The organism is Planomicrobium sp. CPCC 101079 (assembly GCF_007859275.1).
Lineage (GTDB): Bacteria > Bacillota > Bacilli > Bacillales_A > Planococcaceae > Planococcus.
Genome location: NZ_VOHC01000005.1, coordinates 1 through 57671 on the forward strand (window position 1 = coordinate 1; position 57671 = coordinate 57671).

At 45.8% G+C, this 57671-nt stretch carries 50 protein-coding genes (1 of these 50 running past the window's edge); 42 read left to right on the plus strand and 8 right to left on the minus strand.

Annotated features, from left to right (window positions below; all coding sequences use genetic code 11):
- The coding region (locus FQV28_RS02230) for a GntR family transcriptional regulator (protein WP_146493978.1) at positions 1–694 on the minus strand (694 nt) is incomplete at its 3' end.
- 170 nt (positions 695–864) lie between these two features.
- Here FQV28_RS02230 and FQV28_RS02235 point away from each other — a divergent pair.
- The 3 genes from FQV28_RS02235 (at position 865) to FQV28_RS02245 (ending at position 5470) form a co-directional block, all read left to right on the plus strand.
- The gene (locus FQV28_RS02235) at positions 865–2757 is read left to right on the plus strand and encodes a beta-glucoside-specific PTS transporter subunit IIABC (protein ID WP_146493979.1); all 1893 of its coding nucleotides are present in this window, start codon (positions 865–867) and stop codon (positions 2755–2757) included.
- A gap of 13 nt (positions 2758–2770) precedes the next feature.
- Positions 2771–4210 carry a 6-phospho-beta-glucosidase BglA gene (gene bglA, locus FQV28_RS02240; RefSeq protein WP_146493980.1) on the plus strand — a complete coding sequence of 480 codons (1440 nt, stop codon included), beginning with the start codon at positions 2771–2773 and terminating at the stop codon, positions 4208–4210.
- Positions 4211–4663: 453 nt separating this feature from the next.
- Entirely contained in the window at positions 4664–5470 is an 807-nt protein-coding gene (locus tag FQV28_RS02245; RefSeq protein WP_146493981.1) for a hypothetical protein, read from the plus strand.
- An 809-nt stretch (positions 5471–6279) separates the two neighbouring features.
- On the opposite strand, the gene FQV28_RS02250 is transcribed toward FQV28_RS02245, so the two are convergent.
- Positions 6280–7134, minus strand: a complete 855-nt coding sequence (locus FQV28_RS02250) for a metallophosphoesterase family protein (RefSeq protein ID WP_186763762.1) — start codon at positions 7132–7134, stop codon at positions 6280–6282.
- A gap of 153 nt (positions 7135–7287) precedes the next feature.
- On the opposite strand from FQV28_RS02250, the gene FQV28_RS02255 reads away from it, so the two are divergent.
- From FQV28_RS02255 to FQV28_RS19660, 8 genes are all read left to right on the plus strand, one after another.
- Positions 7288–7902, plus strand: coding sequence for a glycerol-3-phosphate responsive antiterminator (locus FQV28_RS02255; protein WP_146493983.1), 615 nt, complete (start codon positions 7288–7290; stop codon positions 7900–7902).
- A gap of 183 nt (positions 7903–8085) precedes the next feature.
- Complete coding sequence (locus FQV28_RS02260; protein ID WP_146493984.1) at positions 8086–9390, plus strand: ABC transporter substrate-binding protein; 1305 nt, start codon at positions 8086–8088, stop codon at positions 9388–9390.
- Between the two features lie 310 nt (positions 9391–9700).
- Positions 9701–10528: an HAD family hydrolase gene (locus tag FQV28_RS02265; RefSeq protein WP_146493985.1), complete on the plus strand. Its 828-nt coding sequence runs from the start codon at positions 9701–9703 to the stop codon at positions 10526–10528.
- Between the two features lie 13 nt (positions 10529–10541).
- Positions 10542–11621 (plus strand): ABC transporter ATP-binding protein, encoded by a 1080-nt coding sequence (locus tag FQV28_RS02270; RefSeq protein WP_146493986.1) that lies wholly within the window; start codon positions 10542–10544, stop codon positions 11619–11621.
- Entirely contained in the window at positions 11608–12537 is a 930-nt protein-coding gene (locus FQV28_RS02275) for a carbohydrate ABC transporter permease (RefSeq protein WP_370455098.1), read from the plus strand. The genes FQV28_RS02270 and FQV28_RS02275 overlap by 14 nt, the downstream gene beginning before the upstream one ends.
- An 18-nt stretch (positions 12538–12555) precedes the next feature.
- A complete protein-coding gene (locus tag FQV28_RS02280; RefSeq protein ID WP_146493987.1) occupies positions 12556–13380 on the plus strand; it encodes a carbohydrate ABC transporter permease in 825 nt (274 codons plus the stop codon).
- Positions 13381–13392: 12 nt separating this feature from the next.
- Entirely contained in the window at positions 13393–14106 is a 714-nt protein-coding gene (locus tag FQV28_RS02285; RefSeq protein WP_146493988.1) for a glycerophosphodiester phosphodiesterase, read from the plus strand.
- A gap of 25 nt (positions 14107–14131) precedes the next feature.
- On the plus strand, positions 14132–14368 hold the full coding sequence (locus tag FQV28_RS19660; RefSeq protein ID WP_370455099.1) for a PTS glucose transporter subunit IIA: 237 nt from the start codon (positions 14132–14134) through the stop codon (positions 14366–14368).
- Positions 14369–14466: 98 nt separating this feature from the next.
- Here the strand turns inward: FQV28_RS19660 and FQV28_RS02295 are convergent, their stop codons facing one another.
- The gene (locus FQV28_RS02295) at positions 14467–15408 is read right to left on the minus strand and encodes an alpha/beta hydrolase (protein WP_146493989.1); all 942 of its coding nucleotides are present in this window, start codon (positions 15406–15408) and stop codon (positions 14467–14469) included.
- A gap of 308 nt (positions 15409–15716) precedes the next feature.
- On the opposite strand from FQV28_RS02295, the gene FQV28_RS02300 reads away from it, so the two are divergent.
- The 11 genes from FQV28_RS02300 to FQV28_RS02350 all read left to right on the plus strand — a co-directional run bounded on the left by FQV28_RS02300 (position 15717) and on the right by FQV28_RS02350 (position 25440).
- The gene (locus FQV28_RS02300) at positions 15717–16232 is read left to right on the plus strand and encodes a YehS family protein (RefSeq protein WP_146493990.1); all 516 of its coding nucleotides are present in this window, start codon (positions 15717–15719) and stop codon (positions 16230–16232) included.
- Between the two features lie 87 nt (positions 16233–16319).
- Positions 16320–16526, plus strand: a complete 207-nt coding sequence (locus FQV28_RS02305) for a hypothetical protein (RefSeq protein WP_146493991.1) — start codon at positions 16320–16322, stop codon at positions 16524–16526.
- Between the two features lie 498 nt (positions 16527–17024).
- Positions 17025–18074, plus strand: a complete 1050-nt coding sequence (locus FQV28_RS02310; RefSeq protein WP_255472767.1) for an SIS domain-containing protein — start codon at positions 17025–17027, stop codon at positions 18072–18074.
- 68 nt (positions 18075–18142) lie between these two features.
- Positions 18143–19420 (plus strand): ABC transporter substrate-binding protein, encoded by a 1278-nt coding sequence (locus FQV28_RS02315; protein WP_146493992.1) that lies wholly within the window; start codon positions 18143–18145, stop codon positions 19418–19420.
- A 75-nt stretch (positions 19421–19495) separates the two neighbouring features.
- Positions 19496–20377, plus strand: coding sequence for a carbohydrate ABC transporter permease (locus FQV28_RS02320; RefSeq protein WP_370455103.1), 882 nt, complete (start codon positions 19496–19498; stop codon positions 20375–20377).
- A 1-nt stretch (position 20378) separates the two neighbouring features.
- Positions 20379–21281, plus strand: coding sequence for a carbohydrate ABC transporter permease (locus FQV28_RS02325; protein WP_146493994.1), 903 nt, complete (start codon positions 20379–20381; stop codon positions 21279–21281).
- 14 nt (positions 21282–21295) lie between these two features.
- Entirely contained in the window at positions 21296–22111 is an 816-nt protein-coding gene (locus FQV28_RS02330) for a PfkB family carbohydrate kinase (protein WP_146493995.1), read from the plus strand.
- A gap of 75 nt (positions 22112–22186) precedes the next feature.
- On the plus strand, positions 22187–22930 hold the full coding sequence (locus tag FQV28_RS02335) for a GntR family transcriptional regulator (protein ID WP_146493996.1): 744 nt from the start codon (positions 22187–22189) through the stop codon (positions 22928–22930).
- A gap of 106 nt (positions 22931–23036) precedes the next feature.
- Complete coding sequence (locus FQV28_RS02340; protein WP_146493997.1) at positions 23037–23708, plus strand: HAD family hydrolase; 672 nt, start codon at positions 23037–23039, stop codon at positions 23706–23708.
- A gap of 142 nt (positions 23709–23850) precedes the next feature.
- Positions 23851–24666, plus strand: a complete 816-nt coding sequence (locus FQV28_RS02345) for a DUF6920 family protein (RefSeq protein WP_146493998.1) — start codon at positions 23851–23853, stop codon at positions 24664–24666.
- A 93-nt stretch (positions 24667–24759) separates the two neighbouring features.
- The gene (locus FQV28_RS02350) at positions 24760–25440 is read left to right on the plus strand and encodes a hypothetical protein (protein ID WP_186763763.1); all 681 of its coding nucleotides are present in this window, start codon (positions 24760–24762) and stop codon (positions 25438–25440) included.
- Between the two features lie 42 nt (positions 25441–25482).
- On the opposite strand, the gene FQV28_RS02355 is transcribed toward FQV28_RS02350, so the two are convergent.
- Both FQV28_RS02355 and FQV28_RS02360 read right to left on the minus strand, forming a co-directional pair.
- Positions 25483–27093 (minus strand): glycoside hydrolase family 43 protein, encoded by a 1611-nt coding sequence (locus FQV28_RS02355; protein ID WP_146493999.1) that lies wholly within the window; start codon positions 27091–27093, stop codon positions 25483–25485.
- A 261-nt stretch (positions 27094–27354) separates the two neighbouring features.
- Positions 27355–28551, minus strand: coding sequence for an ROK family protein (locus tag FQV28_RS02360; protein WP_146494052.1), 1197 nt, complete (start codon positions 28549–28551; stop codon positions 27355–27357).
- A 279-nt stretch (positions 28552–28830) separates the two neighbouring features.
- Between FQV28_RS02360 and FQV28_RS02365 the strand changes: the two genes are divergently transcribed.
- The 3 genes from FQV28_RS02365 (at position 28831) to FQV28_RS02375 (ending at position 31936) form a co-directional block, all read left to right on the plus strand.
- Positions 28831–30129 (plus strand): extracellular solute-binding protein, encoded by a 1299-nt coding sequence (locus FQV28_RS02365; RefSeq protein WP_146494000.1) that lies wholly within the window; start codon positions 28831–28833, stop codon positions 30127–30129.
- Positions 30130–30220: 91 nt separating this feature from the next.
- Entirely contained in the window at positions 30221–31099 is an 879-nt protein-coding gene (locus tag FQV28_RS02370) for a carbohydrate ABC transporter permease (protein ID WP_146494001.1), read from the plus strand.
- 15 nt (positions 31100–31114) lie between these two features.
- Positions 31115–31936 (plus strand): carbohydrate ABC transporter permease, encoded by an 822-nt coding sequence (locus tag FQV28_RS02375; RefSeq protein WP_146494002.1) that lies wholly within the window; start codon positions 31115–31117, stop codon positions 31934–31936.
- A gap of 71 nt (positions 31937–32007) precedes the next feature.
- Here the strand turns inward: FQV28_RS02375 and FQV28_RS02380 are convergent, their stop codons facing one another.
- Positions 32008–32631, minus strand: coding sequence for a YesL family protein (locus FQV28_RS02380; protein ID WP_146494003.1), 624 nt, complete (start codon positions 32629–32631; stop codon positions 32008–32010).
- 261 nt (positions 32632–32892) lie between these two features.
- On the opposite strand from FQV28_RS02380, the gene xylA reads away from it, so the two are divergent.
- The 4 genes from xylA to FQV28_RS02400 all read left to right on the plus strand — a co-directional run bounded on the left by xylA (position 32893) and on the right by FQV28_RS02400 (position 38303).
- Positions 32893–34227: a xylose isomerase gene (xylA, locus tag FQV28_RS02385; RefSeq protein WP_146494004.1), complete on the plus strand. Its 1335-nt coding sequence runs from the start codon at positions 32893–32895 to the stop codon at positions 34225–34227.
- 29 nt (positions 34228–34256) lie between these two features.
- Positions 34257–35756, plus strand: coding sequence for a xylulokinase (xylB, locus tag FQV28_RS02390; RefSeq protein WP_146494005.1), 1500 nt, complete (start codon positions 34257–34259; stop codon positions 35754–35756).
- 100 nt (positions 35757–35856) lie between these two features.
- Positions 35857–36840: an aldo/keto reductase gene (locus tag FQV28_RS02395; RefSeq protein ID WP_146494006.1), complete on the plus strand. Its 984-nt coding sequence runs from the start codon at positions 35857–35859 to the stop codon at positions 36838–36840.
- A gap of 464 nt (positions 36841–37304) precedes the next feature.
- Positions 37305–38303, plus strand: a complete 999-nt coding sequence (locus FQV28_RS02400) for an LLM class flavin-dependent oxidoreductase (protein ID WP_146494007.1) — start codon at positions 37305–37307, stop codon at positions 38301–38303.
- Between the two features lie 125 nt (positions 38304–38428).
- On the opposite strand, the gene FQV28_RS02405 is transcribed toward FQV28_RS02400, so the two are convergent.
- Both FQV28_RS02405 and FQV28_RS02410 read right to left on the minus strand, forming a co-directional pair.
- Positions 38429–38896, minus strand: coding sequence for a hypothetical protein (locus FQV28_RS02405; RefSeq protein WP_146494008.1), 468 nt, complete (start codon positions 38894–38896; stop codon positions 38429–38431).
- 147 nt (positions 38897–39043) lie between these two features.
- Positions 39044–40066: an NADP-dependent oxidoreductase gene (locus FQV28_RS02410; protein ID WP_146494053.1), complete on the minus strand. Its 1023-nt coding sequence runs from the start codon at positions 40064–40066 to the stop codon at positions 39044–39046.
- 278 nt (positions 40067–40344) lie between these two features.
- On the opposite strand from FQV28_RS02410, the gene FQV28_RS02415 reads away from it, so the two are divergent.
- The 13 genes from FQV28_RS02415 to FQV28_RS02475 form a co-directional block, all read left to right on the plus strand.
- Complete coding sequence (locus FQV28_RS02415; protein WP_146494009.1) at positions 40345–41085, plus strand: SDR family oxidoreductase; 741 nt, start codon at positions 40345–40347, stop codon at positions 41083–41085.
- 32 nt (positions 41086–41117) lie between these two features.
- A complete protein-coding gene (locus FQV28_RS02420; RefSeq protein ID WP_146494054.1) occupies positions 41118–42587 on the plus strand; it encodes an aldehyde dehydrogenase family protein in 1470 nt (489 codons plus the stop codon).
- Positions 42588–42890: 303 nt separating this feature from the next.
- Entirely contained in the window at positions 42891–44099 is a 1209-nt protein-coding gene (locus FQV28_RS02425; protein ID WP_146494010.1) for an RtcB family protein, read from the plus strand.
- Between the two features lie 146 nt (positions 44100–44245).
- Positions 44246–45238 (plus strand): N-acetylglucosamine kinase, encoded by a 993-nt coding sequence (locus tag FQV28_RS02430; protein ID WP_146494011.1) that lies wholly within the window; start codon positions 44246–44248, stop codon positions 45236–45238.
- Positions 45239–45253: 15 nt separating this feature from the next.
- On the plus strand, positions 45254–46309 hold the full coding sequence (locus FQV28_RS02435; RefSeq protein WP_146494012.1) for a serine hydrolase domain-containing protein: 1056 nt from the start codon (positions 45254–45256) through the stop codon (positions 46307–46309).
- Between the two features lie 12 nt (positions 46310–46321).
- Complete coding sequence (gene nagZ / locus FQV28_RS02440; protein WP_146494013.1) at positions 46322–47905, plus strand: beta-N-acetylhexosaminidase; 1584 nt, start codon at positions 46322–46324, stop codon at positions 47903–47905.
- A 99-nt stretch (positions 47906–48004) separates the two neighbouring features.
- Entirely contained in the window at positions 48005–48853 is an 849-nt protein-coding gene (locus FQV28_RS02445) for a MurR/RpiR family transcriptional regulator (protein WP_146494014.1), read from the plus strand.
- 150 nt (positions 48854–49003) lie between these two features.
- The gene (gene murQ, locus FQV28_RS02450) at positions 49004–49888 is read left to right on the plus strand and encodes an N-acetylmuramic acid 6-phosphate etherase (RefSeq protein ID WP_146494015.1); all 885 of its coding nucleotides are present in this window, start codon (positions 49004–49006) and stop codon (positions 49886–49888) included.
- A gap of 31 nt (positions 49889–49919) precedes the next feature.
- On the plus strand, positions 49920–51299 hold the full coding sequence (locus FQV28_RS02455) for a PTS transporter subunit EIIC (protein WP_146494016.1): 1380 nt from the start codon (positions 49920–49922) through the stop codon (positions 51297–51299).
- A 53-nt stretch (positions 51300–51352) separates the two neighbouring features.
- Positions 51353–52732, plus strand: a complete 1380-nt coding sequence (locus FQV28_RS02460; RefSeq protein ID WP_370455104.1) for a DUF871 domain-containing protein — start codon at positions 51353–51355, stop codon at positions 52730–52732.
- A gap of 218 nt (positions 52733–52950) precedes the next feature.
- Complete coding sequence (locus FQV28_RS02465; RefSeq protein ID WP_146494017.1) at positions 52951–54588, plus strand: serine hydrolase domain-containing protein; 1638 nt, start codon at positions 52951–52953, stop codon at positions 54586–54588.
- Between the two features lie 19 nt (positions 54589–54607).
- On the plus strand, positions 54608–56713 hold the full coding sequence (locus FQV28_RS02470; protein WP_146494018.1) for a glycoside hydrolase family 3 protein: 2106 nt from the start codon (positions 54608–54610) through the stop codon (positions 56711–56713).
- Between the two features lie 19 nt (positions 56714–56732).
- Positions 56733–57671, plus strand: the 5' portion of a protein-coding gene (locus tag FQV28_RS02475; protein ID WP_146494019.1) for an exo-beta-N-acetylmuramidase NamZ family protein. 315 nt of this gene lie beyond the right edge of the window; only the first 939 of its 1254 coding nucleotides appear in the window; it begins with the start codon at positions 56733–56735; its stop codon lies beyond the right edge, outside the window.

The following is a 57671-nucleotide window of genomic DNA, read 5'->3' on the forward strand; positions in this document are numbered from 1 at the left end:
CCGCCTGAACAAAAAACTGCGACTGCACATAATTGTACGTTATCTTGGAAAAGTCGAAAGGCTGGCCGTTGGTTAAATGGAAAATTGATTCCACGTATAGCTTCGGGTCGCCTTTTTCCAGCTCCAAATATTCCGCTTCTTCTTCGGTCAGTTTATCGACATGAAGGAACATATCTGTGAAGCCAATATTCAACCCCAATCCTTCCGTAATATAGTCGAAGATCGACTCCGTGATAATTTCTTTATTCAAATAAGTAACGATCGATTTATTGAAATACGATTCCTCTAAGCACAATGTCTGCCCTTGAATATAGCGGATCCGCTTCACATAATAAACATCATCATCGATCGACACATTCAAATTAAGAGCGGCTTCTTTGGTCGGTTTTCGGATATCCAACTCAAGCACTTTTGACGTCAGCTTGAAATCTTCCAGGATTTTTTTAAATCCTTTAGTGGAAAGAAGGCTGATGTAGCCCTTCCTTTTATGCCTTCTGACAAAAATCCCGCTTCCTCTAACCTGGAAGATCACCCCTTTTGTCTCCAGCAGCTCAAGCGCTTTCGTGACCGTGCTTTTGCTTACGCCGAATTGGTTCATCAAATCCTGCAAGACAGGAAGCTTGTCTCCTTGCTGGAGTTCGTGCTCTTCAATGTATTTCTCAAGTTCATCTGCAATGTGCTGGTATTTTAACATATGGCATTCCTCTTTAAGTTATTTGGCTGATAGATTACCAAGATTATATCATAGGCTATTCGAAACCTCATCCAATCAAATTATTTATTACTAATTACTTTGTTTCGTACTTGATTAATTGTACCGGTACAATCTATAATGAAAGCGTACACAAAAAAGGGGGGCTAAAAGTGGCCGCGAAAATTAGAGATTATTCAAAACTTGCAAAAGATATATTAGAAGCTGTAGGCGGGGAAGAGAACATTGTCAGTGCTACCCGCTGTGCAACGAGACTCCGAATCGTCTTAAAGCGTTCCAAACCGGAAGCGAAAGCAATCGTTTCAGAAATGCCGGGCGTAATTACCGTAGTGGAAACCGGTGGACAATTCCAAGTGGTCATCGGCCAGCATGTGGGAGATGTCTACGAAGAGTTTTCAAGCTTGGCGAAAGTTGATACATCGAGTGGCCCGAGTGAAAACAAAGGGACCATTTTAAATCGCGTCATTGCGACAATGTCCGCTGTTTTTGCCCCGTTTGTTTATATTTTGGCAGCAGCTGGTATTTTGCAAGGGCTGCTGATATTGATAAATTTATTGTTTCCTAGTTTTTCGGGAACAGGTACTTATGAAGTTTTTAGCTTTATATCCTGGGCACCATTTACATTTTTACCGATATTCATTGCTATAACAGCAGCAAACCACTTTAAAACAAATCCATATATAGCGGTTGCGGCTAGTGCGGCGTTGGTCAGTCCGACTTGGGCTGAGATGGCCGGAAGAATTGCAGCGGGAGAAAACATTACGTTTTTCGGCCTTGCTTTGAGTCAAACGGTGTACACATCATCTGTGTTGCCGCCGTTAATTTTAGTGTGGATGTTGTCTTACCTGGAGCGTTTCTTGAATAAACGGATCCACGAAATCGTTCGTCCGTTGTTTGTTCCGTTTTTATGTCTGATCATTATGGTTCCGTTAACGATTTTAGTGCTTGGTCCTCTTTCAACAATGGGAGCGAACGGAATTGCGAATGGCTATAACTTCTTGGCAGAGAATGCACCGGCTTTGGCTGGGGCAATTATTGGCGGCCTTTGGCAAGTGCTTGTTATTTTCGGCGTCCATTGGGGAATCACTCCAATGGTATTGGCAAACTTTGATTTGTACGGCCGCGACTCGTTCCAGGCATATCAGACGATTGCAGTTATTGCGCAAATCGGCGCTGTCTTGGGTGTTATCATCAAAGCAAAAAGCCAAGAAACACGGAAACTTGGTGTGTCAGCCGGTGTGACGGGATTGTTCGGCATCACAGAGCCTGCTATTTATGGAATTACGCTGAAGTTCAAGAAACCGTTTATCTTCGGAAGTATTGCAGGTGCAGTTGGCGCCATCACGGCAAGTTTCTTCAATCCGTATTACTTTGCGTATGCAGGGCTGCCAGGACCGTTAACAATTGTTAATGGAATCAGTCCAGAATACCCGATGTCTATTTGGGGAATCCTGGTTGGTGCTGCAATTGCCATTATCCTTCCGATTATCTTGATTCAAATCTTCGGATTTGGTGAGAATATGGCGAAAAAAGCGGGTGGAGATGCAGCGGAAGAACAAGGACAGCCTGAAACAGGCATTGACTACCAAAACGAAGAACCGATTGCTGCGCCATTAAGAGGGCAGATTGTTCCGCTTTCGGAGGTCTCGGATGAAGTGTTCAGTTCAGGTGCGATGGGGCAAGGTGTTGCCATTGAGCCATTGGACAATAAATTATACGCCCCGTTCGATGGAACGGTCGTAATGATTGCTTTAACAAAACATGCAATCGGCTTGCGTTCAAACGCAGGTGTTGAATTATTAGTGCACATCGGTTTAGATACCGTTAAATTGGACGGAAAACCGTTTACGCTGCATGTGGAAGATGGCGCCCAAATCAAAAAAGGCGACTTGCTTATCACATTTGATAAAGAAGCCATTCAAAAAGAAGGCATCAAAATCACGACACCGTTAATTATCACGAATACGCACTCTTACAAAGAAATTATTGTTGAGAACATTCTGGACGGCATCGTCGGAGAAAAATTGCTGACAGTCGTAAAATAAGGAGAGAGATACAATGAGTAAATTACCAAAGGATTTTCTATGGGGCGGCGCTTTAGCCGCTCACCAATTTGAAGGCGGCTGGAACCAAGGCGGAAAAGGGCCAAGTGTAGTGGATGTTTTGACAGCAGGCGCACACGGAGTACCAAGAGAAATCACAGAAACCGTCGAAGCGGATAAGTTCTACCCGAACCATGAAGCCATTGATTTCTATGGCAAATACAAAGAAGATATCGCGCTGTTTGCCGAAATGGGCTTGAAGTGCTTGCGGACATCAATCGGCTGGAGCCGCATTTTTCCGAAAGGCGACGAAGCGGAACCTTGCGAGGAAGGCTTGCAATTTTACGACAATGTGTTTGATGAATTGCTGAAGCACGGAATCGAACCGGTCATCACGCTTTCCCACTTTGAAATGCCGCTTCACTTGGCAAGAGAATACGGCGGATTCAGAAGCCGTAAAGTAGTGGATCATTTCGTGAAATTTGCTGAAGTTTCCTTCGGCCGCTATAAAGACAAAGTGAAATACTGGATGACGTTCAACGAGATCAACAACAAAATGGACGTCAACAACCCGCTGTTCTTATGGACAAATTCAGGCGTCATAGTCAAAGAAGGCGAAAACGCGAAAGAAGTGATGTACCAAGCAGGCCATCACGAACTGATCGCAAGCGCCTTGGCTGTAGCAAAAGGAAAAGCCATCAATTCTGATTTTCAAATCGGGGCTATGGTATCGCATGTGCCGATCTATCCTTACTCTTCAAACCCTGCGGACGTAATGCTTGCAGAAGAAGAAATGAGACAGCGCTATTTCTTCCCGGATGTCCATGTGCGCGGCTACTATCCTAACTATGCATTAAAAGAATTTGAACGTGAAGGCTACAACATCCCGTTTTTGCCGGGCGATGAGGAAATCCTAAGAAACGGCAAAGTTGATTATTTAGGCTTTAGCTATTACATGTCCACAACAGTGAGAAGCGATGTTGTAAACGACAACACAGGCAATATCACGAACGGCGGCTTGCCGAATGGCGTGGAAAACCCATACATCAAGTCAAGCGACTGGGGCTGGGCAATCGATCCGACGGGTTTAAGATATACCTTGAACCGTTTCTACGACCGCTACCAGATTCCATTGTTCATCGTCGAAAACGGCTTTGGCGCTATCGACACAGTGGAAGCAGACGGCTCGATTCACGACGAACAAAGAATCGAGTACTTGAAATCCCATATCGAAGCGTTAGAAAAAGCCGTTACTTACGATGGCGTCGACTTGATGGGCTACACACCATGGGGCATTATCGATATCGTCTCATTTACAACCGGAGAAATGAAAAAACGCTACGGCATGATCTACGTTGACCGCGACAATGAAGGCAACGGATCAATGGAGCGTTCGAAGAAAGATTCGTTCGAATGGTATAAGAAAGTCATTCAATCGAATGGCGAAGAGTTGTAAGAAAAATGAATAGTTAATGACTACCCGGATAAGGATGCTGCTATAAACAGCGCCGTATTCGGGTTTTTTTAATTAATGTTCAAGAAATGTTGATTATTAATAAATTAAAAACCTCAAAATTATATTGATTCTTAAAAAAATATTCATGTTAAGGAATCATACTATTTATTACTAATTTAGAATAATAGCTATACAGAAAAAGCTAAACAAGAAAATTTATTTCCAGAAAATTTAATACATTATATGAATTGCTAAATTAAATCTATAATGTTATTACAACGTATAAAAGAATAATTCAATTATAGAGACGAAAATATTCAAAAACAATAAATTGAAATATTATAAAGTTCTTGGACTGTTTGGAAAACAGAAATTTAAGTAGTGTTTTTAAGGTTAATAAATTTTCGGGAAATATGAATGAAGTTAAATTTTATTTAAGGAGTTAAATGTGAGATGACAAAATGGATTGAAAAAAAAGATTTGACTTATTGGTTAATAATAGTGATTTTAATTAGTTTATTGTCGTCAAATTTTGGTAAGAATGATGAAGCACTTTTGAACAATTGGAATTTTGCAGCGACAATTGTCTCTATAATTTTAGCTGTATTAGCAATAGTATATACATATGCACAAAGTTCGACGACTGTGCATTCAACTAATAAACTAGAGGAATCGGCGAAAAAAATAGAAGAGGTTTCTTCGGCATTGAACAAAATTAGCCTTGACGACCTGTTTAAAAATTTAGAGAATAAAATATTAGGTCTAGAAAAGAATGTCGATGAAAAGATGAAAATACATCTTGAGTCTTACTCAGAAAAAATCTTTGGTTTGTTTGGAAATGATATATCAGATAGTCCTATTAAAGAAGAAGATTTATTAAGCGCGGATCAATGGGATGATTATATAAAGCAGTATATTGAAAAGCCCTCTTTGGTTGGGATAGTCCTCGTTCATTTGCATTTTAAAAAAAAGTATAATTTGAGTTATGGATTTGGAGAAGTTGCAAGATGGTGGATTGATAGAACGAAAAATCAAAATTTATCTAAAGATGCATTAGTTGGTCATTTTAATGGAATAATTGGTATGTTAATGTCATTAAATATCGTGGATTTAGAGGCCGAAACAAGCGGAAGTGGTATAAAAAAGACAACAGTAAATCACATTGCTACAAATTTAGAAAAAGCAATTGAAAATTATGTAGAGTCCAATCCAGATAAAATTCTTATTAAGAGTACAAGAGAATTTGTCGATAAACTATAGAGTACCTTCTAGTCTAGCCGCTTTTGTATTTTGTATTAAAATAAATACAGTGTAAATTCTTATATTACTTAGACAAGCGCTTTCATAACCTTCAATAAAAAACAGGAAGCTTAGTCCCTTTATGGAAAAGGGGAGGTGAAATCATGAATGAATTTTTTGAAAGAGCATCAGGAAAAACTGAACGAAGCACTCGATAAGATTTATACGATCCCCCCCATATGATTTTCCAATCAGTATGGAGGAGCAAATAAATGTCGACAAAGAGCCGAGGAAAGTCCTAACATTGGAAAAGTTTGATTCAGCTATAAAAAATGGCAAGAACCAGGGCGCCATATTTAAGGAATACAGCGGCCATTTGAAATTTGCCCGAATGGGAATCGAAGTGCTGGAAAGGGAAAACAGGCCAGCAAGGGAGAACATGCGGATGATATCGCCAATATACGTTCGTTGCTGGAAAGTATAGAGGAATAAAACAAGAAGAAAATAATGCCCTTAAAAGTTTTTATCTATAACTTTTAAGGGCATTATTTTTTTAACTGATAAGAGTCGGCTGCTTTTCATTTCCGCGGACTCTTTCCGCAGGCGTGGCCTGAGCCTCCTTAGTCGCTGGGCTCCTTCCGTGGTCTCAGGACTCACGCTTAGCCTACTGGAGTTGCCGCCTGCAATACAAACAGCTTGTTTAAAAAATCATACAAAACCGCTTTTTATGATTCGGGTTATGAAGCAAAACAGAGAAGAGAATCGTGTACTCCTGCATCGCAGCAGTTTACGGAAAATTAATAATTACTATTAATGAACATGGTATTACCTCACACTCTCTCGCCAGCCGGCACTGTGCGTGCTGGAATCGGAATCAGGCATTTTACATCGCTTTCCAGGCCGAGCGGATCCGGGTTCAGCTGGAAATGATTGATGGCGTTGCCGATGATCCGGGCTCGTTTTTGCAGTTCGAAATCGTTCAATTCAACAGAATCGACGGAAATGTGCGAGTCTGATATTTCGATAGTGCGAATCGCTTGTTCATCTAGGACAGCCGCCAGCTGCAGGAAGTTCCACTGCTCTTTAATCGTAACTGAGTTGAAATGGTTATGCCCGTTTACGTATAGCCCCATGCCGTGTTTTTTGCTCAGCAATTCCCAGATCGGAATATCAGCCGGAATGCATAATTTATGTTTTTCGGAATTGGTTGTGGTGCCATGAACCGGGTGATGGGCAAAGACGAGGAGCGGTTTATCTTCGCTTTCTTCCACAACGCCTTCCAGCCAATTGAGCTGAGCGGAGTCGAGCGTTCCACCCCAATTCTCCAAATCTTGTTCTCTTTCTGTATCGATAAAAGCGAGAGTAGCTGAATCCGTTGAAATGGAATGGAATCGCTTTTGCCCTGTAATTGCGAGAACTTCATCGCGCGGCAAAGCGCACACGTCGTGGTTTCCCAGCACGTGGACAAACGGCTTGTTATGACGGTTAATCATTTCATAAACGTCGTCCAGTTCTTCTTTCAACCCGTAGTTTGTCAAATCGCCGATGGATATGTAGAGGTCTGCCGGCACCGAGAAAAACCGCTCCATAAAGGTTTCGTAAAATACCTTTCGATCTTCTTCAATAGCTACGTATGCGTCTTCAAGTGCCGGATAGTGCAAGTCGCCGATAACTGCAATTTTCAAACTTTCCATCTCCTCTCTATTGTGTAACAGCTTCAGTATTTCAGATAGATGCTAATTTGCTTTTAAGAACTTGTTAAGATTTGTAAAAATCTCGTTTTATCAGCTTAAAGAAATTTATACTGAAAACAATAGAACCAAAGAGGAGGTATGGAAATGAAACGACAATGGTGCAATGACGAGATGTTCAAGCGCCTGAAGCGGCATAAAAAAATCGCAGCGGTAAAAAACCATAAAGGAATTGAAAAGGCCTTGGCCAATAAGGACGACATTGCGGCGGTGTTTCTATTGGCAGGCTCTATTATGAATGTAAAACGATTTGTCGATGTGCTTCAAAAAGAAGGCATTCCGGTACTGGTACACGCAGAAAAAATCGGGGGGCTTCTGCTGAATAATGAGGGGCTGGATTTCATTGCCGATTATGTTCAGCCATTTGGCATCGTGACGACAAAGACAGCGCTCATCAAAAAAGCAAAAGAGCGCAAGTTGTTCGTTGTCCAGCGGGTGTTCATGATCGATTCGGAAGTTTACGACAGTGTTCTGGAAAATAAGCAAAAGCTTGCGCCCGATATGATTGAAATTATGCCTTCAGCGCTGTACGATGTGATCCGTTCTTACTCGGAGCTTCTCGATATCCCGGTCATTACCGGTGGATTGCTGTCTACGATGGAACATGTGGAAGCTTCCTTGGAAGCTGGGGCGCTGGCCGTCAGTACGTCTAATGAATCATTATGGGCTTGTGATTTTTCAAAAAGCGGATTGTTAAAGTGATTTTTACATCTTTACAACACAGCCTTAACAATAAGGGGCTACAATCGGAAGTGACAAGTAGATAGATGACCGGGTGCACTTAGAGAGACCTCAAATACCTCCGCAGACGCGGAAGGGTTATTTGAGGTCTTTTTGTTTTGCCATCCATTGTTTATCGCCTAAAAAAGAAACGGAGGCAGGGAAATGAAGAAACTCAGCTTTTTATTGGTAATGGCAGTGGCACTTATGGTTCTAGCAGCATGCAGCAGTTCAGGGGAAAGCAAAGGGAGCGAAGCGACAGCTTCCACTGAAGCTGAAAGCGAGAAAATTGAACTGACTTATTGGTATGCCTGGGGCGACAAAATTGGTGAAAACAACGAAAACTTGGTGAAACAGTTTAACGAGTCTCAAGACGAGATCCATGTGACTGCGGAATTCCAAGGCACATACGATGAGTTGCACGCAAAGACACAAGCGGCTTTTGCAGCTGGAAACGCACCGGAAGTAACGCAAAATGAAATCGCGTCAATCGGAATTTTTGCGAAGTCCGGCATGACACAAGATTTGACGGCCCTTGCTGAAAATGATTCGGACATAAACATGGAAGACTTTAACCAAGGCTTGATGGGAAATTCTTATGTTGACGGCAAATTGTACGGATTGCCTTACTTGAGAAGCACACCCATCCTTTACATGAATACGACGATGGCTGAAGAAGTGGGACTGGATCCAGCCGGCCCTAAAACTTGGGAAGAATTCCAGGAATACGCGAAAGCTTTTACTGATGAAGAAAAAGGCCGCGTGGGAGTATCCATGCCGATCGACATCTGGTTCTTTGAAGCATTTATTGCACAAGCGGGCGGTTCGACAATGAACGAAGACAGCACCGAAGTGACGTTTAACAGCGAAGCAGGTGTAGAAGCGTACGATCTTTGGAGAAAGATGGCGAAGGAAGGGACCATGAAATTGTCTTCCGGCACTGAAGCTGGCGAAAAGACGAGACAGGATTTCGTCAACGGCCATTCCGGCATGCACTTTGCCTCAACTGCCGATTTGTCTTACTTGCTGCAGCTTTCTGAAGAGCAAGGATTCGAATTGAACACGTACTTCTGGCCGAGCGGCAAAGAAGCGAAAGTGCCAACTGGCGGCGCGAACCTTGTGATGACAAACGGATTGGAAGAAGAGAAACAAAAAGCGGCATGGGAATTCATCAAATTCATGACAGCAACAGAGCAAACGGCTTATGCATCAGAGTTCACAGGATATTTGCCTAGCCGCAAGTCGGCAGCGGAGTCTGAGAAAATCCAGGCTTTGTACGAAGAAAAACCGCAATTCAAAGTGGCTGTCGACCAGCTTGAGAATGGAGTTGCGCGCCCGATGGCAGAGAATTACCCGGAAATCGTCCAAATTCTGATCGACGAACTAACGCGCGGCGTTTTGGATGAAAGCATCCCGACTCAAGAAGTTTTGGATAATGCAGCCGAAAAAGCAAACGCGTTGCTTGAATAGACTGCAGGTATATAAGTGAACGAGAAAATATTAGAGTAAAAAGAATTGGAGAGATTGCTCCGAGCGAACGCTTTTCACTCTTTCTTCTATAATTCTTCAATAGATATGAAGCAAAACAGCGGAGACGCCTGCGGGAAAGCGAGACAGCCGAGACCCCACAGGAAGCGAAGCGACCGAGGAGGCTTGGCGCTCGCCCGCGGCAAGCGCAGCTGTTTTGCGGAATATAGGTAGTATATAAAAACTGTTCAACTTAAATAGAGAAGGAAGTACTGAAAGGTGCTTCCTTTTCCAAATTCGAGGAGGCAATACTATGGATTGGCTAAAAGACATCAACGTACTGATTTTCGACATGGACGGAACCTTGTATCAGGATTATTCCTTTATGGGACGCTATATTCAAAAAATGATGCAGGCGAATCACACGGAAAGCGAAATCCAGCAGACAGTGGCGTTGGCTTATGACATTCTAGAAGGCAAGAAATCAATCAAGTTGGGCTTCTTGTATGATCCAAAAGAATTGATTTTTTACAGCCATAACGACTTGAATCCCGTGATCTCGTACAACTGGGACGGCATTGAAATTGAAATGGCCCAAAGAGGGGACGGTCCGCTTGCTTATATCGGCGACCCTTGGGGCATTGCCCATTTGATGGGCATAAAGAATAACATAGCTGAAGAAACGATGAAAAAGGCGTTTGAAGATGTGCGGGCGGAAATGCTGATGGCAGCTTACTGCATTATCAAACGGACGGATTTGTTCGATGAAATCAAAAAGCTGGAAAACAAGAAAGCCATCTTGATGACAAATTCCCCGCTGCCTACAGGCCAGGAATTTGTGGACTTCTTGGAAATCGGCGATGTGTTCGATGAATACTACTTTAACGGCAAGAAACCGCACGGCATCCAAGCGTTAATGGACAAGCTGTTTGATGAAGGCTATCAGCCGCAGGAAATCTTGTCGATCGGCGACCATCCATGGAATGACTTGTACCCTATCCATAAAGCGGGCGGCCATACGTGTTTGATCAGCCAGTACGAGCACAATGATGCGACAAGATGGTCGGCCTCAGTCAAGACCATCGATGAATTGGTGGATATAGTCCGGCAACTGAATGAAGCAACGATAACCGCAAACTGAAAGGAAGAGATGTATGGCTGAAATCAGACTCGAGAATATTTCTAAGGCATTCAATGAAGACCGTGTTGTCAAAAACATTTCGTTGACTATCAAAGAGGGCTCGTTCACCGTGCTTGTCGGCCCTTCCGGATGCGGAAAGTCAACCATCCTCAGAATGCTTGCCGGCTTTGAAAAGCAGACGGAAGGCGATATTTGGATCGGCGATAAGCTTGTCAACGACTTGAGCCCAAGCAAGCGCGATATTGCCATGGTGTTCCAGAACTATGCGCTTTATCCGACCATGACGGTCAAAGGCAATATTGAGTTCGGTTTAACAAACCGCAAAGTGCCGAAGAAAGAAAGGCAGCAACTAATCGAGGAAATTGCCGGAATTGTCGGCCTGACGGAGCACTTGAACAAAAAGCCTGACAAGCTATCAGGAGGGCAGCGGCAGCGTGTAGCGTTGGCTCGTGCGATGGTCAAAAAACCGAAAGTCTTCATCCTTGATGAGCCGTTGTCCAATCTTGACGCTAAACTGCGTACGCAGATGCGCGCGGAACTGATTCAACTGCACGAAAAGCTTGGAACCACGTTTGTCTATGTGACCCATGACCAGGTTGAAGCGATGTCAATGGGGGATGAAATCATCATCCTCAACCAGGGCGTCGTCCAGCAAAAAGCGGCGCCAATCGAAGTTTATGAGAATCCGGGAAATATCTTCGCGGCCGAATTTATTGGCCAGCCGCCTATGAATGTATTTGAGCGGAAAGCTTTCGCTGAGACACTTGAAGGTGTGCCGGAAGAAGCGCATTATATCGGATTCCGCCCAGAACATGCCGGCATTTCTTCGGCAGCTGTTTCAGTGCCTCATACAATCGAATTGGAAAGCGAGATTTTGGCGCTGGAAACCTTAGGGGCCGAATCGATTTATAAAGTGAAAAACCGCATCGGCGTCATGAACATTAGAAGTTTTTCGGCGCCGCTGCCGAAGCATGCCATTTGTTTTGTATCGATTCCACATGAAAAGCTGTATCCTTTTGGCGCCGATAAAGCAGCCGGCCCCGAACTGAACCTGTCGGTGAAAAAGGAGGCTGCACTCAATGGCATTGATTAAAGCTTCAATGGAAGTGGAGCAAAGAAAAGCGGAGCGGCGGAGCCTGGTTTCCTGGGCGAACGTTCGGCCTTATGCCATGATTTCCCCTGCAATCATTGTGTTCTGCCTGTTTTTCATCTATCCGATCGGGTACATGATTTACTTGAGTTTCCATGAATGGAACTTTGTCAGCCCGACAAAAGAGTTTGTTGGCGCTGCGAACTTTACCTACCTGTTGGCTGACCGGGACTTCCGGGAAGTAATTGTCAATTCGTTCATTTATACGTTTGCCTCGGTTTTTTTAACAATCAGCATTTCCTTGCTGCTTGCTTTATGGCTGAACCGCAGCGGCACGATCTACTCTTTTATGCAGGCATCCATTTTCAGCCCTCATATCATTTCGCTGGTTTCCGTTTCAATGCTGTGGATGTGGATCATGGACGCGGACTACGGGTTGCTGAATTGGGCGCTGAACCTTATCGGCATCGAATCGGTTCCTTGGCTGACAAGCCCCGATTATGCCCTTGCTTCTTTGATCCTGGTAGCGGTGTGGAAAGGGATTGGTTTCAATACGCTGGTATTTATCGCCGGACTGCAAAGCATTCCGAAAGATTTGTATGAAGCGGCCGAACTCGATCAGACTCCGCCGTGGAGAAGATTTTTGCGTCTGACTGTTCCGATGCTGTCGCCCACTTTGTTCTTCCTGACCATCATCGGGCTGATCAATTCCTTCCAGGTGTTTGAGACGATCAACTTGATGACTGCAGGAGGGCCGATCAATTCGACAAACACGTTTGTCTATTACATCTACCAGAACGGTTTCCAGTTCTTTAAGATTGGCTATGCGTCAGCAGCAGGTGTGGTTTTACTGGTGATATTAAGCGTTTTGACTGTCGTCTATTTCAAGGTATTGAGCAAACGCGTCCATTACAGATAGAAAAGTGAGGAGAAACAGATGAAGACACCGCCGATTTTCAAAGCCGTCAACGGGTTGGGCTTAATCCTGTTGTTCATCATTTTTGCGATGCCATTCATCTGGATGGCGAGTACCGCTTTTAAGACACTTGGCGAGACATTGACATTCCCGCCAGTATGGATTCCAGAAACGTTCCAATGGGGGAATTTTGCCCAAGCATGGAGTTCCGGTCCATTCCTAAAATACTTTTTCAATAGCGTTATCGTGACGCTGTTCATCTTGATTTTGCAATTCGCTACCATCATTCCAGCCGCGTATGCATTTGCCCGCTATAACTTCCCAATGAAGAATTTTTTCTTTGCACTGACAATGATTTGCCTGATGATTCCAAGCCAATTGATCTTTTTGCCGGTGTACTTGAATTTAAGTTCATGGGGAATTCTTGACACAATTTGGGGGCTTATCCTGCCTTTCGCTACCAGTGCATTCGGAATTTTCCTGCTGCGGCAATCGTTTATGCAAGTTCCGGAAGAACTGCTTGAGGCGGCGCGCCTCGACGACGCAACCGAATGGCAAATCATTCGGAAAATCATGCTGCCGCTTGCCAAACCGGTCTTGGTGACGCTCGCTTTGTTCAGTTTTATCGCCCACTGGAACGATTATTTCTGGCCTTTGGTCATGACGACAAATGATACCGCGCGTACGTTGCCGCTCGGAATTGCCATGCTGCGCCAAGTGGAAGGCGGCGCGTCCTGGAATATCGTGATGGCAGGAAATCTTCTGTTGGTGCTGCCGATCCTGATCGTTTTCTTTTTTGCACAGCGCCACATCATCCGGGCTTTTGTTTACACAGGAGTAAAATAGGGAGGCAAACAGATGAGAAAGTTAATCGCCCACAGAGGCTGGTCAGGAAAAGCACCGGAAAATACATTGAGCGCCATCAAATTGGCGCTTGAAGAACCAAAAATCGACTGCATTGAAATTGATGTGCATTTGACCAAAGATGGGATTCCGGTAGTCATCCACGATTTCACAGTGGATCGGACAACGAATGGCAGCGGCTATATCAGAGACATGACAGCTGTGGATGTAAAAGCGCTAGATGCAGGCAGCTGGTTCCATCCGGTTTTTGCTGGAGAACAAATCCCTTTGCTCGAAGAAGTGCTCTTGGTTGCAGGTGGCAAGAAAAAGCTGCTGATCGAATTGAAGCAGATGGCAGGCATGTATGCAGGTTTGGAAGAAAAAGTGATCGAGCTGATATGTAAATATGGTCTCGAAGGCGATTGCGATTTGATTTCCTTTGACCACAAAAGCCTCCAGACCTGCATGAAATATAGCAAAGAAGTAAAGCGGACGCTTGTGATGCTCGGGTCGCCATTATTACTGGTCGATCAAGTGAACGAAATCGGGGCTTCGGCCGTGTCGATGAACCATTTGTATGTGGATCAGGAAATGGTGGAAAGCCTCAGCAGCAACGGAATCGAGCTGGTGGTCTGGACGGTCGACCAAAAAGTGGAAGCGGAAAGGGTTCTGGGATTCGATGGAGCAATCGCTTTGACGACCAATCATCCGGAGCGTTTGTGGGCTTAAGAGGCGATTGTAAGAGAGCAGCAAATTGACAACCCAAAAAAGAAAAGCGTTTACGGGAATGATTCTTGGCACAGTTGTCGCCTTAACAAACGTCCCGGATTCGGCATTCTCTTCAGAAGCAATGGACAAAGGGGTTGCGATTGAACCGGCATCCGAAAAAGTCGTATCGCCGATCATCGTGACCAACTGTTCCAGCTATAGTGCAGTTAATGCCACGCAGGAAGGCATAGCCAGCAGCAAAATTAATGGCTTCAGCCAGTGATAAAGAAGCAAGCATTGCTTAAATGGGCAAGAAAACGGCCCAGCCTTAGATAAAAAGAAAGCACTTCACCGGTTTACTCGACCGTTGAAGTGCTTTCCTTATTTTTGGAACGCGCGTCTCACTGCATCCACATACTGCGTGGCAGCATGTTGGCTGATTCCGGCGTCAGGCGCCAGCATATCAAATCCGTGAAAACAGCCTGGGTAGAGATGAAATTCAGTTGGGACTCCTGCCTGGGACAACTTTGTTACGTATTCCAAGGTTTCATCGCGGAATGGATCCAAATCGCCGACACAAGTATAAGTGGGAGGAAGCTCCTCGAAAGATTCTGCTCGGGCGGGAGCCGCGAATGGCGAGACTTCTCCACCGTAATTGGAACCGAGATAAGCTGACCAGCCATGGATATTTTTTTCTTTGTTCCAAACCCGTTCATCTGAAAATTCATGGCTTGATTTTGTGATGATACGGTCATCAATCATTGGATAAAGCGGCATTTGGAAAGAAATGGACGGGCCTTTTCGGTCTCTTGCCAATAATGAGACTGCCGCTGTCAATCCGCCGCCGGCACTGGCGCCGGCCACGGCAATTCGGGAAGCATCCACGCCTAGTTCTTCGGCATGTTCGGCAAACCATTTCAAAGCCGCATAGCAATCTTCGACGGGTCCGGGGAACGGGGTTTCAGGTGCAAGGCGGTAATCGACAGATACGACAACGCAATTGGCCTCGAGGACAAAACGTTGGCACAAGGCATCGTCCATTTCGGGAATGCCGATCACATAACCGCCGCCGTGGATCCATAACAGCCCGGGCAGCTCTTCATGTTTTGCGAAAGGCTCATAAATTCTGACACGAACTTCAGGATCGCCAGGAGGCCCGGGTATGAATTTATCTATAGTTGTAACGGAGTCGTGCTGTTGAGGGTTGGCTAAAACCATTTCATTGAGTGAGCTTCTTACCATTGCTAAACTTTCGGGAGTAAGAGGTGCTGCTGGCAAGACCGAGAACATAGCTTTTAAATCCGGATGCACTTTTTCTTCCATAAAAAATCCCCCTTTATTTTTTCGATAGTTGATTTATTCTACGTGTCACAGATTAATGCCTTTTTCTATTTTAAATTTTTCTGTTTCTCCTGCTGCTTTGCCGGGAAACTTGTTTGATGCATCGAATTTCTGTGCATTTGTTCTACAAAGGTCTGTTGAATTGCTTGCAGCGTTTTTTTACAACTAGTACGGGGCATAGCGCATACTATTAAAAGAATCTTATTGCTGAAGAATACTTCTTTTCATATATGCTATTATAGAAAATGAATAAATATCATATACAACTAAGTACAACAGGAGGTCCACCAATGGACAACAACGACTTACTGATCCGGTTACGATATGCATTAGACATAAAAAATAACGACATGGTGGAAATCTTCAAACTCGGCGGCATTGAGCTGACGAAAGAAGAAGTGCTGAAAGTGCTGACGAAGTCGCCGGACAGCGACGATGAAGCTGATGGTATTTGGGATGAAAGTGAAAATGAAGATCATATCAAAGCGGACAATGCGATGTTCGAGTCGTTTTTAAATGGATTGATCATTTTCAAGCGCGGCCGACAAGAGCCGAAGCCAGGGCAGCCGGCAACGCCGCCATTAACAAACGAACCGTCTAAAAACTTGCTGCTGAAGAAAGTGAAAATTGCACTGCAGCTGACGAGTGAAGATATGCTTGAGATTTTGCAGCTTGCTGGAGTAACGGTAACAAAAAGCGAAATGAGCGCGATGCTGCGGAAGCAAGGCCATAAGAATTACAGCATCTGCGGTGACCGGTATGCGCGGAACTTCTTAAAAGGGCTGGCTATCAAGTACCGGAAATAAGAAGAATGGGCAGACTGGAAATGCAATCCTTGTTTCGATGAGGATTGCATTTTCTTATTAAACAATATAAAGGCAAGGAGAATGAAGATGCAGATTGATTTCTCGGAGATCGACACGTCAGCGTATAACGAAATGGCTATAGCGATGTTTATCTTTGTCTTGGGAATAGCAGCGGCCGCGTGGCTGATCAGTGCAGTGCTGTCTCAATTAAAAGTGCCGGCGGTTGTTGTAAATACAATCATCACTCTTATTGTGCTTGGCTGTTTGTATTACGGTGCAAGATATTTCCTTTGATAGGTGAAGAATTTTGCAGAAGGATTTTAGTTGGGGCCGGCGCGCAGGGAAATTCCGCGGCTAATTACTGGAAATTGGAAAGTGAAATAGAAATGCAATCCTTAATAGTTTAAGGATTGCATTTTTTATTTTGTATTTCATAGTTGGCTGCACGACCCACATCCTATAGGCTCGAAAGCCTCAGCCGGAATGAAAATCAGCTGCTTCATATAAGAATTTCAAAACTTCATGTAGAAAACGAAAAACTTCACGTGAAAAACCATAAAATCATAACGACATTATAACCTCACCGCCAGACATATTATCTGAAAGGGTAGGGGATTTGTCGTTATCGGGTTTAGGCGTAAACTTTTTATTCCTAAGAAAACCTTGACATAACAAGGTTTATAAACTCGTATAAATTTATTTCGGAAAATGTATTGACTATTTTAAATAGTCAGACATATAATACTAATTAATATAACGTCATATGACGTTATAAATAATGGAGGTGTCGAAATGAAACAAGATCAAGGAACATTAATCGAAGATGTAGTGGGCGTAACAGAGACAAAAAGCGTTCAAGGAGTAAATATGAAACCGGAACATGCAGCTCAGATTGCAGCTGTGATCGATGCAGTTAATGCAAAGAATATCGAGAATGTATACTTTGTGGCATGTGGCGGTTCAATGGCTTCATTATCTTTCGGCGAGTACTTTGTAAGCAAAGAAATTGAAACTCCGAGTTTCGTATATACTTCTAACGAGTTCATCCACCGCGATCCTAAATCACTTGGTGAGAACAGCTTAGTGATTTTGCGCTCCCACTCAGGAACAACTCCGGAAACTGTGGAAGCTGCGAGCTTTGCTAAAGCGAAGGGCGCATTGACTGTAGCAATTTCAATGGAAGCTGAATCTCCACTGGCCCAAGCAGCTGAGCTTCTCGTTCATTACAACTATAAAGATGGTTCAGATGCTATCGACGGCGAAGCAGGCATGTTCTATACGTTGATCTTCGAACTATTAAATGCATTGTCTCCAAATGAAAAATACAAGCGAGTTGTGAATCAGCTGCCGAGTCTCGGAAACTTGATCGAGAAAAACCAGGCGAAGTTCGCGGAAGCTGCAAATGAGTTCGGCAAGAAAAACAAACGCGAAAAAATCATTTACACAATGGCAAGCGGTGCATACATCCATCACGCGTATTCGTTTACAAGCTGCTTGCTGATGGAGATGCTTTGGATCCACTCGAACGCCATCCATTCGGGTGAATTCTTCCACGGCCCATTTGAAATCACGGATTACGATGTGCCTTTCTTAGTCGTTAAAGGCGAAGGTTCCAGCCGTCCGCTTGATCAGCGCGCCATCGATTTTGCTGAGAAGTTCAGCGACAAAGTGGAAGTGGTGGACATTGCAACACTAGACTACGAAGGAATCGATGAAGATTTGAAGGAATACTTCGGACCGGCTTTGACAGGTTTCGTTTTAAGACTTTATGCAGACGGTTTAGCAGAACACACAGGCCACCCGTTGTCCGTCAGAAGATATATGTGGAAAATGGAATATTAAGTATGTAGATTTTCTACATACTTTTTTCCGAAAAAGCAAAGGCTCTACCATTTGAAGGGGGTTTTGAAATGAAGAAGATGCTATTGTTCTCAATGTTTTTGCTTCTCCTCAGTTCGATTTTGTCTGCATGTAATTCGAGTGATGCAACTACCGCCGCCAATGAAGATGGAAAAGTCGTCATCGACTTTTTCCACCGCTGGCCAAATGAGCCCCGCAAGTCTTTCTACGATGAAAAAATTAAAGAATATATGGAAGCGAACCCAGACGTCCATATCAATGTGAACTCGGTTTTGAACGATTCGTACAAAGAAAAGATTAAAGTATTAGTTTCCAGTGACGACCTGCCGGACATTTTCTCTTCTTGGTCGTATTCATTTGCTGAAAACTTGGTGTCATCAGAAAAGATCATGCCGCTAAATGACGTTCTTAGTGAAGATACGGAATGGTCATCAAGCATCATCGAATCCCAGTATGACGGTTTTAAATTTGACGAAGAAACATACGGAGTTCCATTTACAGTCGATGGAAAAGCGTTTTTCTACAACAAAGCTATCTTTGAGGAAAACAATATTGCCGTTCCTAAAACGTACGATGAGTTTATTACTGCACTCGACTCTTTGAAGCAAGCGGGCTTTGAACAGCCGCTAGTGGAAGGGTTAACTGATACGTGGGCCATTTCCCACTACCTTGGAACAATTTTTGAACGGGTTGTCGACCCCGCTGTGTTGGAAAAAGACTACGCTGCAGAAACAGGGGAGTTCACAGATCCTGGCTATATCCAGGGTTTGGAAATCTTCAAAGAGTTGACGACTTACATGGGCGACGTTTCCACAGCGATGGACCACGAAGCAGCCCGCAATATGTTCGCAGCAGGAGAAGTGCCGGTCCTGTACATGCAATTCGCAGAGGTCAAGATGGTGGAAGAAGCGGGCGATGTTGAAATCGGTTTCTTCGACTTCCCAGCAGTTGAAGATGGAAAAGGCGATCCGACGGCATTGACAGGTGCGCCGGAAGGCTGGATGGTCAGCAAAACAGCGCCGAAAGAAACGGTCGATTTCTTAAAATTCCTGACTTCTGAAGAAACGGCTGCTGAATTCACGAAAACAGATGGCCAATTGAACGCAGTCAAAGGAGCAGTCACGCCAGACAACGTCAATGCAACAAGCCAGGAAGCTTATGAATTGGTGACTAATGCTTCTTCAACAGCTCCATGGTTTGATAACGCAGTCAACATCAACATTGCGGACGTGTTTATGCGCGGCGGCCAGGAATTGGCTACCGGCCAATCCACTCCACAAGACATTATGAAAACAGTTCAGCAAGAAGCGCAGAGCCTTAGAGAGTAAAACGAAAAAAATTAAATAAGTCCTAATGTTCTTGGAATGTTAGGACTTATTATAATGAGAGAAGGTGTATGTATGATTGCCAGAAAAATCCCGCTTATTCCAACCTTGTTCCTTTTGCCAAGTTTATTGTTTTTGAGCATCTTCATTTACTTTCCGCTGGTCCAGAATCTGTACAACAGTTTTTTCGAGTTTAGTGTATTCTCCCCGACAAAAGAGTTTGTCGGCTTCGCTTCATTTCAACAGTTGATCCAGGATAAAGTGATTGTGGCGGCATTCATAAACAATGTGAAATACGCTGTCATCTCCGTTTTATTCCAAGTGTTTTTCGCGTTGATTCTTGCGACAATTTTGGAAGACAAAGTCTTTAGACGAATAGCGCCAGCTTTGCGCGTGATTTACTTTATGCCCGTAATGATTTCCATTTCAGTAATTGCATTGTTGTTCACATTTGTTTACAACCCGCAAATGGGGCTTTTGAATAGTTTCTTAGAGTTAATCGGATTAGAAAACTTGGCTACTCCTTGGTTAGGAAATGCTACAACAGCAATCTACGCAGTCATTGCGATGTCCCAATGGCAAAGCATCGGGTTCATCACGATGCTGTTCATCGTAGCGATTCAAAAAATTCCTAAAGAGTTATACGAGGCAGCTGATATAGATGGAGCAGGGAAGATAAGAAAATTCTTCAATATTACGATTCCACAAGTTAAAGAAACCATGTTTGTAAATGTGCTGATTACAGTGACAGGGTCAATCCTGGTTTTCAACGAGCCATTTATCTTAACCGGCGGAGGACCGGGCTTTAGTTCAACGACGCTGTCAGTATTGATGTACGAGCAAGGATTTGGCAAAGACAATATGGGCTATGCCTCAGCCATCGCCACCTTGATTTTTGTCTTGTCCGCCATTTTCGCACTGATTCAAATTAGGGTTTCCGGAACAGGAAAGGATGATTAGGATGGTCAAAACGGATCTCAAAGGAGAGTTTTTAGAGCGTGATCGGACAGCCAGCAAACCACGCGCTAAAGCGAAGCTGAATTTTACTGCCGGCCTCTCGAAGTACACGGTCCTTCTCGGGTTATTGGCGTTTGCGGCCATCATTCTTTATCCGCTGTTTTGGATGGTAATTTCATCGTTGAAAAGCTACGATGAAATCTATAATAATGTCTGGGGCCTTCCGTCCGTCTGGCATTTTGAAAACTATGCGACTGCCTGGTCGATGGGAATATCCAGTTACTTCTTCAATAGTGTAGTAGTCACTTTGGCTACGATTTTCTTAGTGGTGTTGATTGGATCGATGGCAGCATTTACATTGTCGAGGTACCGCTCAAAATGGATCGATGCGGCATTGATTTTCATCATCGGTGGAATCATGATGAATCCACAAGTCGCGCTGATTCCTTTGTTCGAAATTTTAACTTGGCTTGATCTTATTAATACGAGATGGGCATTGATTTTAACTTATGTGGCGTTCCGGCTGCCGTTGACCATTATTTTGATAAGAGCTTTCTTTTTAAGCATCCCGAAAGAGCTGGAAGAGTCGGCTATTATTGATGGGTGCAGTGAATTCGGAATCTATGCGAGAATTTACCTTCCACTGTCCATTCCCATTATTTTGACTACCGTAGTGCTGACTGCATTTTTCGCTTGGAACGAGTTTTTGTTTGCGACAGTGTTCATTGATTCCGAGGTTTTGAAGACCATTCCTTCAGGATTGATGAATTTCAAAGATGCCCTGCGTACCGATTGGGGCGTATTGCTGTCAGGGATGGTAATCGCGTCTATTCCGATGGTGATTTTATTGGTACTATTGCAGAAATTCCTGGTAAGAGGATTATCGGAAGGGTCTGTTAAAGGCTAAGAGGAGGAAATGGAATGAAGTTGATAGCCGTTGGAGACAATGTGGTGGATTGCTATTTGGATCAGCAAACGTATTACCCGGGCGGGAACTGCGTCAATGTTGCGGTAAACGCCAAAAAGAACGGTGCGGAAAATGCCGCTTATATCGGGATTTTCGGCACTGATGAAAAAGCCGAACATATTAAGTACGCATTGAAGGAAGAAGCGGTGGATTTTCAATTTTCCCGCGTCGCAGAAGGCCTTAGTGGCCAGCCCCAAGTTTCTTTGACTGAAGAGGGGGATCGCGTATTTGTTGGAGGCCCTAAAAATACGGTGCAGCATAAGTTAAAGCTGCAACTGGTTCCGGATGAATTGGATTACATTTCCAGCTTTGATCTTTGCCATGTGAGCTGTTATTCGTCGATGGAAAGTGAATTGCCGAAGCTCTCCAAGGTCATTAATGTGTCTTTCGATTTTTCAAATCGGCTGGAAATCGACTATGTGAAATCGGTTGCGCCTTATATCAATTATGCATTCTTTTCCGCTGCTGATTTGGACGAAGATGAAATTGATCAATTTATCGAACAGGTAAACGCGCTCAATTTTGAAGTGTTCGCTATGACCAGAGGAAGCCTGCCGGCTGTGTTCGTCTGCAATGGAGAACGGCTCGAACAGAAGCTGAACCCGATTCAAGTGGTGGATACAATGGGAGCGGGGGATAGTTTAATCGGCGGTTTTTTAGTGAATTATATAAATGGGGAAAGCCCGGAAGCTGCCATTGAAAAAGCGACCAAATCTGCTGAAATTACTTGCGGGATGTACGGAGGTTTCGGGTATCCGAAAAGTTTCTAAAAATTGTTAAAAAGACTCTCCTCCTGTAAAGTTAAAAGAACAGCACTTATAAAATGCATCTATAGGAGAGAAGCTATGAAGAACCAAAATAGTATGAATGCAGAGAGTCCTGTATTGCTGTATGAGCAGATAAAAGCCGGTATTAAAGAGCTGATTAAAAACAACAATTTGAAAGCTGGACATAAGTTGCCGAACGAAGCCGAGTTGTGCGAGATTTTCAATGTCAGCCGAATCACCATTCGGCGTGCCATCAAAGAATTGGGCGAAGAAGGGTTCATCGAAGTGATCAGAGGCAAAGGAACATTTGTCAAAGCTTCTAAAAAGGATTTGCATTTGCTGAACCTGAAAGGATTTACGGAAGGTCTGTCGACAGAAGAAAATAACATCGAAAAAGAAGTTTTGTACAAGCGCGTCATTGTGGACGAGCATGACATCTCGAAAGCTTTTTCATATGAAGAAACCGAGTTTTTGGAATTGGTGCGTGTGGTAAAAGACACCGAAGGCCCGTTCAGCGTGGACTATGCTTATTTGCCGCTGAGCGTTTATCCGGACATCGAGCCTTTGCTGACAAATAACGCCTCGACGTTTCAGTTGATCCGTGAAAAGTATAAGATCAAATTTACAAAAGTGGAAAAAGAAATAGAATACATTCATCCTTCAACTGAAATTTGCCGGTACTTGGGTGTCAGCAAGACCTCATCGGTTATCCTGGTGAAGAAAATCATTTACGGGCAAAATGGCAAACCTGTTCATTATTCCAAATATTATTTGGCAGGAGACCGGGTGAAGTTTTACATCGAATCGGATTACACCGAATAGCCGTTTTGGGTTGAATATAAAAGAAGGCGAATTTGCCGTCTTTCGTTTAATGCACCTGAATTCGGGTGCTTTTTATCATTTGATTAGTAAAAAGGAGGGTGAAGGAATGATTAAAGGAATCATTTTTGATTTTGACGGATTGATCTTCGATACGGAAACCAATCAGTATACAGTTTATCAGGAGATGTTTGCGGAACATGGCACAGAGCTTCCGATTGCCCGCTGGCAGCAAGAAATCGGGACGCATTCGGGGTTTTCGGCTCTTGATTATTTGGAAGAGCTGCTGGATCGGAAACTGGAGCAGGATGTTTTGCGGGAGCAGTTCAGCACCAAGTATCATGCGAAAATGGCAGAGGAAAAAGCCCGTGCGGGAGTGGAAGACTATTTGAAAGCCGCAAAAGAACAAGGCTTGAAAATCGGCTTGGCCTCAAGTTCAAATTTCAAATGGGTGTCTACCAATTTAAAAAAACTCGGGCTTTATGAATACTTCGAGTGCGTGAAAACGTCGGACGATGTGGAGCATGTGAAACCTGATCCGGCTTTGTATCTCCTGGCTGCCGAATGCCTCGGTTTAACTCCCGAAGAATGTCTGGTATTCGAAGATTCGGCGAATGGAGCGATGGCAGCCAAGCGTGCCGGGATGAATTGTGTTATCGTGCCGAATGAAGTTACGCATACCATGGATTTTTGCGATGTCGAGCACCGAATAGAATCCATGGCTGACATGACGTTAGAAGAAGTGCTGGACTACGTGAACAATTTGAAAGTCTCAAAATGACGGGACTTTCACTTACATAGTTACTTGAAATCAAAGGAAAAGCCGCTCCCGGTGTCGTATAGAGTCTCTATACACTCCGGGAGTTTTTTTGTGCCGGAAATTATTGTTTTTAACAAAGAAGTCGACTAAAGGAGGAGTAAGGATGAGGGGCATATTCGCGATTTTTACTGCTGTGTTGGCTGTTCTTTACCGAAGATCCGTCTGGAATTTTACTGCTCAAAACAAGAAAGGAATGGGCAGGCTGTTAATGAATTCAAGTATGAGCGAACCTGCTGCTGAAATCGGGACGCTTCCAATGCCTGTGCAGCGATGGCTGAAAAAAAGCGGTGCGGCCGTAAGTCCAGCGATCAAAAGTGTCCGTTTGAAACAGGCCGGACTGATGAGATTGAAGCCGGAACAGCAAAAGTGGATGAAAGCGGAAGCGGAACAAGTGATTACGATCGATCCGCCGTCTTTCATATGGACGGTGACGATGAAAATGAGCCCTTTCATAAGAGTGATTGGAAGGGACAGCTTTAAAGAAGGCAAAGCGCAAATGCTCATTAAACTGGCAGCGCTCGTTCCGATTACGCAAGTTGAGGACGATGCGAAAACAAATGAATCGGCTCTCCAGCGCTTTTTGATGGAGATGGCCTGGTACCCGACAGCGGCGCTTCTTCCCTATGTCACATGGAAAGCCCTGGATGATACAACTGCGGAAGCGGCAATGTCCTATAACGGAGTGAAAGGGTCGGCGGTTTTTCATGTAGATGAACAAGGGGAATTGGTAAAGGTTGTCGCGTCCCGCTTCAAAGACAATGGAGCCGAAGCACAGCGTTTTCCGTGCGTTGCCGAGATAAAAAGGCATATGAAAGTGGACGGTGTTACTGTGCCGGAGGAAATCGAAATCACCTGGCTGCTTGAGGAAGGGCCGTTCACCTGGTATAAATTCAAAGTGCATGCTATGGAGTTTTATTGAAGGGGATTGAGTTCAAGGGGAATAAATGATAGAATAGTCAGATTAATAGAGCCCTATAGAAAGTAGCCATGCATGCTCAAGGGGGGATACGGAATGAAGTGGATGCCTAAAAAAGAAGACAAGGCAGTCGCATTTTGGCAATGGTTTGAAGCCAATGGGCAATTGTATTATGAACTGCCAGAAGACAAAACCGAAAAGCTGCTTTATCAGTTGGACAAAAAAATCCGTAAAGTCAATCAAGACTTGGCATGGGAGTTCAGTATGGATTTAATTGACGGAAAACGTGAATTTACGGTCAGCGCAGACGGAATCGTGGAAGCGTTCGGAGATGTTGAAAGTCTAGTGAAAGCAGCTCCGGAGTTGCCGGATTTTGAAATCATTCCATTCCGGCAAGCGAGAGAAGATGAATTTTCAGCAGAGTGCAACGGAATAAGGTTGACTATGGACGATATTTTCTACTCCTATGAAGTAGGTGAGGAAACAAAGCTAGTTCATCTGTGCTTGTATATCAAAGGGCTTACGCCGGAAAATGCAGAAGACTATATTTCGTTGGCTTTTGTGCTGCTTGATACAGCTATTGGCGAATACAATGTCGGCATGCATGTCGGCGAAATCGACTTCGAGCGCTATAAATATAACAGAGGCGCCAAGCCGCTGGACACCCTGAAAGAGCTTTTTAAGGAGACGACAAATAGGATCGAGTTTGGATCTTATAAAGCCAGTTCTAATTCGCGGAATAACCAAAGCGAAATAGATCCAAATTCAATTAGTTAAAAAAGCCAACTCCTGCAAAAGGAGTTGGCTTTTTCTAATCCATTACGCGTTCGCTTTGTAGACAAAGTAATCGAAATCAGCAGGCAGGTTCTGGCCGGAGGTGTCTTGGCATTGCATGCCGACAAATGCACCGGTAAAGAAGCCGCCGCCTTGGATATAGTCATCAGAGAGTTTATGCGAATAGAATTTGATTGGGATCAAGTTCCAATTTTCACCGTCAAATGAATATGAGTATTGGTAAATATCCGCGTTGACGTCCACTTTCAAATACACATATTCTACGCTTTCTGGAATAGCGATTTCATCTCCTTGAAGCGGCTGGTCGAATGCAAAGTTATCGCATGTCATGATATCCAGGACACGGCCTTTATCCTCATTCCATGTAATTTGCAGGGCCGTCCAGTTCTCGGTGTTGTAGTAATTCACAAGGCCTGCCGCTTGCTGGAATGTATCCGGGTTGAACGCGACTTTTGTTTCCGCCGTAAAGTGGAAATGCTGCCAGCGTCTTGCGACAAATGCCTGCGTGAATTTCGACGTCAGTGATTCTTTGCCGCGGATGCGCAAGTTCCCTGGATTTTCTTTCAGCGAGACGATGTTTTCGCCTAACGGAATGCGCAAGGTTTGGAAATGTAGATTTAACGTTTCCGAATCAAAATCGTCTTTTTCCGGGAAGTCAGGCTCCCACTCGGCTTCTTCAATTGCAGGTCCTTCAATTTCAAGTGAAGGCTGGTTGCCGCCGACAACAAATGGCCAGCCGTTTTTCCATTCCAAGCGCTGGATAGCCGTTTCACGGCCCAGCGGACAGAAGCCGCGCGGGTCGAGCAATGCCTGCCCGGCGCGTGATAATGGGCGCCCTGTCAAGTGGACCAGGAACCATTCGTCGGTATGCGTCTGGACGATGGAGGCATGCCCTGATTTTTGCAGCGGGTTTCTCGGTGAGAAAAACGATGTAATCAGCGGGTTCTCCGGATGCACTTCGTATGGTCCGCGCAAGTCTTTTGAGCGTGCAATGGTTGCCTGGTGATCATATTTTGTACCGCCTTCAGCCGTCAGCAAGTAATAATAATCCCCGATTTTGTAAAGGTGAGGAGCTTCTGTCAACATCACATCTGTGCCTTTGAAAATGATTTCCGCTTTGCCGACAAGTTTCCTTTCTTCTACGCTGTATTCTTGCAGCGCGATGCCATAAAAGTTATGGTGGCCCACCCGATGGTCCCAATGCATGTTGACCAAATATTTTTTGCCCGATTCGTCGTGGAAAAGGGACGGGTCAAAGCCTGAGCTATTTAAATAGATCGGCTCCGACCATTCGCCGTCAATCGTATCGCATGTCACCAAGTAGTTGTGGCAGTCTTTCCATTGGCCTTCAGTCACTTTGACGTCAGTGAAAATCATCCAGAACTGGCCGTCGCTGTAGGAAAGGGCAGGAGCCCAGACGCCGCCGGAGTTCGGATTGCCCATCATGTTCAGTTGGCTGATGCGGTTGAGCGGGCGGGAAGCCAAACGCCAGTTTTTCAGATCTTTTGAATGATAGATGCCGACACCTGGAAACCATTCAAAAGTGGAAACGGCGATATAATAATCTTCTCCTACACGACAAATACTTGGATCTGGGTTAAAGCCTGGCAAAATCGGATTTTGAATAGTTGTCAAATGAAGTCACCCTTTATGTAAGATTTTCATCTCCATCCACTTAAAAACGAGTATGTAAGTGCTTTCAAAAATGAGGAAGATGAGAGCCAGATGCAAAAAACCGAGAGATGAACTTTTGGGCCTATCCTGGAAAATGCCCCGGCCAAAAATTCAAAATGGAATCTTTTGCAACGTTATATTTGATGATACACCACTTAGTTTAATAAGTAAACAAAGTGTGGATGCTGATGCCTATTGAATCAGCAAGTAGAAGCTAAGCCCCTACACGAAGCTTTTCGGCTGCATGCAGACGCTTAGGAAATTTTCAATTGAGAAAGCGGAGACCCCGAGTGCGGCCGATAGCGTCGAGTGTTCAGAGAAATCGATCTGCAGGTTGTTCTGCTGAAACCACAGCGCCTGTTTTGCTACTCGTTTATTCAGGGATTCTTCCAGCCAGCGGTTCGAAGCCGCCATGCGGTTGCCTATGATGACTTGCTGCGGGTTGAATGTATTGATGATGTTATTAATGCCGACTCCTAAATAGTCGCCGGTTTGCTCAAACAATCCGATAACTTGCTGATTGCCTTGTTCAGCCAGGGAGATCAAGTTTGCCAAGTCCAATTCTTCTTTCAAGGGAAGAGGGAGGTCCAACTCTGCAGCTTTAGCAAGCAATGCTTGTTCCGAGGCATACAATTCCCAGCATCCTTGGTTTCCGCAGCGGCATACAGGCCCATCTACTTGAATGGTCATATGGCCGATTTCCCCCGAAAAACCGTTGGAGCCCTTGTATAATGAACCATTTAATATTAGGCCGACACCAATGCCGATGCCGGCGCTGACGTAAATGATGTTGTCGCTTTCCTTGCCGGCGCCGAACTGTTTCTCGCCATACGCGCCTGCATTTGCTTCATTTTCGATGATAACCGGTAGATTATACCGAGTTTCAAGGACCGTTTTTAAATTGACATTTTTCCAATTCAAGTTCGGGGCGAGCAAAATATCGCCGTTTGTATCAACAATTCCTGGAACCCCGACTCCAATGCCGATGATGCCATGAGGGCTTTTCGGTGCGATTGAGGAAAGCAGGTCGATCATTTCAAAAAGCTTTTTTTCAATTTCTTCATAGGAGAGTTTTTTGAAAAAGATTTCTTTCTTTTCAACAATATTGCCGTTCAAGTCGGTCAGAAGCCCGAGCAAATAATTGACGCCAAGATCGATGCCGATCGAATAGCCTGCAGAGCCATTGAACAAAAGCATTACCGGCCGTCTGCCGCCACTTGAAACACCGGGGCCGGATTCATAGATCAAGTGATCATCCAGCAGGTCATTTACTAAAGAGGAGACAGTCCCTTTGTTCAATCCTGTTTGGCTTGCAACTGCTGCCCGTGAAATAGGAGAATTGTTTTTGATCTTCTCCAAAACGAGTGATTTGTTGCCTTCTTTCACAACGTGGTGGTTCCACGTCCTATTTTCTTTCATGTTCATCGAGACCAGCCCTCTCTTTTTTCTTCATTCTAACAAATAAAATGAAGAGTTAATAATATCATCTGAATTTACTATAGCCATTGTTGCTTGCTATGGGAGGAAAGACGCTTTGTCCTTTGGCTTTTCCATTCTACAATAAACTCTGTGTGTAAATTCTAACAGAAAAAAACTTTGTTTATCCACTAGACTAACAAAATTCTTTTTGCTACAATGAAAACGCATACAACAATCAGAATATTGTTGTAACAATAGAACGCATTGGGGGAAAAGATGATGATTAAGAAGAAAACGCTTACAGTCTTGTTATCTGCGGTTGTTTCATCTTTCATGTTGGTTGGATGTTCGTCTGATTCAGGCGAGAAATCAAGTGCAAGTGGAGAAAAAGAAATCCAGTTTATGCATTTATGGCCAGAGGGCAGTTCGAAAAAACATTATGACGTGGTAAATGACATTATCGCGGATTACGAAAAAGAGAACGAAGGCGTTAAAGTAGATTTGGAAGTTTTAAGCAATGAACAATATAAAGACAAACTGCGTGTTCTATCCACATCAAAAGAATTGCCGGATGTCGGCTTGACTTGGTCTGCAGGATTCCTTGAGCCTTATGTGGGCGGCAACATGTTCGCGCCGCTTGATGATGTAATCGAATCGGATCTGAAAGATGCTTTCGTTCCTGGAACTGCAGAAGCGTACGCAATCGACGACAAGACATACGGCCTTCCATTGGAATTGAACATTGTATCGCTTTACTACAATGAAAAAATGTTCAAAGACAACAACATCGAAGTACCGGCAACTTACGAAGAGTTGATCGAAGCATCAAAAGCATTCAGAGAAAAAGGCATTCAGCCTGTTGCTCTAGGAAACAGAGATTCTTGGACTGGGTCCATGTGGTATATGTACTTGGCTGACCGAATCGGTGGTGCTGATACATTGAACAAAGCAATCGACCGTTCTGGAAGCTTTGAAGACCCTGCGCTAGTTGAAGCAGCTAAAGAAGTTCAAAACCTTGTAGACAACGGCGTTTTCGTTGATGGTTTCAACGGCCTGGCGGATGAAGAAGCGAAGAGCATGTTCATGAGCGGGCAATCGCCAATGTACTTGATCGCAACTTGGGATCTTCCGAACTACACAACAAACGAAGATGTACCGCAAGAATTCAGAGACTCTGTTAAATATATGAACTTCCCGACTGTAAAAGGACAGGGCGACATGAGCAGCTTTGTCGGCGGCCCTGGCGTTGGATTGTTTGTAGCTGAAGATTCAGATGTAAAAGAAGAAGCGAAAGATTTTGCAGCTTACTTTGTTAAAGAGTGGGGCGAAAAAGCTGTTACTGAAGCTGGCGTAATCCCTGCAACAAAAGTGGATGCGGAATCGTTGGACCTTCCACAAATGTATACAGATATCCTCAATGAACTGAACACCGCAAGCAACATCACTTTGTTTGCTGATGTTCAAATGAGCCCTGGCGTAGCGCAAACTCACCTAGATTCGATCCAAGCGCTATTTGGAAAAGAAATGACGCCGGAAGAGTTTGCAAAAGCGCACGAAGATGCTCTTTCGAAGCAGTAAAATAGCACGTTTGTAGCCAGATTAAAAAAGAGGGGACGTCCTTAATTTGGACTCTCCTCTTCTACTTTCTAAGGATATGGGGTGGAATGTAATGAACAAAGTCATGTCGAATAAGCTGTTTATCGCATTTTATATCGCGCCAGCCCTATTGATGATCACTATACTGATCTTCATTCCGCTAATCCTTTCGGGATATTACGGATTGATGGACTGGGACGGCATCGGTGCTAAAACGTTTATTGGGTTAGAAAATTATATTGCCGGAATCCAAGACAAGCTGTTTTGGAACAGTGCCTTGCATTCGTTTTTACTGGCGATATTCTCTACCTTCAGTTTAGCGATTTACCTGCTTGTTTCGTTTATCTTAGCTTCAAAAATCAAAGGATCTGATTTTTTAAGAAAAATTTACCTCATTCCGATGCTTTTATCTTCTGTGGCAATCGCTCAGCTTTGGGTGAAAATGTACAACCCGTCAAACGGGATGCTGAACGCTTTTCTTAATATGATCGGCATAGATAACCCGCCGACATGGTTGGCAAATCCATCTATCGTGCTGTACGCGATTTTTATTCCGATTTTATGGCAATACGCAGGTTTTTATATTTTGATCTATTACGCAGCGTTGAAAAACATTCCGGAATCATTGATTGAAGCGGCAAGAATTGATGGAGCCACTCCAGCCCAGATTGCCCTTCGCATCAAATTGCCATTGATCAAGGAAGTGGTTAGCGTAACGATTGTCCTTGCGATTGTCGGATCTCTGAAATACTTCGATTTGATTTATGTCATGACTGCCGGCGGACCAAACGGCGCCAGTGAAGTTATGGCATCGTATATGTACAAGTTGGCGTTCTCAAGCTATAACTTCGGCTACGGAAGCGCAATCGGCTTCTTATTGCTGGTCATCACATTGATCGTGACCTTCATCATCCGTAAAGTTACTGCTACTAAAGAAAGAATCGAATATTAAGAGGAGGTTTGTTTGATGAATCGCATTGGTTATTTCTTTTTATACGCATGTCTGATTGCAGTGGCATTATTTCAAATCCTCCCATTGGTTTGGCTGTTCATGTTTTCTCTGAAAAGCAACGCGGAAATTTTCGCAGGATCGCCGTTTTCGCTGCCAAGCGAGTTCAGATGGGAAAACTACCAGAAAGTTTGGGATGGCGGAATCGCCACGTATTTCTTTAACAGTGTATGGATCACCGTGGCAGCAATTGTTTTAACGGTATTGTTCGCAAGCATGGCCGCTTTTGCCATTACGCGTATGCGTTGGAAGTTGAGCGGACTGGTGCTCGGCTTGTTCATGGTCGGTTTGATGATTCCGATCCACTCGGCGTTGATTCCACTTTACAGCATGTTCTTGAGCGTCGATTTGATCGACAATCCGCTTGCAATTGTTCTAACGTACACGGCTTATAATTTGCCGATTACACTGATGATCCTTTTGGGCTTCTACTACACCTTGCCGCATGAGATCGAAGAAGCAGCGGTCATTGACGGCTGTTCGGTCAACCGGATGTTCTTCCGGATTATATTGCCGATGACAACACCAATTATGGCGACAACAATCGTCATCAACATGATTTACAACTGGAATGAATTCGTGTTTGTAAACACGTTTATCAGTTCTGAGAAATACAAGACATTGACGGTCGGCATCCAAAACTTCATTGGCCAGTATATGACGGATTGGGGAGCAATCGGTGCAACGCTTATCATCAGCGTCTTGCCCATCATCATCGCCTTTATCTTCTTCAGCAATAAAGTGGTCGAAGGAATTTCTTCAAGCGCGGTCAAAGGATAATGGAAACATAAAAAAGGCTTCACGTAGTAGGGGATGTGCCCCTATTGTGTGAAGCCTTTTTACAAAGTCTCCTATTCTGACACGCTCTCTGTCTGGCCGCTGGCTTTGGTGAATGCATGCAAAGCGAACCACATGGTGATGAATGCATACAAGCTGCCGCCGAAGATGACGGCTAAGGCAGGGACTAGGCTCATAAGAAAATAGAGTGGCACCAAGGTCAGGAGGATCAATGCGTTGTTGATGGGATTGATCAACATGAGCAAAAAGGAGTTTTTGATGACGCTCCGTACTTTAATATCGTAATGGACAAAGCTCGGAAAAAGGTAAAACAGAAACAACACAAACAGCAGCATAAAGGCGAATAGAGGGACATATGTCCAAGATAAAAGTTCGGCGCTGCCTTGAATATAGAAAATGTCGAGCGCAATCAGGGCAATGACGGCAGCGACAACCAAGCCGAGCCGGTTGCTTTTCCAGAAGTCCGTGCGGTAATGGCTCCAGAATGTTTTAAAAACCGGTTTGTCGGTATTGCCTCTTAGCCATTCACGGCTGACGGCAAACATGGCGGTGGTGGAAGGGAAAAAGCCCAATAGGATGCCGCCGGCGAGAGTAAAGACGATCCACAATAAGTTTAAATAGGCGAAGCGGGTGATCCATTCCAAAATCGTATAAATAAAACTGCTCGTAGCGTTCATTAGAATATCCATCCTTGCAATAGTTTTTAGCGGCTTCTCATCAAAATGAAAAGGATTCCATAAAATCATACACTAAGCAGGCAAAAAAGTTCACTATTTCAGCCGGCAAATTTCTTAACATAAATAAAGTACGAAACTTTGTTCAACTAATAGACAAACTAACGATATGTTGTTATAGTTTAATTGTAAGCCTTTTCATTTATATTCTTGTGTTTTTACATATTCACCGAGTAACTTAAACGATTTTAGGAGGCAAAAACTATGGTTTATTTCCAGAACATTGACAAAATTAAGTTTGAAGGGGCAACTTCGAAAAACCCTTACGCATTTAAATTCTATAACCCGGAAGAAAAAGTGGGCGGCAAAACAATGGAAGAAATTTTGCGCTATGCAGTTTCTTACTGGCACACATTCACGATGGACGGCTCAGATCCATTTGGTGCAGGCACAATGCAGCGCTCTTGGGACAAGTACAGCGAATTGGATTTGGCAAAAGCGCGTGTTGAGGCTTCGTTTGAATTCTATAACAAACTGGATGTGCCATTCTTCTGTTTCCACGATGCGGATATCGCGCCAGAAGGCAGCAATTTAAGAGAATCAAACCAAAACTTGGATACAGTTGTCGGCATGATCAAAGATTACATGAAAGACAGCAAAGCGAAATTGCTTTGGAACACAGCGAACAACTTTACACATCCTCGCTTCGTCCATGGCGCAGCAACTTCAAGCAACGCTGACGTGTTCGCTTACTCAGCGGCAAAAGTGAAAAAAGGTTTGGAAATCGGCAAAGAGCTTGGCGCTGAAAACTATGTATTCTGGGGCGGGCGCGAAGGATACGAAACGCTTCTGAACACAAACATGAAATTGGAATTGGACAACTTGGGCCGCTTCTATCACATGGCGGTTGAGTACGCGAAAGAAATCGGCTTTGACGCCCAGTTCTTAATCGAGCCAAAACCAAAAGAGCCGACAACGCACCAATACGATTACGACGTCGCTACAGCTCACGCATTTTTACAAAATTACGGTCTTGCAGACCAATTCAAATTCAACATCGAAGCGAACCACGCAACGCTTGCTGGGCACACGTTCGAGCACGAGCTTCACTATGCACGCATTAACGGGATGCTTGGATCGGTTGACGCCAACCAAGGCGATCCGTTGCTTGGCTGGGACACAGATGAATTCCCGACAGACCTTTGGACAACGACGCTTGCGATGTATGAGATCCTTCAAAACGGCGGACTTGGCCGCGGCGGTTTGAACTTTGACGCAAAAGTGCGCCGTGGATCATTCGAACAGGAAGATTTGTTCCACGCACACATTGCTGGGATGGATTCGTTTGCAGTAGGTTTGCGCGTTGCCCAAAGCTTGATCGATGACAAAGTATTGGAAAACGTAGTGGACGAGCGCTACAAAACCTACACTGAAGGCATCGGACTTGATATCGTTTCTGGGAACACCGACTTCCATAAGCTTGAACAGTATGCTCTTGGCTTAACGGATATCAAACAAACATCCGGGCGCCTTGAGTTGATCAAATCTACGATCAACCAGTATTTATTGCAAGCTTTCGCAACTGCAAACGTACGTTAATTGAAGTTTCTAATGGCAGGAGTGTTTCTATGAAGTATGTAATCGGAGTGGACTTAGGCACAAGCGCGGTAAAAATCTTACTCGTCAACAAACAAGGCGAAGTGGTCCAAAGCGTATCGAAGCCTTATCCACTGATCCAGGAAAAAACCGGATACAGCGAACAAAATCCAAAAGATTGGGTAGAGCAAACAACTTCCGGGCTGGCTGATCTCCTGAAGGATTTTGGTGGGGATATCGGGGATATTGAAGGCATCAGTTTTTCGGGGCAGATGCACGGACTTGTTTTGCTGGATGAGCATAACGAAGTGCTGCGTCCGGCGATTCTCTGGAATGACACACGGACCACCTTGCAATGCCAGCAGATTTACGACTTGGTCGGCGAAGAGCGGTTGCTGCAAATTACCAAGAATCCAGCGCTTGAAGGATTTACGTTGCCAAAAATTTTATGGGTCAAACAATTTGAACCGGAAATTTTCAGCAAGGCCAAAACCTTTGTGCTGCCGAAAGATTACTTGCGCTATAAATTGACTGGCCAGCTGCAGATGGAATATTCCGATGCAGCGGGAACACTGCTGCTTGATATCAGCAACAAAGAGTGGAGCACTGAACTGTGTAACTTGCTGGAATTGGATCCGTCGCTTTGCCCGCCGCTTGTTTATTCGCATGATGAAGTGGGAACGGTGACAGCTGAATTTGCGGCAGCATCCGGCCTTGCGGAATCGACGCGCGTGTTCGCTGGCGGAGCCGACAACGCATGCGGTGCAATCGGTGCAGGGATATTGGAAGACGGGAAAACGCTTTGCAGCATCGGGACATCCGGTGTCGTATTGTCATACGAAGCGAGTGAAGACAAAGACTTTGGCGGCAAGGTCCATTACTTCAACCACGGCGCACCGGATGTGTTTTATACGATGGGCGTCACGCTTGCAGCAGGATACAGCTTGACCTGGTTCAAGGAGACATTCGCACCGGATGAATCGTTCGGCGATTTGTTAGCTGAAATTGGGACGGTTCCGGCCGGTTCGAACGGCTTGTTGTTCACGCCTTATTTAGTGGGCGAACGGACGCCTCATGCAGATGCGGCAATCCGCGCCAGCTTTATCGGCATGGACAGCTCGCACCGGCGGAAAGACTTTGCGCGGGCAGTCCTTGAAGGCATCACCTTCTCTTTGAATGAATCGATTGAAATCTTCCGCCAGAATGGCAAGAAAATTGATACCATCGTCTCGATCGGCGGAGGAGCACAAAACGAAGATTGGCTCCAAATGCAGGCGGATATTTTCAACGCGAAAATCGTCCGGCTGACAAGCGAACAAGGACCAGGCATGGGTGCGGCGATGCTTGCTGCTTTCGGCAGCGGTTGGTTTGATTCATTGCAATCGTGTGCAGATGCGTTTTTGCAGGAAGACAAACGATTTGAACCGAATGCAGAAGCTGTTGCAGCTTATCAAAAGATGTTCGCGATTTACCAGGACGTTTACGGGCAAACAAAAGAGTTGAACGAAAAACTTTTAGAATTCCGTAAATAAGGATATAGAATAAGAGCCTCAACTTGTTGAGGCTCTTATTTGTAAAGTAGTTATAGACATGAAGGAATTCATTTAAATTAAGAATGGTGAGGTGCGGAAAATGAATTATCGCCAAATTGGCAAGACGGATTTGAATGTAAGTGAATTGAGCTTCGGCACTTGGGCGATTGGAGGTTCGTGGGGTTCTACGGACGACCAGGAATCGCTGCGGGCTCTGGATTATGCGATGGACAACGGTGTCAACTTTTTTGATACGGCGGACGTTTACGGGGATGGCCACGCAGAAGAATTGCTTGCGAAAGCGACAAAAGGAAGACACTCCGAAATCCACATTGCAACGAAGTTTTGCCGGGCTGGAGATATTTACGATCCTGCGACGTATTCGATGGAAAGCGTTACGAAATACGCAGAAGGCAGCTTGAAACGGTTAGGGCGTGAACAAATTGACTTGTTCCAAATCCATTGCCCGCCAATAGAAATTTTAAAAGACGGCCAAGTGTTTGAGGTGTTGGACCGCTTGAAAGAACAAGGGAAAATCCGCTATTACGGCGTCAGCGTCGAAACGGTGGAAGAAGGCTTATTGTGCATGGAAAACCCGAATGTCAGCAGCCTGCAAGTGATTTTCAATATATTCCGCCAAAAGCCGCTGGAAGAATTGTTCCCGAAAGCCCAGGAAAAAGGGGTTGGCCTTCTCGCACGCGTCCCATTGGCAAGCGGGTTGCTGACTGGGAAGTTTAAAGCGGATTCGCAGTTTGAAGAAGACGACCACCGGAATTTCAACCGCGACGGCGCTGCGTTTAATGTCGGTGAAACGTTTGCTGGATTGGAATTCAAAAAAGGCGTCGAACTGAGCGACAAGTTGGAATGGATTGAAAACAACCGCGGGAACCGGACTCGCGCCGCACTGAAATGGATTTTGGAACACGAAGCCATCTCCACTGTCATCCCGGGATTCAAGAATGTAAAACAAGTGGAAGACAATCTTCAGGCATTGAATGCAGCGCCTTTCACAGAAGAAGAATTGTCACGTTTGGAACAGTTCTATGCGGAAGAAGTGCGTCCGGAGATTCGCGGACCTTATTGATGTTTGCAGAGAAATTAATTTTTTGAACCGCCATGGAAGCTATTCCTTGGCGGTTTTTCTTTTTGAAAGATGGTTCATCATGAAGGCATTTGGATAGTTCATGTATCGAGTTCGATAATGGATGTAAGGACGCTGATGCTGCGTGAAAAAAGTTTTCCCCATCCTTATTCTCCTCAAGAGCAACGCCAGCTCACATATTGTTCTTGGAGGCCATAGCTGAATGAATTCATATACAAACTGATATTCGTCACGAAAAAACGGTAGAAGTGCATGTATAGACTTTAAAAGTTTATGTAAGAAAAGGGATAGTTCATGTAAGAATGCAAAAAGCTCATGAAGAAAATTATGGAAACTCATTTCCCGTCAGCCGAGCGGTCCTGCTTTTTATTTTCAATGGGAGTGATACACTTATGTTGAGAAATGACTGTATCTATTAAAGAGTTGAAACATCAAGGAGGAAGTTTATGCTGGCGTTGAACATTTTGGATTATTCCCCGATAGACGAGGGGGCGACAGCGAGAGACGCGCTGCTGCAAACAACGCAGCTTGCGCAACGGGCAGAGGCTCTTGGCTATTATCGCTTTTGGGTAGCGGAGCACCATCAAGTGTTTTCGGTGGCGGGCAGCTCGCCGGAAATGCTGATGATGCATTTGGCGACTTCGACCAAAACCATCCGCATCGGCTCAGGAGGCGTCATGCTGCCACATTACAGTCCGTACAAAGTGGCGGAGAATTTTCGGGTGCTTGAAGCGCTCCATCCGAACCGGATTGATCTTGGACTCGGCCGTTCCCGGAGTTTCCGGATTGTGAACCAGGCGCTGAATGAATCAAAGGGAATAAAAATTTCCTACGAGCAGCAAGTGCAGGATCTGCAAAAATACTTCACCGATGACAAAACGGCCGATCATCGCTTCCAGGAATTGATTGCCACACCGATCACTGAAACGGCGCCGGAGCTTTGGATGCTTGGGACCGGTGGAGAAAGCGCAGAAATTGCTGCAGCCAACGGCACGGCGTTTGCGTACGCACATTTTGCTAAACCGTCTCAAGCGGGCATAGAAGCCGTGAATGCATACCGGAAGCATTTTCAGCCGTCGAAACTATTGGCAGAGCCGAAAGTGATGGTTGCGGTTTTTGCGATTGTCGCGGAAACGGCGGAACAAGCGGAAGAAATCGCAAAGGCATTCGACTTGTGGCTGTTGTTTGTGGAATCCAGTACACCGCCTCCGTATTATCCATCCATCGAAACAGTGAACAAGCGCGGCTTTAGTGCGTCAGAGCAGGAAAAAGTGGCGCGCAACCGCAAGCGGATGATTGTCGGGGATGCCAGTTATGTTAAAACAGAAATCGAGCGAATTGCTGCGCTTTATGAGGCAGATGAAGTCACCATCATCCCAAGCATCGCGGGAGCCGAAAACCGGATGAGGGAAATTGAGTTTTTGGCAAAAGCGTTCGGTTTGTAGCTTGTCATGTAAGGATGAAAAACCTTCACGAAGAAAACATGGGCAAGTGCCCGCAGCCTCTTTATAGACACAATAAAAAGGTGAACCGCCACTTGTTGGAAAACAAGCGGGCACTCACCTTTTTATTAATGCCAATCGATGTCGTAAAGCAGTTTTGCGCATAAAATTGAAAAATCGTCCTCTGGGTGGCGTGAATTCATGGACCGTATTTTCTCAGCTGAAAATTCGGCCGCGTTTTCAAAGGACGCATGGCGGGTGATTGCCTCATACGGTGAATACAAGGTTGGAGAAGCCGGTACGTTTTTTGAAAACAAGAATGTTAAATAAGGCTGTTCTTGCGGTTTGTCGTAAATGGTTTTTCCTTCGACGATCAATTCATTGTCCGGGAAATACGACAAGGTGTCGGGGCAATGAATAATGCCGATGCGCTTCAGTACCCACAAGTTTGTCGAACCCGTCGAAATTTCTTCATGCATCCGTTCTAAAATATCCGCTACATTCCGTTCAAACATGGAAAATGGGTTTTGCCGGTTCGTGAGGTAGACAAAATAAGTACGGCCGTCTTTTACATCCAGCAATTGTTCTTCGGTCATAAGTTCTCCTCCAAGCTGGTATGGCTTTTGTCTGTACAGAATTGGAAGTTGATTATTTCCCATTATAATTCATATGCAGAAATTTCTCTGCTTTTAAGCGAAAAAGCATAAAAAAACCAGCAAAGTTTTTCTTTGCTGGTTTTTCGTTTATAATTTCGCGTATTCTGGATCGGCAACTTTTACGAGCAACTTGCCGACATTTGTCCCTTTGAAAAGATCAAGAAATGCACCCGGCGTATTCTCAAAACCCTCAACAATCGTTTCTTCGTATTTCAGCTTGCCTTCTTGGAGCCAAACACCCAATTGTTTTGACCCGGTTTCAAAATCGGCCGCGTAATTGCCGACGGTAAAACCTTTCATCAGCGCGCTTGTCTTGATCATGTACGACTGGAGCCGCGGCCCGAGATCTTCTTCTTTATTGTAAGAGGAAATCGCCCCGCATAACGGAATACGGGCATTCGTATTCAATAGCTTGAACACTTCATCGGTCACGGGACCGCCGACGTTATCGAAATACACATCAACGCCTTCTGGGACCGCATTCGCCAAATCTTTGGAGAATGTGTCTTTTTTGTAATTGACCGCTTCGTCAAATCCGAGTTCTTCTTTCAAGAAAGCGATTTTTTCATCGCTGCCAGCTATGCCAACAACACGGGCACCTTTGATTTTCGCAATCTGTCCAACCACCGAACCGACGGCTCCGGCTGCTCCGGACACGACAACCGTTTCGCCAGACTGCGGCTTGCCGATATCGAGCAAACCGAAATAAGCCGTTAGCCCGGTCATGCCGAGTATTCCAAGGTGTGTTGTAACAGGGGCTGCAGCTGGATCGATTTTGCGGATTTTCTGATCGCTAATCCGGCTGTATTCGGCCCATTTTAAACTTCCATTTACAATATCGCCTTGTTTGAATTTGTCAGAACGCGAATCGACCACTTCCGCGATGGCGCCGCCAACAATCGCTTTGTGCAGCTGAAACGGCGCGATATAAGACTTGGCGTCCTGCATGCGGCCGCGCATATAGGGATCGACCGATAAATACAGCGTCCGCAGCAAAACCTGATTTTCTTCCAATGTGGGAATGTCTTGTTCGACAAATTCAAAATCGTCGTTTGTTGGCATGCCTTTCGGGCGGTTCGCCAAATGGATTTCTTTTTGTTTTGTTGGAATCAATGCAGTTCCTCCTCAGATAGGTTCTTGATATTCCACAAAACTGACGCGCTTTCCACAGACTCGCGCCGTTTTGCTTTATACCCAATGTAAAAGTTTTAATTTAAGCATTTGAGCAAAGCGTACCACCCGGTATGAGAAACGGTCAACGAATATGGATAGTTTGCTATATAAGCTTTCAGGTCAATTTATCCTAGTTTTAGAATAGTTCAAAGACGGGTACAGAAGGAGACGCACGAAATCTTTGGGTTAACTTACAGAAATGGAGATGGCTAGAGATGGAGAAAGTGAAATCGGCAATTATTACAGGTGCAAGCAGTGGAATTGGACAAGCAACAGCGAGGGAGTTGGCGAAGGAAGGCTATGGCGTCATGTTGGCTGCCCGGCGGGAAGACCGTTTGATTGAGCTGAAAGAAGAAATCGAGAAGGCGGGTGGCCGGGCGGAATACAAAGTGACCGATGTGACGTCTGCGGCTGAGATGAAAGCGTTGGCGGAAGCTGCCCTCGAGCATTTCGGGCAGATCAATGTCCTCGTCAACAATGCAGGGCTCATGCCGCTGTCTTATTTGAACAAATTAAAAATTGACGAATGGGACCGCATGGTCGATGTGAATATTAAAGGCGTGCTGTATGGAATTGCGGCGGTTTTGCCGCACATGGAACAGCAAAAAGAGGGGCACATCATTAACGTCGCATCTGTTGCCGGGCATGTTGTATCACCGGGGAGTGCGGTTTACAGCGGAACGAAGTTTGCGGTCCGGGCCATCACTGAAGGGCTTCGCAAGGAAATCGATCCGGAGCTGAATATCCGCGCGACAATCGTTTCGCCTGGTGCAGTGGAAACCGAACTAAAGAATACGATAACCGACGAAGACGTACTTTCCAATTTCAGAAGCAGAAGCGCCATGGAACCGCTGCAGGCAGCGGATATCGCACGGGCAATTGTTTATGCAGTCGAACAGCCGGCACATGTGGATGTCAACGAAATCCTGATCCGTCCAAGACAACAACCGAATTAATGTTGAGTTAAAAAAGGAGAGATTTTAGGATGATACACACTGATTTTACAAAGCTTTACTTTGATGGACAATGGCAAAACGGCTCGAGCGACAACATGATGAAAAACACGAATCCGTTTACAGGTGAGGAACTTGTAACCATCCAAGCTGCGGACAAAGAGGATTTGGACCGCGCTTATCAATCTGCAGCGAAAGTGCAGGCAGAATGGGCGGCAGAACTTCCTCAGAACAAACGCGCGATTTTGGAAAAAGTTGTGGATGTGATGGGTGAAAACAAAGAGCTGATCATTGAATGGCTCATCAAAGAAGCGGGCAGTACGTACATGAAAGCGGCCACTGAGTTTGGTGCGGCCCTGAACGTTATAAAAGAAGTGGTGACGTTTCCGTTCAAGATGGAAGGCAAAATTTTGCCGTCGCAAACAGCCGGAAAAGAAAACCGCATTTACCGCAATCCGATTGGCGTCATCGGCGTTATCAGCCCGTGGAACTTCCCGTTCCATTTGGCGATGCGCTCAGTAGCCCCAGCACTGGCGACGGGCAATGGTGTGGTCATCAAGCCGGCGACCGATACACCGGTTACCGGCGGGTTGATTTTTGCCAGTATTTTTGAGGCGGCCGGTTTGCCGAAAGGCTTGCTGAATGTCATTGTCGGCCGCGGGTCGGAAATCGGGGATGATATCGTCAAGCATCCGATTCCACGCCTGATTTCATTTACCGGTTCAACGCCGGTTGGCAAGCACATCGGGGAGCTGGCGGGCGGCAGCCTTAAAAAAACCGCGCTTGAACTTGGCGGCAATAACGCCTTTCTGGTATTGGACGATGCGGATCTCGACTATGCGGTCGATTCGGCACTCTTCGGAAAATTTTATCACCAAGGGCAAATTTGTATGGCAACCAACCGGATCCTTGTCCACAAAGACCGCTATGATGAGTTTGCCCAGTTGTTTGTCGAACGGGCGAAGAAATTGAAATATGGCAATCCGGCCGAGCAGGATACGCATGTCGGGCCGCTTATCAACAGCGGTCAAGTTGACCGCATCATGGACGACATCCAGGCAAGCGTCGAACAAGGCGCAGAAATTTTGCTTGGCGGAGAGCGGGACGGCAATGTCCTGCAGCCGACAGTTTTGGGGAGCGGCACGAACAATATGCCGATTGCCGAAAATGAAATTTTCGGCCCTGTCGCCGTATTGATTCCGTTTGAGAGTGACCAGGAAGCGGCGGATATGGTCAACGCCTTTCCATACGGCCTGAGCGGTGCCATCCACTCGTCCAATATCGAGCGCGGCACGCAGTTGGCGCATAAAATTTACACCGGAATGATCCACGTCAACGACCAATCGGTCAATGATGAAGCACACGTGCCGTTTGGCGGAGAGAAAGAATCCGGGCTCGGCCGCTTCAACGGGGACTGGGTATTAGAGGAATTTACAACAATGAAATGGATTTCCATCCAGCACACGCCGCGCGATTATGGACCATTTATCGAAGGCTTAAAATAACTATAGTAAATCACAAGTTCAGTCCCTTGTTCTAAAAGGGGCTGAACTTTTTTGTTCAGGCAGCAGCAGAAGTAGAATTTTTTTCGTGAATTGAAACTTCCGGCGAAATATACCGTAAGAATTGTTACTTGGAAAGAAACGGGGGATGAATATGAAAATCAGGAAAAAGAAGAAAGACAGATCGTGGATACCGGATGTAATTATTGAAACAAGTGGCGTGCTGCTAGAGATGATCCTTCTTATTCCAAGGGTGATCATCAGAATAGCAAAAGACGCCACATAAGAATTGTCAGGGGGAACAGGATGAAAACGACCATTTTTGGAGAACATGAAGAACAAACATTGCGGCAGTTCCAGAACTGCTTGAATACCGGGCAAGTGCTTGGCGGCGTGCTTTGTGCCGACGGCCATTACGGCTACAGCCAACCCGTCGGCGGTGTCGTGGTTTATGACCGCCAAATCTCGCCGTCGGGTGTCGGCTATGATATCGCTTGCGGCAACAAAGCTGTGAAAACCAATTTAAAATACAATGATGTAAAAAAAGAGTTGCCGCGTATTATGGATGCTATTAACGGCACCATTTCGTTTGGCATCGGCCGCAAGAATAAAGAACGAGTCGACCATGAACTGTTTGACGATCCGGATTGGAACGTCTATCAGCAAATTGGCCAGCAAGAACACAATAAATTGAAAAAGCTGGCGATTGAACAGCTGGGCACAGTGGGCTCCGGCAATCATTACGTCGACCTTCTTATTGATGAAGAAACGCAAGATGTCTGGGTGGCGAACCATTTTGGCAGCCGCGGCTTCGGCCACAAAACGGCCAGCGGTTTCCTCAACTTGGCGAACGGCCGCCAGTTTTCCGACAAAGCACCAGGGGAAAGTATGGAACAAGCGCCGACCTTGCTTGATCTGGACAGTGAAGTCGGCGATATGTATTACCGCGCGATGACACTCGCGGGCCGCTATGCTTACGCAGGCCGGGATTATGTGGCGGACCAAGTGCTGTCGATTCTTGGCGCAGTGCCAGTTTTCTCAGTCCACAACCACCATAACTTCGCATGGAAAGAAAACCACTTTGGCCAGGATACGGTTGTAGTCCGTAAAGGGGCAACGCCTTCTGCAGCAGGCCAGCTCGGTTTTATCGGCGGCAGCATGGGAGACATTTCCGTCATTGTCCAAGGAAAAGACACGGAAACAACTGCGAATGCTTTCAGCAGCACGGTGCACGGAGCCGGGCGCATTATGAGCCGTACCCAGGCAGCCGGGAAGATGAACTGGAAAACCCGCCAGCGTTCCGGCGGCCAAATAACGGAAAAACAGATGTACCGGGCCGTTAAAGCGTTCGGCGTTGAACTGCGGGGAGCAGGAACTGATGAAAGCCCGTTCGTTTACCGGAAACTCCAAACGGTTCTCGATGCCCATAAAGATACAATTGATGTACTGCATGTGCTGAAGCCGATTGGGGTCTGTATGGCAGGGGCAAACGAATTGGACCCGTATAAGGATTAAAGAAAGGAAAGCCAAAAGCAGGGTTGCTTTTGGCTTTTCTTGTTGTCTGGCCAACTTGAAAAATGAATTGGATAATAAACACAGAGTTGAAAAAATATTTCAACAATTTATAATGAGTTTAACAAACGGAAAAGGCGGGGGACGGAATGTATGTATTAGGGATTGATGGAGGAGGCACGAAGACCACCGGCATGGTCGCGGATGATCAGGGGGAAGTGTACATGCAGGCAGTGACCGGACGCAGCAACCCCAACACCCTGTCACAGGCCGAATTCCATCAAGTGATGGAGAATTTGCTGCTGCAATTGAAACAGCAAGACCCGTCCATTTTCAGTCAGCTGACGGTTTGTTTCGCCGGCATGGCTGGCGTTGGGGAAAGCGGGCGGGCCGCCGAAATTGCGGCATTGCTAAAGAGGCACTTGCCACTTGAAACAAATGTAATCGTAAAAAACGATGCGGTGAACGCCCTGTATGCGGGGACAGCGGGCGAAGCGGGCATCGTTCAAATTGCTGGAACGGGAGCAATCGCTTACGGAATTAATGAAAGCGGGCAAACGGTGCGTTCTGGTGGCTGGGGGTATTTGTTTGATGATGAAGGAAGCGGTTTTGATTTAGGGAAAAGCGCGCTTCGCGCAGTGTTCCGCCAATACGACGGCCGCGGATCTGCTACTTCTTTGACTGAACGGGTGCTGGCCTATTTCGGGGCAGAGCAGGTGCCGGATTTGATTGCCAAAGTATACGGAGGTGAACATCCCCGTTCTGTCATATCGCCGCTTGCCCCATTTGTCATAGAAGAGGCGAAGTCGGGGGATCAGGTAGCGCAATTTATTCTCGAAGATGCCTGCACAAAAATGCTGTTGTGCATTGAGGCATGCCATCAAAGATTGTTCGAAAAAGCAAACTCGACGCCAATTGTATTGTCAGGCGGTGTTTTTACTGATTCTGATCTGTTCATCCCGCTGTTTGAAAAGCTGGCGCGCGAATCTTTGCCGAACGCAGTGTTTCAGCCAACGCAAGTGGTGCCGGCCGGGGGTGCGTTAATTGCTGGATTAAAGTCCCAAGGAATCGGAATCAGCAAAACGTTTATGGAGAGAGTAAAGGCTCATACAAGAAGAGAAGAGGAAAATCATGTCAGGTGAGAAGGTGGAGGGAAGATGAGAGACAAGGTAATTTCATTTTTGCAGCATGAAATCGATCGACAAGTCACACCTGGCGCTGCCATCCGGATCAACTATAAAGGAAAGAGCATTGTCAACGAAGCGCTCGGCACCAATAGTTCTGGAAGCGACCGGGTCGAATTGACAACTCGGCATATATTCGACATGGCTTCTTTAACGAAAGTGATGGTGACGCTGCCGCTTGTTTTGCAGCTTCTTGAGTCAGGTGCCGTTTATCTCCACGACCGGGTCTCCACTTTTTTTCCGGAATTCGCAGTGCATGGCAAAGAGACGATCCGGATTCAACACTTGCTATCGCATTCTTCCGGACTGCCTTCACACCGGCATTATTTTGAACAAAAGCTCACAGTTCAGGAAATCTACAGTGCCATTTGCGACGAGCAATTGGCTTATGAACCGGGAACAAGAGTCGAGTACAGCGACTTGGGCTTTATCTTGCTCATGGGAATTATCGAGAAAGTCACGGGACAATCCATTGAAGAATGTGCACAGCAGCGTCTCTTTGGACCGATGGGCATGCACGATACAAAGTACCGTCCGAATTACGAGCGCCACTGCATCGCCCCAACTGAATGGAGCAAGCATTTACAGGAACACAAATACGGAATTGTCCATGATGAAAACACAGAATCAATGGGCGGCATTAGCGGGCATGCCGGATTATTCTCCACCCTTGAAGATGCGGCGGTCTTTACGGATATGCTTGAAAACGACGGTCTGCACGGAGAAAAACGGATTTTGCATCCGCTTTGGCTAAAGAAATCATGTGAGAATTTCACCCCGTTTTCAGATGAATTCCGGGGGCTTGGCTGGCAGTTGAAAGATGAAGGGCCAAGCCCGATGGGAGATTTGATGTCGCCTCTTGCATACGGGCATACCGGTTTTACCGGCACGAGCTTCTATATCGATCCTGCAGCTGAAATCTCCGTGATTTTATTGACCAACCGGGTTTATTTTGGACGGCAAGACGCGATTATCCGGCTGCGCCCGCGCTTACATAATATTATCATGGCCAATTTGCCAGAAGAGTAAAGGAGGAAGAAGATGGCTCTGCAACAGAAAGTTGGCCGCTTATTGATTGCTGGATTTCATGGCAAGACGGTATCGAACGGCATCAAGCACTTGATCCATTCCTATCACATCGGCGGCGTCATTTTGTTCCGCCGCAATATCGGAACGCCGGCCGAAGTGTTGAAACTCACACGGAGCCTGCAAAAAGAAGCGAAAGATGCCGGGTACGCAGTGCCTTTGCTTGTTTGCCTGGACCAGGAAAATGGCATGGTCCGCAGAATCGGAGAGGGGACAACAAGCATTCCGGGAGCGATGCTGCTTGGTGCAACCCACGAACCGGATCTTGCCCAAAAAGCTGGAGCAATGACTGGCACAGAACTGAAAGCACTCGGCGTCAATTGGAATCTCGCTCCGGTAGCGGATATCAACAACAACCCGAAAAATCCAGTCATCGGTGTCCGTTCATTTGGCGAAAAAGCCGATCATGTAACGGAAATGGCAAAAGGTTTTATGGCTGGCATGAGGAGAGCAGGCGTCGCTTCCACACTTAAGCATTTTCCAGGGCACGGGGACACCACAGTGGATTCCCATCTGGATTTGCCGATTATCAGCCACGGGATGGAAAGGCTCCGTGAAGTGGAACTTGTGCCTTTCAAAGAGTGCATCGCCAGAGGGGCGGATGCCGTAATGGGCGCCCATGTCTATTTTCCGGCATTGGAAAAAGAAGAAAACACGCCGGCCACTTTATCGCATTCGGTGATCACCGGCCTGCTTCGGGAAGAGCTTGGATTTGATGGCGTCATCACAACCGATTGCATGGAAATGGATGCCATCGCAAAAGGCATTGGAACGGTGAAAGGCTGTGTGAAAGCAGTCCAGGCGGGAGTGGATTTGGTTATGGTGTCCCATCAGCACGATTTGCAGGAACAAGCAGTTCTTCAACTGGCGGAAGCAGTTGGAAAGGGCGTAATTGCTGAACAGCAAATTGACCAGTCGATTGCGCGGATTGAACAGATGATTTCAAACTATACAAATTGGGGAGAAATTGAGGCGGTACAGGAACTTCCTGCTTTGGTTGGATCTGAAGCGCATCAAAAGCAAATGAAACCGATTTACCAGGCCGGCGTTACGGTGATCGGGAACAAAGGAAAACCGATTGGAGCGGAAGACCGGGTTCTTTTAATTTCCCCAATGGATGGAGCCGGTTCTTTAGCCGAAAGCAAAACGTCAAGAACAGCGCTGCTGGCGGAGGCATTAAGGAAGCTTCATCCACTTGCAGAGTCTATTGAAGTTGAATTGGACGATGATGTGGAGGTTGCTGCTTTTTCCGATTCATTGAAATCTGCAGACCATGTGGTGGTGGTGACAATGGACGCTGTCCGCTTCGCAGCGCAGAGCAGACTGGTCAATCTCTTGATTGGCAGCGGCAAGCCGGTGGATGTCGTTGCTGTTCGCACGCCTTACGACGCAGCCATGTTTCCAGGGGCAAACCGAATCCTCTGTACGTATGAATATACGTTAGCCGCTTTAGAAATTGCGGCTGAAGTGCTGGTAGGGAAAACGGAAGCCAAAGGGAAGCTGCCCGTAACTTTGGAAATTCACAGCAAGCGCATTTGACGCTTTCCCCAAGCTGAAGTTTTTATTTGCGCGGCAAACATTTCTCCTATACTATTCAATAGAAGCAAAAAGCATGGGAATTTGGTTGGAGGTTTGTTCATGAAATCGTTGGTATCAAAAATAGAATCGAATTTGCCGCAGTTGTCTGAAGCGGAAAGGCGGATTGGCGAATATATCATCGAAAGGCCGGATGCAGTGCCCCACATGACCACCAAAGAGCTTTCGGAAAAATCGGGAGTGAGTGAAGCGTCGATCATCCGTTTCTGCAAATCGATTGGGATGGGAAGCTTTAAGACGTTTAAGCTAGCTCTTTTAAAAGACGTGACGCTGATGGATACGAATTTAACGGATTTTTCGGTTTTGCAGCAGAAGGATTCGCCTTATGACTTGTTCCACAAAATCATCCACGTCAACAAGTCGGCTATCGAATCATGCGCTGATTCAATGGATCGGAAAGAGCTGGCAAAAGCGGTGGAAGCACTTAAAGAAGCTGAGAAACTTGTCTTTTTTGGGGTCGGGGGCTCATCAACTGCTGCGGTCGATGCCCAATACAAATTCACGAAGCTCGGTTATCATTCCATCACATCACTGGATTTCCACTATATGCTGTCGCTTATCCCGCATTTGACGGAAAAAGACGTCTTTGTCGCCATCAGCACTTCCGGAAAAACAAAAGATGTCCTTGAATTGTCCCGTTTTGCCAAAAAAAGAGGGGCAAAGGTCATCGCCCTGACAAACATCAACAAATCTCCTTTATATAAAGAAGCGGATATCCGGCTTTGCACACCAAACGTGGAACAGGATTTCCGTATCGGCAGCATCTCGTCGAGAATGACGCAATTGACAGTAATTGATACGCTCTATATGAGCATGTTCCATCACATCGGCGAAAAAGTGGTGCAGAAATATTATGATGCGCGCAAGGAAATGGAAAGCTTACGAAGATAAATCAGATTTACTTTCAGTGACACCGCGTTAAGTGGTGTTTTTCTTATTTGCAGAATGAAATTAAATTTCGTAATATGAATAAATAGTATTGACTTAAAATTTCAAATAATTACAATAGATTTAAGAAATAAATTCCAAAAGGATGATCTGATGCTGGAAAATTTGTCTACAGAAAAAAGAAACCAGGAAACGATGCAGCTTGATGAAATGTCAACGGCGGAAATACTGGAAACGATGAACAAGGAAGATCAAAAGGTGCCGCTTGCGATTGCAGATGAACTAGCACAAATTGAGCTAGCGGTGGATGCGGTTATTGGGTCGTTCAAAGCGGGCGGCCGGTTGATTTATTTAGGCGCAGGAACGAGCGGGCGTTTAGGGGTGCTTGATGCGGTAGAATGCGGGCCGACATTCGGGATTTCACCAGAAGTGGTCATGGGATTTTTAGCCGGCGGAATGAAAGCGTTCTCAGAAGCGGTCGAAGGAGCAGAAGACAGCTTAGAGATGGGCCAGGAAGACTTGAAATCCATTAGGCTGACAGAGAATGATACGGTGATTGGCATTGCGGCAAGCGGCAGAACACCTTATGTGATAGGGGCTTTGCAGTATGCAAATGAAAAAGGGGCAAAGACAGTAGCGATTTCCTGCAATAAAAACGCTGAAATCAGCCAATGCGCCCGAATTGCCATCGAAATTGAAACAGGTCCGGAAGTGTTGACGGGTTCTACCCGGTTGAAAGCGGGAACTGCCCAGAAACTGGTGCTGAATATGATATCCACCGCTTCTATGATCGGCATAGGCAAAGTTTACGGCAATTTGATGGTGGATGTGCAAGCAACCAACTTAAAGTTGATTGAACGCTCCAAGAAAATCATCATGGATTCGGCGCAAGTCGACTATGATACGGCACAGCATTATTACGAAAAAGCGGATGGCCAGGTGAAGGTGGCAATCGTCATGATTTTGCTTGATTGCACAAAAGAAGAAGCGGAAGCGAAATTAACATCATCAGGCGGTTTTGTACGCAAAGCAGTATAGAAAACACAAAATCGGGAGAGCGGGGGACAGTATGAAAAAAGAACAAAAAATGACTCATGACATTCTCGAAAAAGTCGGGGGAACTGGGAATGTCCAAAAAATAGCGCATTGCATGACACGCTTGCGGTTGTCGCTAAAAGACGACAGCAAAGCGAATATCAATGAATTGAAAAGAATCGATGGGGTTATGGGAGTCATAGAAGATGACACCCTTCAAATTGTCGTCGGTCCAGGGACAGTCAATAAAGTGGCTGCTGAAATGAGCAAAGAAACAGGTCTGGCGATTGGGGAAGAAGCACAGGTTGATGAAAATGACATGGATTTCAGTGAACGCGCTGCTTTGAAAAAAGCGAATATGAAAGAAAAGAACAAAACGCCTTTCAAGCTTTTCTTGCGCAGAGTCGGAAATATTTTCATTCCGTTAATTCCAGGGCTTGTTGCATCAGGAATCATTAACGGAGCAGCTAACTTTGCTAAAAATGCAGGCGTGGATGCAACAGAAACGTGGATGCAGATCTTATTGCTGTTGGGAAGCACCGTGTTTACATACTTGGCTATTTTAGTCGGCTGGAATACAGCAAAAGAATTCGGGGGCACTCCGGTACTGGGAGCGATTGCAGGAGGAATCTTGTTCAACCCGCTATTGGCGGAAATAACGATTTACGGTGAACCGCTGGTCGTCGGAAGGGGAGGATTGTTTGGCGTCGTGTTTGCCGCGTGGTTGATGACATTCATCGAGAAAAAGGTCCGTTCGGTTATGCACAGCTCCGTGGACATTCTCTTCACACCGTTGATTACGATACTGATTGTCGGTTTCGTATCGCTTTACGCCATTGTTCCAGTCGCCGGCCTTTTATCCGATGGCATCACAACAGGATTAATTGCAATTTTGGACGTTGGCGGAGTGGTTGCCGGAGCCATATTGGCAGGATTCTTCTTGCCGCTTGTCATGCTGGGTCTTCATCATGGGTTGACGCCAATTCATCTAGAACTAATGAATACGTTGGGAAGCACCGCATTGCTGCCGATATTAGCGATGGCAGGAGCAGGTCAAGTAGGGGGCACAATCGCGATTTTCGTCAAGACCAAAAATCAGCGGTTGCGCAATATCATCAAAGGCGCGCTTCCGGTAGGTGTACTTGGAATCGGGGAACCGTTATTATATGGGGTCACCTTGCCATTAGGCCGGCCTTTCGTCACAGCTTGCCTCGGTGCGGCATGCGGAGGCGCATTCCAGGCAATCATGCATACAGCAGCACTCGGAATTGGCGTATCGGGCATTTCCTTGATTCCGTTGATCGCTGAAAACAAATATATCCTATACTTCCTTGGCCTAGTCGTCGCCTATACATTCGGCTTCCTCTTCACCTACCTCTTCGGCTTCAAAGAAGAAATGGCAGAAGGGATCTAAGAAAAGCGGAGGTGCCCGTCTAGCCCCGACAAGCGCTGGAGGACTTGAAGAACATGGCGCTTTTTGCCATGATCGGCAAGGCCGAAGCGACCTCGAGGGGCTGGGCACCGGAGCTAGACAACAAGAAAAGCGGAAACGGTCGTTCAGGTTCGACAGGCATAAGACGGACCGGCGAAGTGGCGCTTTTTGCCACACAGCCGGGTTGGCTTATGACCCGAGAACCTGACCGCTGGAGTCTGGCCAACAAGAAAAGCGGAGGTGCCCGTGTAGCCCCGACAAGCGCTGGCGGGCTCAAAGAAATTCATAACACCAAAAAAAGGGAGATGCTTCTCCCTTTTTTCTTTTATACAAAAGGAGGAGACAACATGCGCGGCATTTCTGTATACCTTGGCGAAGAGCCGATCAAAAATTTGGAACCTTATATTCAGCAGGTAAGAGAGAACGGATTTTCCTCGATTTTTACATCCCTGCATATTCCAGAAGAAAACCCATTGCTTTACAAAGAGCGGCTGAAAGAATTGGGAGCACTTGCTGTTAAATATGATTTTGAGCTGATGGCGGATATCTCTCCCAAATCTCTGGCCCACCTTGGCTTTGATTGGGAAAACGCGGATGGCCTGCTTGAATGGGGGCTAGCCGGTTTACGGATTGACTATGGAATTGAAGAAAAAAAGATTGCCGAGTTATCCGGAAAAATGAAAATCGCATTGAATGCCAGCACGTTAACGGTAGAAATTTTAGAGCGCTTAAAAACCGGCGGAATGCGGATGGAATCGGTTGAAGCGTGGCATAATTTTTATCCCCGTCCAGAAACAGGATTGGATAAGCACGAGTTTACGCGAGTGAACCAATGGCTGAAGCAGGCAGGCCTCACAGTAATGGCATTTGTTCCAGGTGATGGGCGGCGCAGAGGTCCGCTTTTTCAAGGGCTTCCCACTTTGGAAGACCACCGGAACTTCACCCCGTTTGCGGCATATCTGGACTTATTAAAAACAGAGTCAGTCGATAAAATCCTGATAGGCGACCCGGCCATCAGCGAAGAATCGATGGCGCAATTTTCGCTGTTTGATCAAGGCATTATCCAGTTGCGGGCAGAAGCGTTTGTAACGGATCCGGCATTATTGGAGCGGCTGGACACGATTCAGACCAATCGCTGGGATGCTGCGCGCGATTGTGTGCGCTCCATGGAATCAAGGGAATACGGGTTGATCGGGACTCATGCTGCCGCCCCTCAACATACCATTGAAAGGTTATGTGGAAGCATTACGGTCGACAATGAAAAATACGGGCGCTACCAAGGAGAAGTCCAACTGTTAAAGAGAGATTTGCCGGCAGATGAAAAAGTGAATGTTGTAGGAAGAATCGTCGAGCAAGATCGTCCGCTGCTGGCATCTATTCAAGGGGGCGTACGTTTTCAATTGAAATGGATATAAGAAAGCGGGAGGAGAATGCGGTTTTGCTGCTCCTCCCTTTATGCCTATACATGACAATTAAATTATTTAAATAATCTGATTATAAGCATTTAGTAATAGGTATAAATTAAAAAATATAGAAATAATTTCTAATTAACTACTTTTGGAATATTTAAAACTGTCAAATTTTTAGATAGTATTTAATAGCATCATAAAACAGTTAGACAAGGAGGAATAAAATGAAAACAAGCACTAAAAAGAAAGCGCTTTCAACCGCGGTGGCCTGTTCGCTTCTTGCTTCATCTCTTTTTGCTTCGCCGGCTTTGGCAGGGAACGCAAAACAATGGGACCAGCCAGGATCCATGGCTCCGGTACTTCATCCAGGAACAGCGAAAGCGGCAGGGATGGTCCAAAACCCATTGGTCCAAGTAGATGCAGCCATTGAAAAAGCGATTGCCGCTAAAACCATGCCTGGAGCTGTTGCGTTCGCAGCGAGGAGCGGCCACATTGTAAAGCACAAAGCTTATGGGCATGCTTCCCTTTATGCGGATGACGGATTCACTGAAGTGGAAAATCCGATCCAGATGGACGAAGACACGATTTTTGATCTTGCTTCCATCAGTAAAATTTTCACGACAACGGCTGCTATGAAGCTGTACGAAGAAGGGCATTTCGAGTTGGATGACCCGGTAGCCCTCCACCTCCCGGAATTTGCGGAAAATGGGAAGGAGCATGTGACGATCCGCCAACTGATGACCCATACATCCGGCTTCACGGCTTGGGTGCCGTTATATTCCCAAGGGCAAAATCGGGAAGACCGCATTCAATATGCATTGCGCTATCCGCTTGCCAATCAACCGGGCGAAAACTATACATACAGTGACTTAAACTTGATAACGCTTGGTGCATTAATTGAAAAGTTTTCAGGCAAGCGGCTGGATGAATTTATGAAAGAAGAAATTACACAACCGCTTGGCATGGCAGACACCATGTATAATCCGCCAGCTTCTTTGAAAAACCGTATTGCGGCCACTGAATATCAGCCGGCTCTTGGAAGAGGGATGGTATGGGGCGAAGTGCACGATGAAAATGCTTGGTCGCTCGATGGCGTTGCTGGCCATGCCGGTGTTTTCTCCACCGCAACTGACTTAGCGAAATTTGCCCATATGTTACTGAACGATGGACGGTACGGCAGCAAGCAAATTCTAAAACCTGAAACGGTGCGTCTGTTGGAAGAAAACCAAATTCCTGAGTTTCCTGGAGATGACCACGGTTTAGGTTGGGAACTGAACCAGGGCTGGTATATGGATGCGTTGGCTGACCCTTCGGCAGTTGGACATACCGGCTATACGGGAACAAGCATTGTCATCAATCGTAAAAACCAAACAATTGCGATTTTATTGACCAATCGGGTGCACCCGTCGCGCAACACCGTTTCCACAAATGGAATTAGAAGAGAATTTGCAAGAGCAGTGGCCGATGCCATACCAGCACCAATTCCTAAAAAAGAAGAAGCATGGTTTGCCGGATATGGAGATAACTTGGACAAAGAACTTCGCGCAGCGATTCCAGATGGGACCACTGAATTTTCATTTGATACGTGGTACCGGACTGAAAGCGGTTCAGACTTTGGTTACGTCGAAACATCCGCTGATGGCGTGACTTGGCAGCAAGTAAAAGCGCCTCTGACCGGCGACAGCTCCGACTGGGGAACTCAAACGATTAAACTTCCGGAAGGAACTGAGCATCTTCGGTTCCGCTACCAAACAGATGCTTCAGTCAATGGACGCGGCTGGTATATTGGGAATTTGAAAGCGGATGATCGAGAGATTTATCCAGAACCTCAAGACAATAGCTGGGTGCTAAGAAACTATTAATCTGATAGGAGGATGAGGAATGCCAAAAACTCAGAAACGGATACTATTGCCGCTGCTGATTTTAACACTTATTGCGTCATCGTTTTTTCCAGGCAGCAACCGTGCGAATGCGGAAACGGCTGTGAAGGATTTAATCATTCTGCAAAACGTTCCTGAAATCGAACTGAGCGGTACAGCGGACAACATCAACTTGGATGCGTTGCATGTCTATCACGACGGCCATTTCTTGCTGGCTTCACAAAATTTGGAATGGACTTCAACAAATAAAACCGTCGCTTCTGTAGACAGCGAAGGGTCGGTATCGGTTACCGGAAAACCTGGCAAAACGTTTATCACCGTTTCCGACGGTACTTATACGGATAAAATCGCTGTTGCCGTGAAACCGGATGCTGCTGCCAAAAGGGGCAAAGGAAAACCGGCGGTCAGTTCGAAGTTGGTGAAAAGCCAAGAAGCGCGTTATGACGTCATCGATTTTTCAATAGAAAACATGACCATGGAAGAAAAAGTCGGGCAAATGCTGATGCCTGATTTCAGAAACTGGAAAGGCAAAAATGTGACGGCAATGCTTCCGGAAATCAAAGCACTTGTGAAGCAATATCATCTTGGCGGCGTTATCCTTTTCAGAGAAAATGTCGTGACAACTGAACAGACTGCTAAATTGGTGGATGATTACCAAAAGGCTTCTGAGAAATACAATCTGCTGATGACGATTGACCAGGAAGGCGGAATCGTGACACGCCTTCAATCGGGAACAGATATGCCGGGAAGCATGGCGCTCGGTGCAACTCGTTCCGCAGATATTACCCGAAAAGTAGGGAATGCCATCGGCGAAGAACTTTCAGCGCTCGGCATCAATATGAATTTTGCTCCTTCTTTTGACATCAACCACAATCCCGACAATCCGGTAATCGGAGTCCGTTCGTTCGGCGAAAAGCCGGAACTTGTTGCTGAGCTTGGAGTGGCCTATACGAAGGGACTCCAAGAGTCAGGAACTGCTGCAACGGCGAAGCATTTTCCAGGCCACGGCGATACAGCAGTCGATTCGCATTTAGGCCTTCCGGAAGTGCCATATGATTTGGAACGGCTGAAGGCGGTAGAGCTATATCCGTTCCAAAAAGCGATGGAAGCGGGCATCGACGCTATTATGACGGCGCATGTCACGTTCCCGAAAATCGATAACACAACAGCGATTTCCCAAAAAGACGGAACAGAAATTAATATCCCGGCGACGCTTTCGCATAAAGTGCTGACTGAATTGATGCGCGAAGACATGGGCTATGAAGGCGTGATTTTTACAGATGCCTTGAACATGCAGGCGATAGCGGACCATTTCGGGCCGGTTGATGCAGTCATTCGTGCCGTCAAGGCCGGAAGCGACATCGTCTTGATGCCAGTCGGGCTTGAAAGTGTGGCAAATGGCTTGTACGACGCGGTGGAGTCAGGCGATATCTCGGAAGAGCGCATTGAAGCTTCTGTAGAACGCATACTGGCATTAAAGCTGAAACGCGGCATCATTAAAGAAGAAACGCCGCAGCCAATACAAGAAAAGGTGGCGAATGCACTTCAAGTGGTCGGTTCAGAAGAACATAAGCTAGTGGAAAAAGAAGCTTCCGAAAAATCCATTACACTTGTGAAAAATGAAGGGGTCCTTCCGCTTGCTCCAGCAGCTGAAGATTTGCTGGTTGTAGTTGGGAACATCTATTCAGATGAACTTTATTTTGGTTTGAAGGCCCGCCATGCCAATACAATATGGATTGAGAAAGACAACTTGCTGACAGAAGAAGAACTGGCACAAGTAAAGGCGGCGAAAGCGGTCATTGTCGGAACGAGAACGTCCACCGTGGCGCAGCGTTCACCCAACAGCGGCCAAATGAAGATGGCCAATCAGATTCTTGCGGCAACAGAAGCTCCGGTCGTTGCTGTTGGCATCCAAAATCCATATGACGTTATGGCTTATCCAAACGTCGATGCCTATTTGACGCAATACAGCTTCCGTACAGCGAGCTATGAAGCGATGGCTTCGACGATCTTGGGCGAACTGTCGCCGACCGGCAAATTGCCTGTCACTATTCCAAGTTTGAATAACGATGTCTTATACGAATATGGCCATGGACTAACTTATTGATTAGCGAGGAGAGAAAATGATGAAAAAATGGCTTGTAATGATACTCACTGCAATGCTCGTTTTATCTTCACTATCAATCGTTTTTGCGGATCACGACAAAGGCAATGGCAAATCCAAAGATAAAGGAAAAGGCCGCAAAGACTTAGCCATCGGCATTGAAGTCTTGCTGGACGAACAAAAAGAATTGATTGAAGGGAAAAATGTCGGATTGATCACCAATCCGACTGGCGTGGACAAAGAGTTGAATAGCATCGTCGATCTTCTGCACAACGATCCCGATGTGAACTTGACGGCGCTTTACGGGCCAGAACACGGAGTCCGGGGAGACGCGCAGGCTGGGCAATACGTGGACTACTACATTGATGAAGTCACGGGACTTCCTGTTTACAGCCTATACGGCAAAACACGGAAACCGACGCAAGAAATGCTTGAAGGCATCGACGTACTTGTTTTTGATATCCAGGATGTTGGCACGCGCTTCTATACCTACATTTATACGATGGCACTGGCGATGGAAGCCGCAAAAGAAAAAGGCATCCCGTTTATTGTTCTCGACAGGCCGAATCCACTTGGCGGGACAAAAGTGGAAGGGCCGGTACTTGATCCGGAATTTGCTTCATTTGTCGGACAGTACGCGATCCCGCTTCGCCACGGAATGACAGTGGGCGAACTGGCAAAGCTGTTCAACACAGAGTTTGGGATCGATGCTGAGTTGACGGTTGTGGAGATGGAAGGGTGGAAACGCGATTCTTATTTCGAGGAAACTGGATTGGAATTTGTTCCGCCATCACCAAACATGCCGACAGTGGATACGGCTTTGGTTTATCCGGGGACAGCGCTGATTGAAGGGACGAACCTCTCTGAGGGCAGAGGGACGACGAAACCGTTTGAATTCATCGGTGCTCCATTCGTCAACAGCACCGAACTTGCAGCGGAATTGAATGCATTGGAACTGCCT

Coding starts and splice junctions, on each gene's coding strand:
- bglA (WP_146493980.1), top strand. CDS start 2,771: ATGAGTAAATTACCAAAGGATTTTCTATGGGGCGGCGCTTTAGCCGCT.
- FQV28_RS02245 (WP_146493981.1), top strand. CDS start 4,664: ATGACAAAATGGATTGAAAAAAAAGATTTGACTTATTGGTTAATAATA.
- FQV28_RS02255 (WP_146493983.1), top strand. CDS start 7,288: ATGAAACGACAATGGTGCAATGACGAGATGTTCAAGCGCCTGAAGCGG.
- FQV28_RS02260 (WP_146493984.1), top strand. CDS start 8,086: ATGAAGAAACTCAGCTTTTTATTGGTAATGGCAGTGGCACTTATGGTT.
- FQV28_RS02265 (WP_146493985.1), top strand. CDS start 9,701: ATGGATTGGCTAAAAGACATCAACGTACTGATTTTCGACATGGACGGA.
- FQV28_RS02270 (WP_146493986.1), top strand. CDS start 10,542: ATGGCTGAAATCAGACTCGAGAATATTTCTAAGGCATTCAATGAAGAC.
- FQV28_RS02275 (WP_370455098.1), top strand. CDS start 11,608: ATGGCATTGATTAAAGCTTCAATGGAAGTGGAGCAAAGAAAAGCGGAG.
- FQV28_RS02280 (WP_146493987.1), top strand. CDS start 12,556: ATGAAGACACCGCCGATTTTCAAAGCCGTCAACGGGTTGGGCTTAATC.
- FQV28_RS02285 (WP_146493988.1), top strand. CDS start 13,393: ATGAGAAAGTTAATCGCCCACAGAGGCTGGTCAGGAAAAGCACCGGAA.
- FQV28_RS02295 (WP_146493989.1), bottom strand. CDS start 15,408: ATGGAAGAAAAAGTGCATCCGGATTTAAAAGCTATGTTCTCGGTCTTG.
- FQV28_RS02300 (WP_146493990.1), top strand. CDS start 15,717: ATGGACAACAACGACTTACTGATCCGGTTACGATATGCATTAGACATA.
- FQV28_RS02305 (WP_146493991.1), top strand. CDS start 16,320: ATGCAGATTGATTTCTCGGAGATCGACACGTCAGCGTATAACGAAATG.
- FQV28_RS02310 (WP_255472767.1), top strand. CDS start 17,025: ATGAAACAAGATCAAGGAACATTAATCGAAGATGTAGTGGGCGTAACA.
- FQV28_RS02315 (WP_146493992.1), top strand. CDS start 18,143: ATGAAGAAGATGCTATTGTTCTCAATGTTTTTGCTTCTCCTCAGTTCG.
- FQV28_RS02325 (WP_146493994.1), top strand. CDS start 20,379: ATGGTCAAAACGGATCTCAAAGGAGAGTTTTTAGAGCGTGATCGGACA.
- FQV28_RS02330 (WP_146493995.1), top strand. CDS start 21,296: ATGAAGTTGATAGCCGTTGGAGACAATGTGGTGGATTGCTATTTGGAT.
- FQV28_RS02335 (WP_146493996.1), top strand. CDS start 22,187: ATGAAGAACCAAAATAGTATGAATGCAGAGAGTCCTGTATTGCTGTAT.
- FQV28_RS02340 (WP_146493997.1), top strand. CDS start 23,037: ATGATTAAAGGAATCATTTTTGATTTTGACGGATTGATCTTCGATACG.
- FQV28_RS02345 (WP_146493998.1), top strand. CDS start 23,851: ATGAGGGGCATATTCGCGATTTTTACTGCTGTGTTGGCTGTTCTTTAC.
- FQV28_RS02350 (WP_186763763.1), top strand. CDS start 24,760: ATGAAGTGGATGCCTAAAAAAGAAGACAAGGCAGTCGCATTTTGGCAA.
- FQV28_RS02360 (WP_146494052.1), bottom strand. CDS start 28,551: ATGAAAGAAAATAGGACGTGGAACCACCACGTTGTGAAAGAAGGCAAC.
- FQV28_RS02365 (WP_146494000.1), top strand. CDS start 28,831: ATGATTAAGAAGAAAACGCTTACAGTCTTGTTATCTGCGGTTGTTTCA.
- FQV28_RS02370 (WP_146494001.1), top strand. CDS start 30,221: ATGAACAAAGTCATGTCGAATAAGCTGTTTATCGCATTTTATATCGCG.
- FQV28_RS02375 (WP_146494002.1), top strand. CDS start 31,115: ATGAATCGCATTGGTTATTTCTTTTTATACGCATGTCTGATTGCAGTG.
- FQV28_RS02380 (WP_146494003.1), bottom strand. CDS start 32,631: ATGAACGCTACGAGCAGTTTTATTTATACGATTTTGGAATGGATCACC.
- xylA (WP_146494004.1), top strand. CDS start 32,893: ATGGTTTATTTCCAGAACATTGACAAAATTAAGTTTGAAGGGGCAACT.
- xylB (WP_146494005.1), top strand. CDS start 34,257: ATGAAGTATGTAATCGGAGTGGACTTAGGCACAAGCGCGGTAAAAATC.
- FQV28_RS02395 (WP_146494006.1), top strand. CDS start 35,857: ATGAATTATCGCCAAATTGGCAAGACGGATTTGAATGTAAGTGAATTG.
- FQV28_RS02400 (WP_146494007.1), top strand. CDS start 37,305: ATGCTGGCGTTGAACATTTTGGATTATTCCCCGATAGACGAGGGGGCG.
- FQV28_RS02405 (WP_146494008.1), bottom strand. CDS start 38,896: ATGACCGAAGAACAATTGCTGGATGTAAAAGACGGCCGTACTTATTTT.
- FQV28_RS02415 (WP_146494009.1), top strand. CDS start 40,345: ATGGAGAAAGTGAAATCGGCAATTATTACAGGTGCAAGCAGTGGAATT.
- FQV28_RS02425 (WP_146494010.1), top strand. CDS start 42,891: ATGAAAACGACCATTTTTGGAGAACATGAAGAACAAACATTGCGGCAG.
- FQV28_RS02430 (WP_146494011.1), top strand. CDS start 44,246: ATGTATGTATTAGGGATTGATGGAGGAGGCACGAAGACCACCGGCATG.
- FQV28_RS02435 (WP_146494012.1), top strand. CDS start 45,254: ATGAGAGACAAGGTAATTTCATTTTTGCAGCATGAAATCGATCGACAA.
- nagZ (WP_146494013.1), top strand. CDS start 46,322: ATGGCTCTGCAACAGAAAGTTGGCCGCTTATTGATTGCTGGATTTCAT.
- FQV28_RS02445 (WP_146494014.1), top strand. CDS start 48,005: ATGAAATCGTTGGTATCAAAAATAGAATCGAATTTGCCGCAGTTGTCT.
- murQ (WP_146494015.1), top strand. CDS start 49,004: ATGCTGGAAAATTTGTCTACAGAAAAAAGAAACCAGGAAACGATGCAG.
- FQV28_RS02455 (WP_146494016.1), top strand. CDS start 49,920: ATGAAAAAAGAACAAAAAATGACTCATGACATTCTCGAAAAAGTCGGG.
- FQV28_RS02460 (WP_370455104.1), top strand. CDS start 51,353: ATGGCGCTTTTTGCCATGATCGGCAAGGCCGAAGCGACCTCGAGGGGC.
- FQV28_RS02465 (WP_146494017.1), top strand. CDS start 52,951: ATGAAAACAAGCACTAAAAAGAAAGCGCTTTCAACCGCGGTGGCCTGT.
- FQV28_RS02470 (WP_146494018.1), top strand. CDS start 54,608: ATGCCAAAAACTCAGAAACGGATACTATTGCCGCTGCTGATTTTAACA.